General features: G+C 64.5%; 51 protein-coding genes and 3 tRNA genes (2 of these 54 running past the window's edge). 20 read left to right on the top strand and 34 right to left on the bottom strand.

Going from position 1 to position 56784, the window contains the following annotated elements; translation table 11 throughout:
* The 7 genes from lon to RCH14_RS21570 all read right to left on the bottom strand — a co-directional run.
* A protein-coding gene (lon, locus tag RCH14_RS21600) for an endopeptidase La (RefSeq protein ID WP_343028155.1) crosses the window boundary here: on the bottom strand, positions 1–2210 show its 5' portion. 205 nt of this gene lie to the left of the window's left edge; the window shows 2210 of its 2415 coding nt (coding positions 1–2210); the start codon lies at positions 2208–2210; the stop codon falls past the left edge of the window.
* 270 nt (positions 2211–2480) lie between these two features.
* Complete coding sequence (gene clpX, locus RCH14_RS21595) at positions 2481–3749, bottom strand: ATP-dependent Clp protease ATP-binding subunit ClpX (RefSeq protein WP_343028154.1); 1269 nt, start codon at positions 3747–3749, stop codon at positions 2481–2483.
* A 181-nt stretch (positions 3750–3930) separates the two neighbouring features.
* Entirely contained in the window at positions 3931–4548 is a 618-nt protein-coding gene (gene clpP / locus RCH14_RS21590) for an ATP-dependent Clp endopeptidase proteolytic subunit ClpP (protein WP_343028153.1), read from the bottom strand.
* A gap of 77 nt (positions 4549–4625) precedes the next feature.
* Positions 4626–5966 (bottom strand): trigger factor, encoded by a 1341-nt coding sequence (gene tig / locus RCH14_RS21585; protein WP_343028152.1) that lies wholly within the window; start codon positions 5964–5966, stop codon positions 4626–4628.
* 31 nt (positions 5967–5997) lie between these two features.
* A tRNA-Leu gene (locus RCH14_RS21580) sits at positions 5998–6084 on the bottom strand.
* 158 nt (positions 6085–6242) lie between these two features.
* Positions 6243–9341, bottom strand: coding sequence for an efflux RND transporter permease subunit (locus RCH14_RS21575; protein WP_343028151.1), 3099 nt, complete (start codon positions 9339–9341; stop codon positions 6243–6245).
* Complete coding sequence (locus tag RCH14_RS21570; RefSeq protein ID WP_407070105.1) at positions 9338–10507, bottom strand: efflux RND transporter periplasmic adaptor subunit; 1170 nt, start codon at positions 10505–10507, stop codon at positions 9338–9340. The genes RCH14_RS21575 and RCH14_RS21570 overlap by 4 nt, the downstream gene beginning before the upstream one ends.
* Before the next feature lie 119 nt (positions 10508–10626).
* Between RCH14_RS21570 and hpnC the strand changes: the two genes are divergently transcribed.
* From hpnC to RCH14_RS21540, 6 genes are all read left to right on the top strand, one after another.
* Entirely contained in the window at positions 10627–11436 is an 810-nt protein-coding gene (gene hpnC / locus RCH14_RS21565; RefSeq protein ID WP_343028149.1) for a squalene synthase HpnC, read from the top strand.
* 105 nt (positions 11437–11541) lie between these two features.
* Positions 11542–12375, top strand: coding sequence for a presqualene diphosphate synthase HpnD (gene hpnD / locus RCH14_RS21560; protein WP_343028148.1), 834 nt, complete (start codon positions 11542–11544; stop codon positions 12373–12375).
* Positions 12362–13765, top strand: a complete 1404-nt coding sequence (gene hpnE / locus RCH14_RS21555) for a hydroxysqualene dehydroxylase HpnE (protein WP_343028147.1) — start codon at positions 12362–12364, stop codon at positions 13763–13765. Before hpnD ends, hpnE begins: the two co-directional genes overlap by 14 nt.
* A 31-nt stretch (positions 13766–13796) precedes the next feature.
* Positions 13797–13946, top strand: a complete 150-nt coding sequence (locus RCH14_RS21550; RefSeq protein ID WP_343028146.1) for a hypothetical protein — start codon at positions 13797–13799, stop codon at positions 13944–13946.
* A 15-nt stretch (positions 13947–13961) separates the two neighbouring features.
* Positions 13962–14804 (top strand): HAAS signaling domain-containing protein, encoded by an 843-nt coding sequence (locus RCH14_RS21545; RefSeq protein ID WP_343028145.1) that lies wholly within the window; start codon positions 13962–13964, stop codon positions 14802–14804.
* Positions 14805–14809: 5 nt separating this feature from the next.
* Positions 14810–15616: a head GIN domain-containing protein gene (locus RCH14_RS21540; RefSeq protein WP_343028144.1), complete on the top strand. Its 807-nt coding sequence runs from the start codon at positions 14810–14812 to the stop codon at positions 15614–15616.
* 190 nt (positions 15617–15806) lie between these two features.
* Here RCH14_RS21540 and RCH14_RS21535 read toward each other — a convergent pair whose 3' ends face one another.
* Complete coding sequence (locus RCH14_RS21535; RefSeq protein ID WP_343028143.1) at positions 15807–17024, bottom strand: YeeE/YedE family protein; 1218 nt, start codon at positions 17022–17024, stop codon at positions 15807–15809.
* Between the two features lie 244 nt (positions 17025–17268).
* Here RCH14_RS21535 and arfB point away from each other — a divergent pair, with 244 nt between their 5' ends.
* Entirely contained in the window at positions 17269–17676 is a 408-nt protein-coding gene (gene arfB / locus RCH14_RS21530; RefSeq protein WP_343028142.1) for an alternative ribosome rescue aminoacyl-tRNA hydrolase ArfB, read from the top strand.
* 3 nt (positions 17677–17679) lie between these two features.
* On the opposite strand, the gene RCH14_RS21525 is transcribed toward arfB, so the two are convergent.
* The 3 genes from RCH14_RS21525 to RCH14_RS21515 form a co-directional block, all read right to left on the bottom strand.
* Positions 17680–18045, bottom strand: a complete 366-nt coding sequence (locus RCH14_RS21525; RefSeq protein WP_343028141.1) for a hypothetical protein — start codon at positions 18043–18045, stop codon at positions 17680–17682.
* Positions 18046–18097: 52 nt separating this feature from the next.
* Positions 18098–19288 carry a tetratricopeptide repeat protein gene (locus RCH14_RS21520; RefSeq protein ID WP_343028140.1) on the bottom strand — a complete coding sequence of 397 codons (1191 nt, stop codon included), beginning with the start codon at positions 19286–19288 and terminating at the stop codon, positions 18098–18100.
* Positions 19289–19359: 71 nt separating this feature from the next.
* On the bottom strand, positions 19360–20616 hold the full coding sequence (locus tag RCH14_RS21515; RefSeq protein WP_343028139.1) for a TIGR03862 family flavoprotein: 1257 nt from the start codon (positions 20614–20616) through the stop codon (positions 19360–19362).
* Positions 20617–20753: 137 nt separating this feature from the next.
* On the opposite strand from RCH14_RS21515, the gene RCH14_RS21510 reads away from it, so the two are divergent.
* The 6 genes from RCH14_RS21510 to dctP all read left to right on the top strand — a co-directional run bounded on the left by RCH14_RS21510 (position 20754) and on the right by dctP (position 23771).
* On the top strand, positions 20754–21164 hold the full coding sequence (locus tag RCH14_RS21510) for a hypothetical protein (protein WP_343028138.1): 411 nt from the start codon (positions 20754–20756) through the stop codon (positions 21162–21164).
* Complete coding sequence (locus RCH14_RS21505; protein WP_343028137.1) at positions 21161–21364, top strand: helix-turn-helix transcriptional regulator; 204 nt, start codon at positions 21161–21163, stop codon at positions 21362–21364. Before RCH14_RS21510 ends, RCH14_RS21505 begins: the two co-directional genes overlap by 4 nt.
* A complete protein-coding gene (locus RCH14_RS21500; protein ID WP_343028136.1) occupies positions 21361–22131 on the top strand; it encodes an alpha/beta hydrolase in 771 nt (256 codons plus the stop codon). The genes RCH14_RS21505 and RCH14_RS21500 overlap by 4 nt, the downstream gene beginning before the upstream one ends.
* A gap of 24 nt (positions 22132–22155) precedes the next feature.
* Positions 22156–22311, top strand: coding sequence for a hypothetical protein (locus RCH14_RS21495; protein ID WP_343028135.1), 156 nt, complete (start codon positions 22156–22158; stop codon positions 22309–22311).
* A 14-nt stretch (positions 22312–22325) separates the two neighbouring features.
* Entirely contained in the window at positions 22326–22550 is a 225-nt protein-coding gene (locus RCH14_RS21490; RefSeq protein WP_343028134.1) for a hypothetical protein, read from the top strand.
* A 180-nt stretch (positions 22551–22730) separates the two neighbouring features.
* Positions 22731–23771 (top strand): TRAP transporter substrate-binding protein DctP, encoded by a 1041-nt coding sequence (gene dctP, locus RCH14_RS21485; RefSeq protein ID WP_343028133.1) that lies wholly within the window; start codon positions 22731–22733, stop codon positions 23769–23771.
* Positions 23772–23783: 12 nt separating this feature from the next.
* On the opposite strand, the gene moaD is transcribed toward dctP, so the two are convergent.
* The 6 genes from moaD to kbl form a co-directional block, all read right to left on the bottom strand.
* Positions 23784–24041: a molybdopterin converting factor subunit 1 gene (moaD, locus tag RCH14_RS21480; RefSeq protein WP_343028132.1), complete on the bottom strand. Its 258-nt coding sequence runs from the start codon at positions 24039–24041 to the stop codon at positions 23784–23786.
* Between the two features lie 7 nt (positions 24042–24048).
* On the bottom strand, positions 24049–25269 hold the full coding sequence (glp, locus tag RCH14_RS21475) for a gephyrin-like molybdotransferase Glp (RefSeq protein ID WP_343028131.1): 1221 nt from the start codon (positions 25267–25269) through the stop codon (positions 24049–24051).
* A gap of 28 nt (positions 25270–25297) precedes the next feature.
* Positions 25298–26773 carry a threonine synthase gene (thrC, locus tag RCH14_RS21470; RefSeq protein ID WP_343028130.1) on the bottom strand — a complete coding sequence of 492 codons (1476 nt, stop codon included), beginning with the start codon at positions 26771–26773 and terminating at the stop codon, positions 25298–25300.
* A 160-nt stretch (positions 26774–26933) separates the two neighbouring features.
* On the bottom strand, positions 26934–28316 hold the full coding sequence (locus RCH14_RS21465) for an L-serine ammonia-lyase (RefSeq protein WP_343028129.1): 1383 nt from the start codon (positions 28314–28316) through the stop codon (positions 26934–26936).
* Positions 28317–28352: 36 nt separating this feature from the next.
* Positions 28353–29315, bottom strand: a complete 963-nt coding sequence (locus RCH14_RS21460; protein WP_343028128.1) for an NAD-dependent epimerase/dehydratase family protein — start codon at positions 29313–29315, stop codon at positions 28353–28355.
* A 34-nt stretch (positions 29316–29349) separates the two neighbouring features.
* Positions 29350–30555, bottom strand: a complete 1206-nt coding sequence (gene kbl, locus RCH14_RS21455) for a glycine C-acetyltransferase (protein WP_343028127.1) — start codon at positions 30553–30555, stop codon at positions 29350–29352.
* A gap of 174 nt (positions 30556–30729) precedes the next feature.
* Here kbl and RCH14_RS21450 point away from each other — a divergent pair, with 174 nt between their 5' ends.
* A complete protein-coding gene (locus RCH14_RS21450; RefSeq protein ID WP_343028126.1) occupies positions 30730–31305 on the top strand; it encodes an XRE family transcriptional regulator in 576 nt (191 codons plus the stop codon).
* A gap of 78 nt (positions 31306–31383) precedes the next feature.
* Here the strand turns inward: RCH14_RS21450 and RCH14_RS21445 are convergent, their stop codons facing one another.
* From RCH14_RS21445 to RCH14_RS21430, 4 genes are all read right to left on the bottom strand, one after another.
* Positions 31384–33555, bottom strand: a complete 2172-nt coding sequence (locus RCH14_RS21445; RefSeq protein ID WP_343028125.1) for a prolyl oligopeptidase family serine peptidase — start codon at positions 33553–33555, stop codon at positions 31384–31386.
* Between the two features lie 93 nt (positions 33556–33648).
* Complete coding sequence (locus RCH14_RS21440) at positions 33649–34296, bottom strand: tetratricopeptide repeat protein (RefSeq protein ID WP_343028124.1); 648 nt, start codon at positions 34294–34296, stop codon at positions 33649–33651.
* 138 nt (positions 34297–34434) lie between these two features.
* Positions 34435–35094 (bottom strand): PolC-type DNA polymerase III, encoded by a 660-nt coding sequence (locus tag RCH14_RS21435; RefSeq protein ID WP_407070107.1) that lies wholly within the window; start codon positions 35092–35094, stop codon positions 34435–34437.
* Positions 35095–35155: 61 nt separating this feature from the next.
* A complete protein-coding gene (locus tag RCH14_RS21430) occupies positions 35156–36421 on the bottom strand; it encodes an Hsp70 family protein (RefSeq protein WP_343028122.1) in 1266 nt (421 codons plus the stop codon).
* Between the two features lie 396 nt (positions 36422–36817).
* Between RCH14_RS21430 and RCH14_RS21425 the strand changes: the two genes are divergently transcribed.
* The 3 genes from RCH14_RS21425 (at position 36818) to RCH14_RS21415 (ending at position 38682) form a co-directional block, all read left to right on the top strand.
* On the top strand, positions 36818–37570 hold the full coding sequence (locus RCH14_RS21425; protein WP_343028215.1) for an isoaspartyl peptidase/L-asparaginase: 753 nt from the start codon (positions 36818–36820) through the stop codon (positions 37568–37570).
* Entirely contained in the window at positions 37567–38448 is an 882-nt protein-coding gene (locus tag RCH14_RS21420; protein ID WP_343028121.1) for a cyanophycinase, read from the top strand. The genes RCH14_RS21425 and RCH14_RS21420 overlap by 4 nt, the downstream gene beginning before the upstream one ends.
* Before the next feature lie 69 nt (positions 38449–38517).
* Positions 38518–38682, top strand: coding sequence for a hypothetical protein (locus RCH14_RS21415; RefSeq protein ID WP_343028120.1), 165 nt, complete (start codon positions 38518–38520; stop codon positions 38680–38682).
* Positions 38683–38980: 298 nt separating this feature from the next.
* Here the strand turns inward: RCH14_RS21415 and cphA are convergent, their stop codons facing one another.
* The 4 genes from cphA to RCH14_RS21395 form a co-directional block, all read right to left on the bottom strand.
* The gene (gene cphA / locus RCH14_RS21410; RefSeq protein ID WP_343028119.1) at positions 38981–41614 is read right to left on the bottom strand and encodes a cyanophycin synthetase; all 2634 of its coding nucleotides are present in this window, start codon (positions 41612–41614) and stop codon (positions 38981–38983) included.
* 90 nt (positions 41615–41704) lie between these two features.
* Complete coding sequence (locus RCH14_RS21405; protein WP_407070104.1) at positions 41705–43159, bottom strand: iron-containing redox enzyme family protein; 1455 nt, start codon at positions 43157–43159, stop codon at positions 41705–41707.
* A gap of 132 nt (positions 43160–43291) precedes the next feature.
* Positions 43292–43906 (bottom strand): isochorismatase family protein, encoded by a 615-nt coding sequence (locus tag RCH14_RS21400; RefSeq protein ID WP_343028117.1) that lies wholly within the window; start codon positions 43904–43906, stop codon positions 43292–43294.
* A 101-nt stretch (positions 43907–44007) separates the two neighbouring features.
* Positions 44008–45408 carry an amino acid permease gene (locus RCH14_RS21395; RefSeq protein WP_343028116.1) on the bottom strand — a complete coding sequence of 467 codons (1401 nt, stop codon included), beginning with the start codon at positions 45406–45408 and terminating at the stop codon, positions 44008–44010.
* A 472-nt stretch (positions 45409–45880) separates the two neighbouring features.
* On the opposite strand from RCH14_RS21395, the gene RCH14_RS21390 reads away from it, so the two are divergent.
* Positions 45881–47824 (top strand): diguanylate cyclase, encoded by a 1944-nt coding sequence (locus RCH14_RS21390; RefSeq protein ID WP_343028115.1) that lies wholly within the window; start codon positions 45881–45883, stop codon positions 47822–47824.
* A 2-nt stretch (positions 47825–47826) separates the two neighbouring features.
* Here RCH14_RS21390 and RCH14_RS21385 read toward each other — a convergent pair whose 3' ends face one another.
* The 6 genes from RCH14_RS21385 to RCH14_RS21360 form a co-directional block, all read right to left on the bottom strand.
* A complete protein-coding gene (locus RCH14_RS21385; RefSeq protein ID WP_343028114.1) occupies positions 47827–49794 on the bottom strand; it encodes an MHYT domain-containing protein in 1968 nt (655 codons plus the stop codon).
* A 335-nt stretch (positions 49795–50129) separates the two neighbouring features.
* A tRNA-Val gene (locus RCH14_RS21380) sits at positions 50130–50204 on the bottom strand.
* A 156-nt stretch (positions 50205–50360) separates the two neighbouring features.
* Positions 50361–50435: transfer RNA gene (locus tag RCH14_RS21375), tRNA-Val, on the bottom strand.
* 56 nt (positions 50436–50491) lie between these two features.
* On the bottom strand, positions 50492–51193 hold the full coding sequence (gene dnaQ / locus RCH14_RS21370) for a DNA polymerase III subunit epsilon (protein ID WP_343028113.1): 702 nt from the start codon (positions 51191–51193) through the stop codon (positions 50492–50494).
* 72 nt (positions 51194–51265) lie between these two features.
* Positions 51266–51742: a ribonuclease HI gene (gene rnhA / locus RCH14_RS21365; RefSeq protein WP_343028112.1), complete on the bottom strand. Its 477-nt coding sequence runs from the start codon at positions 51740–51742 to the stop codon at positions 51266–51268.
* Between the two features lie 30 nt (positions 51743–51772).
* Positions 51773–52561 (bottom strand): class I SAM-dependent methyltransferase, encoded by a 789-nt coding sequence (locus RCH14_RS21360; protein WP_343028111.1) that lies wholly within the window; start codon positions 52559–52561, stop codon positions 51773–51775.
* A 26-nt stretch (positions 52562–52587) separates the two neighbouring features.
* On the opposite strand from RCH14_RS21360, the gene gloB reads away from it, so the two are divergent.
* Positions 52588–53388 carry a hydroxyacylglutathione hydrolase gene (gene gloB / locus RCH14_RS21355; protein ID WP_407070106.1) on the top strand — a complete coding sequence of 267 codons (801 nt, stop codon included), beginning with the start codon at positions 52588–52590 and terminating at the stop codon, positions 53386–53388.
* A 7-nt stretch (positions 53389–53395) separates the two neighbouring features.
* Here gloB and aceB read toward each other — a convergent pair whose 3' ends face one another.
* Positions 53396–54985 carry a malate synthase A gene (gene aceB / locus RCH14_RS21350; RefSeq protein WP_343028109.1) on the bottom strand — a complete coding sequence of 530 codons (1590 nt, stop codon included), beginning with the start codon at positions 54983–54985 and terminating at the stop codon, positions 53396–53398.
* Positions 54986–55157: 172 nt separating this feature from the next.
* Here aceB and RCH14_RS21345 point away from each other — a divergent pair, with 172 nt between their 5' ends.
* A complete protein-coding gene (locus RCH14_RS21345) occupies positions 55158–56063 on the top strand; it encodes a LysR family transcriptional regulator (protein WP_343028108.1) in 906 nt (301 codons plus the stop codon).
* Positions 56064–56149: 86 nt separating this feature from the next.
* Here the strand turns inward: RCH14_RS21345 and RCH14_RS21340 are convergent, their stop codons facing one another.
* Together RCH14_RS21340 and RCH14_RS21335 are read right to left on the bottom strand one after the other, a co-directional pair.
* Positions 56150–56353, bottom strand: a complete 204-nt coding sequence (locus tag RCH14_RS21340; RefSeq protein WP_137176112.1) for a cold-shock protein — start codon at positions 56351–56353, stop codon at positions 56150–56152.
* Between the two features lie 319 nt (positions 56354–56672).
* Positions 56673–56784, bottom strand: the final stretch of a protein-coding gene (locus tag RCH14_RS21335; protein ID WP_343028107.1) for an Hpt domain-containing protein. The gene runs 254 nt beyond the window's last position; 112 of the gene's 366 nt are visible here — the last part of the coding sequence; the start codon falls outside the window, past its right edge — the gene reads right to left on this strand; it ends in the stop codon at positions 56673–56675.

Here is a 56784-nt window from a genome sequence, read left to right as displayed (position 1 = left end):
GTCTTGATGCCACCGCGATGCGCTGCCAGCAGCTTTTCTTTCAGGCCGCCGATCGGCAGCACTTCACCGCGCAGCGTGATCTCGCCCGTCATCGCCACATCGGCGCGCACCGGGATACCGGTGAAAGCCGACACCAGCGCCGTCGTCATGCCGATACCGGCCGATGGACCATCCTTCGGCGTCGCGCCTTCTGGCACGTGGATGTGGATATCGGCCTTCTCGAACGCCTCGTTCTTGATACCGAGACGTGCGGCGCGGCTGCGCACCACGGTGCGTGCAGCTTCAATCGATTCCTTCATCACGTCGCCCAGCGTACCGGTGCGGATGATGGCGCCCTTGCCCGGGACGTTGACGGCTTCGATCGTCAGCAGATCGCCACCGACTTCGGTCCAGGCCAGACCGACCACCTGGCCGACCTGGTTGTCTTTCTCGGCCACGCCAAAGTCATAGCGGCGCACGCCCAGGAACTTGTCCAGGTTCTTGCCGTTGACGATCACGCGCTTGTCGGCACCGGCGCCGGGCTTTTTCAGCAGCAACATCTTGACGACCTTGCGGCAGATCTTCGAGACTTCGCGCTCGAGCGAACGCACGCCGGCTTCGCGGGTGTAGTAACGGATGATGTCGCGGATCGCGGTCTCTTCGACCTTGATTTCCTCTTCCTTCAAGCCGTTGTTCTTCAACTGCTTCGGCAACAGGTAGCGCATGGCGATGCTGGTCTTTTCGTCCTCGGTGTAACCCGACAGGCGAATGACTTCCATACGGTCCAGCAGCGCCGGCGGGATGTTGTACGAGTTCGAGGTCGCCACGAACATCACATCCGACAAGTCAAAATCGACTTCGAGATAGTGATCCGAGAACGTGTGATTCTGTTCAGGGTCCAGCACCTCAAGCAGCGCCGAGGAAGGATCGCCACGGAAATCGGCGCCCATCTTGTCGATCTCATCGAGCAGGAACAGCGGATTGCGCACGCCGACTTTCGCCAGCGATTGCAACACCTTGCCCGGCATCGAACCGATGTACGTGCGGCGGTGGCCGCGGATCTCGGCCTCGTCACGCACGCCACCCAGCGCCATACGCACGAACTTGCGGTTCGTGGCGCGGGCGATGGATTGGCCAAGCGACGTCTTGCCGACGCCCGGAGGACCCACGAAGCACAGGATCGGCGCTTTCAGCTTGTCAACGCGCTGTTGCACTGCGAGGTATTCCAGGATGCGTTCCTTGATCTTGTCCAGACCGTAGTGGTCTTGCTCGAGCACCGCTTCGGCACTGGCCAGATCAATGGCAACCTTGGACTTCTTGCGCCATGGGAGCGACACCAGGGTGTCGATGTAGTTGCGCACGACGGTCGCTTCGGCTGACATCGGCGACATCAGCTTGAGCTTGCGAATTTCGGCCTGGGCTTTTTCCATGGCTTCTTTCGGCATTTTGGCAGCGACGACTTTCTTCTCGAGTTCCTCGATGTCGGCACCTTCTTCGCCCTCGCCCAGCTCTTTCTGAATCGCCTTGACCTGTTCGTTCAGGTAGTACTCGCGCTGCGACTTTTCCATCTGGCGCTTGACGCGGCCACGGATGCGCTTCTCGACCTGCAGAATGTCCAGCTCGCCTTCCAGCTGGCCGAGCAGGTGCTCGAGGCGCTTGGCGACGTTGAAGATTTCCAGGATCACTTGCTTTTGCTCGAGCTTGAGCGGCAGGTGCGCAGCGACGGTATCGGCTAGGCGGCCTGCGTCATCGATGCCAGCGAGCGAGGCCAGGATTTCCGGCGGAATCTTCTTGTTGAGTTTGACGTACTGGTCGAACTGCTGCACGATCGCGCGGCGCATCGCCTCGACCTCGGAGTCGTCGCCGACTTCGGATTCGACAGGCGTCAGTTGCGCCGTGAAGTGGGTCGGACCGTCGTTGATCGTGTCAATGCGCGCGCGCTGCGAACCCTCGACCAGGACCTTGACGGTGCCATCGGGGAGTTTCAGCATTTGCAGAATATTGGCAACGCAGCCGATCTCGTAGATGTCTGCGGCGGATGGTTCGTCCTTGGCGGCGGCCTTCTGGGCGGCCAGCATGATGCTCTTGCCCTGCTCCATCGCGGCTTCCAGGGCCTTGATCGATTTAGGGCGGCCAACGAACAGAGGTATCACCATATGCGGGAACACAACCACATCGCGCAACGGCAGAAGTGGCAGCGTCGTTTGCTCGGTTAATTTCGAAGTTGTCATGGCATACCTTATAAAAAGCGTGTTCTGAACTTGGGCACTGGACAGTCAAAACACAAGACCGTCCGGTAAAAATATATTCTGTAAGTAAACGAAATCTTACTTGTCAGAGCATATAGCCGTTCCAATAAAAGCCGGTTATCAAATTAAAAAAGCCACCACGCGGCGAACCGCGAGTGGCTTTTCGAATGAAGCCGAAATCTCTTATTGAGATTGATTGTACCGAGTTAAGTCCGTGCGGCAAGCAATTTGTCGCTTGCGCACAGGCTTTTTTCAGTTTTCTCCCGATGCTTTTGCCGTTTCGCTGTAAATGAGCAAAGGTTTCGCGCCATTTGTGATCGTATTTTCATCGATCACGACTTTCACGACATTCGTCTGGCCTGGCAATTCATACATGACGTCGAGCAGCGCATGTTCGAGAATCGAACGCAAGCCACGCGCACCGGTTTTACGTGCCAGTGCTTTCTTGGCAATCGCATGCAGCGCAGCTGGACGAATCTCCAGTTCGGCGCCTTCCATTTCCAGCAATTTTGAATATTGCTTGATCAACGCATTCTTCGGTTCAATCAGAATCTGGATCAGCGCTTCTTCGGTCAGCTCGGACAATGCAGCCACCACCGGCAGACGACCCACCAGTTCAGGAATCAGGCCGAACTTGATCAGGTCTTCGGGTTCGGCTTCGAGCAGGATCTCGGCGTTGTAGCCGGAATCGAGGCTCTTGACCGTGGCACCGAAGCCGATGCCGCTCTTGACGGAGCGGTTCTGGATCACTTTGGCCAGGCCGTCGAATGCGCCGCCGCAGATAAACATGATGTTGGTCGTGTCGATCTGGACGAAGTCCTGGTTCGGGTGCTTGCGCCCGCCCTGCGGCGGTACCGAGGCCATCGTGCCTTCGATCAGCTTGAGCAGCGCCTGCTGTACGCCCTCGCCCGACACATCACGGGTGATCGACGGGTTGTCGGACTTGCGCGAGATTTTATCGATCTCGTCGATGTAGACGATGCCGCGCTGGGCTTTCTCGACTTCGTAGTTGCAGCTCTGCAGCAGCTTCTGGATGATGTTCTCGACGTCTTCACCGACGTAGCCGGCTTCGGTCAGCGTGGTCGCATCGGCGATCACGAATGGCACATTGAGCATGCGTGCCAGCGTCTGGGCGAGCAGCGTCTTGCCCGAGCCGGTGGGACCGACCAGCAGGATATTGCTCTTGGCCAGTTCGACTTCGTCTTTCTTGCCAAGGTGCTTGAGGCGCTTGTAGTGGTTGTACACCGCCACCGACAGGATGCGCTTGGCCGTTTGCTGACCGATGACATACTGGTCGAGCAGCTCGGTGATTTCAAGGGGCGTCGGCAGGTCGGACTTGGTGCCCGTGACCGTTTCGACGTTCGAGGTTTCATCACGGATGATGTCGTTGCACAGGTCGATACATTCATCGCAGATGAACACCGACGGTCCTGCGATCAGCTTCTTGACTTCGTGCTGGCTCTTTCCACAGAACGAGCAGTACAACAGTTTTTCGCCGCTGGAGGATTTTTTCTCTGACATGGGGGCAGGACTCTATTGAATTGCTATGAATATAACGCTTAACCGGAAACGCAACAAGAGCGAATCCAAGGGCGCAACTGGCGCGCATGCGAACATGCTACCCGAAATAAAAAACAAACGCCCGAACGTGTTCGCGTCCGGGCGTTTTTTCCAACATCACGCTGGATGCTCGGGCAATTTCTTAGGCGCGGTGGGTCAGTACCTTGTCGATCAGCCCATACTCCACCGACTCGTCGGCCGACATGAAGCGGTCACGGTCGGTGTCGCGGTGGATCTGCTCGATGCTCTGGCCGGTGTTATCCGACATGATGCGTGCCAGACGTTCGCGCAGGTACAGGATTTCCTTGGCCTGGATTTCGATATCCGAGGCCATGCCCTGCGAACCGCCCGATGGCTGGTGAATCATGACGCGCGAGTTCGGCAGCGAGAACCGCTTGCCCTTGGCGCCGGCCGCCAGCAGGAAGGCGCCCATCGAGGCCGCCAGACCCGTGCACAGCGTCGAGACGTCGGGCTTGATGAAGTTCATCGTGTCGAGAATCGCGAGGCCGGCCGAGACCGAGCCGCCTGGCGAGTTGATGTAGAGCGAGATATCCTTGTCAGGATTTTCGCTTTCCAGGAACAGCATCTGGGCGACGATCAGGTTGGCCATCTGGTCGTTGACGGGACCAACCAGGAAAATTACGCGTTCTTTCAAGAGGCGCGAGTAAATGTCGTAGGCGCGTTCGCCGCGACCGCTTTGCTCGACGACCATCGGCACCAAGCCGAGTGCCTGTGTATCCAGTGCTGGATTGTGCATCATACCTGTCTCGTTCCTTGTTAGGGGTTGGTCAAATGGGCCATTGAAAAAAGCCGGCCTCGAGGGCCGGCCTGCTTTTCTTAAGCCTGTGGGACGCTGCCCATCAGTTCATCGAAAGCGACGGTCTTGTTCGAGACCTTGGCCTTGCCAAGTACGTAGTTGACGACGTTTTCTTCCAATACAAGGGCTTCGACTTCACCGAGACGACGACGATCGCTGAAGTAGTACTTCAGGACTTCTTTCGGGTCTTCGTAGCTTTGCGAGAAATCTTCGATCTGGGCTTTCACCTGATCTTGCGTAGCTTGCAGGTTGTTGTCAGCGACCAATTGCGACAGGATCAGACCCAGGCGCACGCGGCGCTCGGCCTTGTCCTTGAACATCTCGGACGGGAATGGCAGCTTGGCCACGTCCATGCCGCGCTGTGCCATGTCCTGGCGGGTCATTTCGGCCAGACGCTCCGAATCCTGCTCGACCATCACGGTCGGCACGTCCAGTTCGGTTGCCTTGACCAGTGCATCCATCACGGCTTCCTTGTTGCGGGCCTTGACGCGGGCGCGCACTTCGCGCTCCAGGTTCACCTTGATGTCTTCGCGCATTTTCTCGATCGAGCCGTCTTCGATTCCCAGCGACTGGGCGAATTCGGTGTCGACGGCAGGCATGTGCGCCCACTCGAGTGCGTTCAACGTGATGGTGAACTCGGCAGTTTTGCCGGCCACGTCCTTGCCATGGTAGTCCTCCGGGAACGCCAATGGGAAGGTCTTGGCTTCGCCGACTTTCAGGCCGATCGTTGCGGCTTCGAACTCAGGCAGCATGCGGCCTTCGCCCAGCACGAAGGCATAGCCTTCGGCCTTGCCGCCGTCAAATTCGACGCCGTCGAGCGTACCGACGAAGTCGACGGTGACGCGGTCGCCATCGGCTGCGACTGGTTCGCCGCCGGTGCCGTGTTCGCCTTCTTCGCCCTTGGTGTGGTAGTGCACACGCTGCTTGCGCAGGATGTCGATGGTCTTGTCGATTTCGGTGTCGGAGACTTCGGTCACGACGGTTTCGACTTCAACCGCTGCCAGGTCGCCAATGACGACTTCAGGATAGACTTCGAAGGTGGCGTTGAATTCGAGGACGCCTTCAGGGGCGTCGTCTTTTGGCTCGATTTTCGGGAAACCGGCAACGCGCAGTTCGTTGGCGACAGCGGCTTCGTTGAATGCGCGGCCAACTTTGTCGTTCAGCACGTCCGATTCGATCTGATAGCCGTACTGGGCAGCGACCATCTTGAGCGGTACCTTGCCCGGACGGAAGCCAGGCGCCTTGGCGCTCTTGGCCTGCTGTTTCAGGCGCTTCTCGACTTCAGTGCGGACGTCAGCGACCGGAAAAGAGATCGTCAGGCGACGTTCGAGTTTACCCAGGGTTTCGACTGCAGTTGCCATTGTAAAAATCGTCCAAAAAAATAATTATTCGTGGTGCGAGGAGGGGGACTCGAACCCCCACACCATTGCTGGCGTCAGGACCTAAACCTGGTGCGTCTACCAATTTCGCCATCCTCGCTCAGGATTGCAATATCGCCTCAAAAACAAAGGGCGCCCGACAGTAGAACCCGGCCGCCCTGCACTCCATTGTTTAGGGGCTACAACTTCAATCGATTATTTTACTGGAATTTCTGACACTATTGGGCATCATTTTTTCCAGTGCGGGGATGAATGCCATCATTCACTGCCCGCCCCTGCCGGCTTCTTCACGCGGAACCACGCCGCATACAAGGCGGGCAGGAATAATAGCGTCAATGCCGTTGCCACCATCAGGCCACCCATGATGGCGACCGCCATCGGCCCCCAGAACGTCGAGCGCGACAACGGGATCATCGCCAGCGCCGCCGCGGCGGCCGTCAGCAGGATCGGCCGGCAGCGGCGCACGGCCGCTTCGATGATCGCATCCCACGGATGGCTGCCGCTGGCGATGTCCTGCTCGATCTGGTCGACCAGGATCACCGAGTTACGGATGATCATGCCGAACAGCGCGATCACGCCGAGATTCGCGACGAAGCCGAACGGCCGGTCGAGGATCAGCAGCGCCATCGCGGCGCCCGCCACGCCCAGCGGGCCGGTCAGGAACACCAGCAGCGAGCGCGAGAAGCTGTGCAGCTGGAGCATCAGTAACGCAAACACGATGAACAGCACCAGCGGCACATTGGCGGCAATCGACGCTTCGGCATCCGCGCTGTCGGCAGCGGCGCCTTCGATCATCAGGCGGTAGCCGGCCGGCAGTGACGCGCGCAGCGCGCTCAGTTGCTTGTCGACTTGCGCTGTGACAGTCGGCCCCTGGATGCCATCGACCACGTCGGCCTGGACCATGATCGCCCACTCGCGGCCCTCGCGCCAGACGACGCCCGGCTCCCAGACGAAGCGCACACGCGCTACCTGGCCGATCGTCACGGCCTGCCCGCCGGCCGTGGGCACCAGCGTTTCGGACAGGCGCGTGATGGTCGAGCGCTCTTCCAACGGCTGGCGCACGACCATGTCGATCAGCCGGTTCGATTCGCGCAACTGGCCGACTGTGGTACCCGTGAGCGCCGTGTTGACCGCGCGCCGCACCGCCTGCGACGTCACGCCCAGCGCGCGCAGCTTGTCCTGATCCAGGTCGAGGCGCAGCACCTTGATCGATTCATTCCAGTTATCGTTCACGCCCAGCGTGCTCGGATTGGCCAGCACCGTGGCCCGGACCTGGTCGGCGATCGTACGCACGGTGCCAATGTCCGGCCCCAGCACCTGGAACTGCACCGGGTACGGCACTGGCGGGCCGTTGGCCAGCAGCCTGACGCGCCCGCGCACTTCAGGGAAATCGTGCTTGAAGATGTCGACGATCTTCAGGCGCAGCGCGTCGCGCGCCTTGGTATCGACCGGCAGCACCACCACCTGCGAGACGTTCGACTGCGGGAAGATCTGGTCCAGCGGCAGATAGAAGCGCGGGCTGCCGGTGCCGACATAGCTCGTCACGCTGCGCACGCCCTGCTGTTTGGCCAGAAACGCCTCGAAGCGCTTGACGCTCGCCTCGTTGGCGGCGAAGCTCGTGCCTTCGGGTGACCATAGTTCGACCATCAACTCGGGCCGGCTCGAATCCGGGAAGAACTGCTTCTCGATGAACGTGAAGCCGAGGATGCCCAATGCGAACACGCCGAGCGTCAGCGCGATGGTGGTCTTGCGCCACTCGACGCACCAGGTCACGATGCGCCGGAAGCGCCGGTAGGCCGGGGAGTCGAACACCTCGTGGCCGCTGTCGCCATGCGCATGCGGCTTGACCTTGAGCAGCATGAAGCCGATGTAGGGCGTGAACATCACCGCCACCACCCACGAGATCAGCAGCGCCAGCCCATTGACCGAGAACATCGAGAACGTGTACTCGCCAGCGGCCGATTCGGCCAGGCCGATCGGCAGGAAGCCCGCCGCCGTGATCAGGGTCCCGGTCAGCATCGGCATCGCCGTCGACGTGTAGGCAAAGGTGGCAGCCTCGAAGCGCGACATGCCCTCTTCCATTTTGCGCACCATCATTTCGACGGCGATGATGGCATCGTCCACCAGCAGGCCGAGCGCAATGATCAGCGCGCCCAGCGAAATCTTGTGCAGCGAGATGTCGAGCATGCGCATGGCCAGGAACGTGATGGCCAGCACCAGCGGGATGGACAGCGCCACCACCAGGCCCGGGTAGATATCGATGCGCCACTTCGGCTTGGTATGCAGGCCCAGTGCCAGGAACGACACGACCAGCACGATCACGACCGCCTCGATCAGCACCTTGATGAATTCGCCAACCGACTCCTTGACCGCCTGCGGCTGGTCGGCCACCCGTTCGAGCTCGATCCCGACCGGCAGCTGCGCGCGGATGCGGGCCACCGTATCGGTCAGCCCCTTGCCCATCGTGATGATGTTGCCGCCCTTTTCCATCGACACGCCCAGGCCGATCACTTCCTTGCCGTTAAAGCGCATCTTGTCGGCCGGCGGGTCCTGGTAACCGCGCTTGACGGTGGCAAAATCGCCCAGGCGGAACGTGGTGCCGCCGGCGCGCAGTTGCAGTGCTTCGATCTGGTCCAGCGTACCGAGCGCGCCCGTCACGCGCACTGACAAGTTGTCGGTGGGCGTGACCAGCACACCGCTGGCCTCGACCGCGTTCTGCGTGGCGATCTGGTTCACGATCTGCTCGAACGGCACCCCGAGCTGGGCAAACTTCTTGCTGGAGAACTCGATATACACTTTCTCGTTCTGCACGCCCAACTGCTCGACCTTGGCCACCAGCGGCACGCGCAGCAGTTGCTGGCGCACGAAGTCGGCGTAGTCGCGCATTTCGCCGTAGGTAAAGCCGTCGCCCGACAACGCGAAGATCGACCCGTAGGTGTCGCCGAATTCGTCGTTGAAGAATGGCCCGATCACGCCCTGCGGCAGCGTGGCCGTGATATCGCCGATTTTCTTGCGCACCTGGTACCACGTCGCGCTGGTTTCTTTTGGCGGCGTCGATTCACGCAGCTCGAGCAGGATGGTGGTTTCGCCCGGCTTGGAAAAGCTGCGGATGCTCTTGACGTAGGGTGTCTCCTGCAGCTTGCGCTCGAGCGGATCGGTGACCTGCTCGGCCATCTGCAGCGCCGTGGCACCCGGCCACACGGCGCGCACGACCATCGCGCGGAAGGTAAATGGCGGGTCTTCGTCCTGACCGAGTTCGAAGTAGCTCAGGATGCCAAACAGCAGACACGCCGCGATCAGAAAGCGCGTGAGCGGGATGTGTTCCAGCGCCCAGCGCGACAGGTTGAAGCCTTTCATTGCGCGGCCCCGCCCTTGGCGGTCATGGCCGCTTCGGCGTCAGCCCGGCGCGCGATGTCGGCGGTGAGGATGCGCACCTTCTGGCCTGGCTTGAGCAGGTTCACGCCGGCCGTGACCACGTTTTGCCCGGCGCGCACGGCGCCCGTGACCAGCACGTCGTTGTCGACCTGGCCGGCCACCTGCACCGGCACGAGCTTGACGGCGCCGTTCTCGACGATCCAGACGCTGCTCGCACCCTTGTTGTTCACCAGCGCGGTCAACGGCACGCGCAAGCCGCCAGTCGACGCCGCGCCCGTTGCCAGCTCCACGGTCGCGCTCATTCCCAGGCGCGCGTCGGCGCGCTCGGGCAGCGCGACTTTCACGGTGTAGGTGCGGGTCGCCGCATCGGCCATTGGCGCGATTTCGCGGATCTTGCCGGGGATGGCCTGGCCTGCATCGGCCCACAGGCGCACGACGACGTCGGCCGACTGGCGCAGCGCCGCTACCTTGTTCTCGGGGATGCCGATGACGACTTCCTTTTCGGCGGTGCGGGCCACGCGCACCACGGGCGTGCCGGCCTCGACGACCCGCCCCACTTCGGCCTCGATCGCCGTGACGACACCATCGACGTCGGCAACGAGCGTCGTGTAATCGGCCAGGTTCGACTGGCCGCGCAAGCCGGCGCGCGCCGCTTCGACATTCGCCTCGGCCGCCTTGAGCGCGCTTTGCTTGGCGTCGAGCACAGCCTGGCTGACAAAATTCTGGGACCGCAGATTGACGTGCCGCTTGTAGTCGGCGGCGGCCAGTTCGCGCTCGGTGTCGGCGGCGCGCAGCGTGGCACGCGCCTGCGTTTCGGCCAGCTTGATGTCTTGCGGGTCGAGCCGCATCAGCACCGTGCCGCGCTTGACGGCCGCGCCCACGTCCACCTTGCGCTCGATGATCTTGCCGCCCACCCGAAAGCCCAGCTGTGACTCGTAGCGCGGCCGCACATCGCCCGAAAATTGCGACCGCTCGGCGCCCGCATCCGCCACCAGCTGAATCACCCGCACCGGGCGGATATCTTCAAGCGGGGGCGCCGGCTTCGTGCACGCGGACAGCGCGCCAGCGGCGCAGAAGGCGAGCACGGCCGCCCGCAAGATGGGGGAAGAAAATCGGACAGACACGGTGGGAATCCTTTGACGTGACATGCGGCGTCTCGCGCCGAAGCTGGCTGCGCGTCGCATGCTGCGTTGGCGCCAGTTTGTAATTCAGCAATTATAATCATGCAAATCGACAATGTGACGACTTTAGCGTCTTCCCTCTAAACATGGCCGTCAATCACTACGAGAACTTTCCTGTTGCGTCGATCCTGCTGCCGCGCCGTCTGGTGCCGGCAGTCGAGGCGATCTACGCCTTTGCGCGCAGTGCCGACGACCTGGCCGACGAAGGCGACGCCGCGCCCGGTGAACGGCTGGCGGCGCTGCAAACCTATGACGCGCAGTTGGACCTCATCGCGGCCGGCGGCGTTCCCGACGCGCCAATGTTCGCGCGGCTGGCCGGCGTCGTGGCGCAGTACCGGCTGTCGGTCGAACCGATGCGCGACCTGCTGTCGGCCTTTCGGCAGGATGTCGTCACGCCGCGCTACCAGGCCTACGCCAGCCTGCTCGATTATTGCCGCCGCTCGGCGAACCCGGTCGGGCGCCTGATGCTGGCCCTGTACGAGGCCGACGACGCGGTCAACCTGCGCGATTCGGATGCGATCTGCAGCGCGCTGCAACTGATTAACTTCATCCAGGACGTCGGGATCGACTTGACCAAGGGCCGCATTTACCTGCCGCTGGAAGACCTGGCGCGCTTCCAGGTCAGCGAAACTGCCCTGAAGGCCGGCATCGTCGATGCGCCATTCCAGGCCCTGATGCGCTTTGAGGTCGAGCGCGCCCGCGCGCTGATGCTGTCCGGCGCGCCACTGGCCCGGCGCCTGCCGGGACGCATCGGCTGGGAGCTGCGCATGATCGTCCAGGGCGGTCTGCGCATCCTCGACCGGATCGAACGCGCCGGTTACGATGTGTTCAGGCACCGCCCGACGCTGGCCACGCCGGACTGGGTCGCCGTAGGCTGGGGCGCAGTGCGCATGTAAAAGTCACGGCGACCATGGCCGGCGTTGCCCTCTACCCTGCTAGAATGCGGGACTGACGGCACAGCCGTGCTCCAGCCGCCCAACCCGCACCCCACGACGATTTTCATGTCTCCAGACGAATACTGCCAGCAAAAGACCGTTCAAAGCGGCTCCAGTTTCTACTACAGCTTCCTGTTTTTGCCGCCCGAACGCCGGCGCGCGATCACGGCGTTGTACGCCTTTTGCCGCGAGGTGGACGACACGGTCGACGAAGCCACCGACGGTTCGGTCGCGCGCATCAAGCTGGCCTGGTGGCGCACCGAGGTCTCGAAGATGTATGCGGGTACGCCGACGCACCCGGTGATGCTCGCGCTGCAGCCGCATATCGCGCTCTACAAGCTCGAAGAACAACACCTGCAGGCGATCGTCGACGGCATGGAGATGGATCTCGACCAGAGCCGCTACCTCGATTACCCGGGCCTGCAGCGCTATTGCTGGCACGTGGCGGGCGTGGTGGGCATCCTGTCGGCCAGCATCTTCGGCTACACCAATCCGCAAACACTGGCATATGCCGAAAAACTGGGCCTCGCGTTCCAGCTGACGAACATCATCCGCGACGTGGGCGACGATGCGCGCAAGGGCCGCATCTATCTGCCGGTAAGCGAGCTCCAGCAGTTCGGCGTCACGGCGAACGACCTGCTCAAGCTCCAGCACAGCGAGAAATTCGAAGCGCTGATGGCATTCCAGGCCAAGCGCGCGCAAGCCATCTACGACGAAGCACTGGCCCTGCTGCCGAAACAAGACCGGCGCGCCCAGCGCCCGGGGCTGATGATGGCGTCGATCTACCGCACGCTGCTCGATGAGATCCAGCGCGACGGCTACCACGTGCTGAATCAGCGCATCTCGCTCACGCCGCTACGCAAGCTGTGGCTGGCGTGGAAGACCTATGTCCGCACCTAGGCTGCGGGTCGGGGTCGTCGGCGCCGGCTGGGCCGGCTGTGCGGCAGCAGTCACGCTGGCGCGCGCGGGCGTTGAGGTCATCCTGTTCGAAGCGTCGCGCACCCTTGGCGGGCGGGCACGCGGGGTCGAGGTGCGCGGTCTGGCACTGGACAATGGCCAGCACATCCTGCTGGGCGCCTACGCCGAAACGCTGCGCATAGTGCGCCAGGTGGGCGTCGATCCTGATGCGGCGCTGCTGCGCCTGCCGGTGCAGATGCGCTATCCGCCCGGCGACGCCGGCATGGATTTCGTCGCGCCGCGCCTGCCCGCGCCGCTGCACCTGGCGTTCGCGCTGCTGCGCGCGAAGGGGCTGGCCCGCGCCGACAAACTCGCGCTGGCCCGCTTCAACAGCGCCGGGCGCTGGATGGGCTGGGCGCTGGACGTCGATTGCACGGTGGCCGAACTGCTCCAACGCTTCGACCAGACCGAGCGCCTCACCACGCTGATGTGGCGCCCGCTGTGCATCGCGGCGCTCAATACGCCGCCCGAACGTGCCTCGGCCAATGTATTTTTGGCCGTGCTGCGCGACAGCCTGGGCGCCAGCCGGCGGGCGGCCTCCGACATGCTGCTGCCGCGCGTGGCGATGGGCGCCTTGTTCCCGGAGCCTGCCGGCGCCTGGCTGACCCGTGAAGGCCATGCGGTGCGTCCGGGCGTCAAGGTCGCGGCGATTGCGCGCAATGGCGATGGCTGGCTGCTGGCGACGAGCAGCGGCGACGAGCGGGTCGATGCCGTGGTGCTGGCCACGCCGGCAGCCACCACGGCTACACTGCTGTCGCCGTTCTTCGAGTGCGCCGCGCTGGCCGCGCAACTGGCTGGGTTTACGCACGAGCCGATTGCGACCTGTTATCTGCAATATGCACCGGGCACGCGCCTGGACCTGCCATTCTGCGCGCTGCTCGACGATCCAGAGGCTGGCCGCTGGGGGCAGTTCGTGTTCGACCGCGCCCAGCTCGACCCGGGCCAGGATGGCGTGTTTGCCGTCGTGGTCAGCGCCGCCGCCGAGGCCGCAGCGCTGCCGCGCGAGGTGCTCGCAAGCGCTATCGCGGCGCAGTTGGCGCACGATTTCGGCCGGCCCGAACTGGGCACGCCGGTCTGGACCCAGCTGATCACGGAAAAACGCGCTACGTTCACCTGCGCCCCCGGCCTGGTCCGGCCAGGCAACGCCACGCCGCTCCCGCGCGTGATGCTGGCGGGCGACTATACGGCCAGCGACTACCCGGCGACGCTCGAAACGGCCGTGCGCAGCGGCCAGGGGGCGGCGACGGCCATCCTCGCCTACGGCGCCCTGCCCCGCGAAAAGCGCAGCCTGTCGCACGGTGATGGTGCCGCAGCGGCCGGCGCCGTACAGTAACACCATCGAAACACGCTTGATGGACTCCACCATGACACCCCGACTCGGCCTGCGTACGGTCGCCCTGCTGCTTCTCGTGGCTGCCAGCACGCTCGTACTCGTCATGCCCGAACTGATCGGCGGCGCCGCGCACGGCACGGCAAGCGCGATCGGCGCGATTCCGGTCCTCGGCCACCACTAGGCTGGCGTCCATCGTATGGCGTACTTTTTCTCCAAACTCGACTACCTCGACGCACTTAAACGCGCGCTGATGGGGCTTCCACCCGACGTGCAGGCCAAGACGCTCGCCTGGTACGAACAGCGTTTCGTCGATGGCGCAGCCATTGGGCGGCCCGAGCCGGAAGTGGCCCGTGAGCTGGGCGATCCGCGCGACGTCGCGCTGACCCTGCGCACCAACGCCCACTTCGCGCAGCTGGAGCACAAGGCGCCGCCACCAAGTTCCGTGGCGCGCACCGTGGTGTCGGGCTTCGGGCTGCTGGTATTCAATCTGTTCATGCTGATTCCGGCGGCGGTGTTTGCGTCGCTGCTGATGGCGCTGTACATGTCGGCCTTCGGCGTGTACGTCTCGGGCATTGCCGTCACGGCCAGCGGCCTGGCCGGCTCGAACGAGCTGGTCCTGAGCGCCCCGCTCAGCCGCATGGACGCGGCGAATGACGACGGCGCGGCCGAAACGCAGACCCGGGTATCGATCGGGGAGCATGGCATCCAGGTCTACGAAGAACCCGTGCTGCGCCCGGATCTGCAGACCGAGGCAGGCGACGGCGGCCCTGCTGCCGACATCGTCATCGATGCGCGCAACGAGCACGATGGGCGCGGCCAGCGTTCGCGCGTGCTGCGCGGCGCCGAGGCGGTGGCTGAGCGCCGCATCCAGATCACGACCGACCTCGATCCCGATTCGCGCACGACGCAGGTCGTGCTCGGGTGCGGGCTGATCCTCGGCGGCATCGCGCTGTTTTTGCTGTCGCTGGTGTTCAGCAAGTACACGATCGCCGGCATCCGCCGCTACGTGAAGATGAATATGTCGTTATTGAGGGGTTAGCCGCCATGCGCTCATTGATGAAAGTGGGCTTCAGCCTGCTGGTGCTGGCGGCGGTGCTCGTCGCGCTGAGCTACAGCATGCTCAAGGCCAGCGGCACGGTCAGCGCCGCCGAAGGCCGCGCCGTGGCGCAGGATACGCGCCCGGTGCCGGCCGGTGTGGAGATCGTCGAACTCGACGGCCCCATTGACCTGAACCTGCGCTACGGCGCCACGCCGATGCTTAGGGTCAGCGGCGAGCAGCGCATGCTGGGCAATGTCGAGGTCACGGGCGACGGCAAGGTCCTGCGCATCGGCATCCGCGGCATGGTGCTGCGCCACCGCGAACCGCTGGTCGTTGACCTGGTACTGCCGGCGCTGACGTCGGTAACGATCGAAGGCAGCGGCGACAGCACGATCAACGGCTTCTCGGGCGACATCGTCGCGCTCCAGCTCAATGGCTCGGGCAGCGTGCGCTTCAACGGCCGCTACCGCGACGCGACAGTCGGCCTGACTGGCAGCGGCGACCTGGACGTCAATGGCGGCGCCGCGATGGACCGCATCGAGAGCCGCCTGATGGGCTCGGGCAGCATCACGGTCTCTGGCACCACGCGCGCGCTGGACGCCAACACGACAGGCTCCGGCCGCCTCGACGCCGAACACCTGCGCGCCAGCGAGGTCACGCTCAGCCAGACCGGCTCCGGCGACAGCGTCGTGCAAGCCCGCGACAACATCCGCATCACCCTGAGCGGCAGCGGCGACGTCGAGGTCTACGGCAACCCCGCCGAACGCAGCACCAGCCGCACAGGCAGCGGCAGCGTCACCTACCAAGACTAACCTCACCCGCAAAACAAATAGGGTCAGTGTCGAATTGTTTGACAACTTCAGTAAATCAGTTGCTCAATAATTCTACTCTGACCCTAATTGCTGGGTAATTGTCTTTTGAATAAATAGGGTCAGAGTCGAATTGTTTGACAACTTCAGTGGATCAATTGCTCAATAAATCGACACTGACCCTACTTTTTGCTTAGCAAGCGGTGGGTTTCAGGCGCTCGACGTCGAGGCCGAAGAAGGGGCGCAGGCGGGTGCCGACGACGTTGCCGATGAAGGCGACGACCAGCCACAGCCAGCCGTGCAGGCTGCCCGACAGGATGCCGCTGAAGTAGGCGCCGATATTGCAGCCGTAGGCCAGGCGGGCGCCGTAGCCCAGCAGCAGGCCACCAACGATTGCCGCGACCAGCGAGCGCATCGGCAGGCGCCAGACTGGCGCGTAACGGCCGGCCAGCGCCGCTGCCAGCATCGCGCCCAGCACGATGCCGATGTCCATCACCGACGTGACGTCTTGCGAGATCGGTGACGCCAGCGCCGCGGCATTGGCTTTCGTGGACCAGTACGTCCAGCTGGCCGTATCGATCCCGATCACCGAAGCCGCTTTCGCGCCCCACAGTGCGAAGGCTGACGTGACGCCCCACGGGCGACCGGACAGCGCCAGCGTTGCAAAGTTGAGCACGACCAGCGCCAGCGCACCGGCCAGCAGCGGCCACGGACCATGCAGCCATGGCGAGCGATGCGGCGGCTGCACGTGCGCCGGGACCAGCTGGCCGTGGCGACGCTTTTCGACGACGATCGTGATGAACGCGATCAGCGCGAAGATCCCCCAGTTCAGCGCCAGCGCCGGTGCCAGGCCCAATTCCTTGACGGCCGAGATTGGAGCCAGTTGCGGCATCGACGTCCAGAACGGCATGTGCGCCGTGCCGATCAGCGAGCCGATGATGAAGAACAGCAGCGTGACGATCATGCGCGTGCTGCCGCCACCGACCGTGTACAGCGTGCCGGAGGCGCAACCGCCGCCCAGCTGCATGCCGATGCCGAAAATGAACGCGCCGAAGATCACCGAGGTCCCGGCCGGCTGCACCAGGCCCGTCACCGGGGTGCCGAACAGCGTGCCGGCGGCCAGCGCCGGGAAGAACAGTGCCACGCCGACGGCCAGCATGACCATCTGCGCGCGCAGGCCGGCGCCGCGGCCATCGGCGATGAACACGCGCCAGGCCGACGTGAAGCCGAAGGCCGCGTGGTACAGCGCCACGCCGAGCAGCGCGCCGACGATGTACAGCGCCGACTGACGGCCGCTCACCGCTTGCGCGAGATACCATGCGCCAAGCACGAGCAGGAACAACGCCACGCCAAGCGGGCGCACATTGAGGTCGACGCGGGGCGCCAACGACAGACTGGAAGAATTGGACATGACTAGACCGTGCGAAAGAATGTAGGCCGGTATTGTCGTCGCTTTTGACAATCGGTGCTGGCCGCGCGCCGGTTTCGCGCTGCTGCAACAGCAAGCCAGGTTCGCATGCAGGACCAGCAGGCCCGTTGCGCGCACTGCCGCGACAGGAAGGTTACGCGCACGCCCCAGGCAAGCCGGCGCGCCAGCGCTTACAATGCGCCTGCTGCTGCGAACCTGCACGGCGCATCACGCAAACAGGATCAAGATGGCCGCAGTCACTCCACATGTCAATCCAGCCGAGGTCGAATTCAGCGCAATCCGGGCCCAGGGGCCGGGCGGGCAGAACGTCAACAAGGTCTCGTGCGCCGTCCATGCGCGCTATGACATCGCTGCGTCATCGCTGCCACAGCCAATCAAGGAGCGGCTGCTGGCCCTACGCGACACCCGCATCTCGCACGAAGGCGTGCTGGTACTCAAGGCGCAGCAGTCGCGCAGCCTTGAGCAGAACAAGGAAGACGCGCTGCGGCGCCTGCAGGAACTGGTCGACAAGGCCGCGATCGTGCCGGTCACGCGCCGCCCTACCCGCCCGACACGCGGCTCGCAACTGCGGCGGCTCGACGGCAAGACGCGCAGCAGCCAGACCAAGGCCCTGCGGGGCAAGGTTACCGACTGATCGTCACGATGCTGCGTGTGGCGACCCGGCGCCCGACGCCACCTCGCCAAGGGCCTCATACCACGCCGCATACGGCGTGTTGACCGCCATGCGCCGGTTGTAATCCGGCGCGCCATCGGTCCACCAGACCGGCCCGCGCTCTCCCAACGCCTGCTTGGCCGCGTCGACATCCGCGCGGGCCGCGCGCTCGGCCGCCTCGTCGTGCGCCTTGAGCGCCGCCCCGACCTGGCGCCGCGCGTCCATCAACCGGTTCACCAGTTGCTGCCGCTCGTGGGGCGCCAGATGCGGATTGCTGCTGCGCCAGAGGCGCCCTTTGACGACGAAGTAGCGGCCGTCCGGCGTGTTCGGATAACGGGAGGAAGATGGCATGCCGGCGACTATACGCGCCAGAGCAGGAACCCAGCGCCCGGCTGCGGGATCATCAAGGCTGCACGCCAAACCGGTCGATGAAGTACTTGACCCCACCCGGATTCGCCGCTATCCATGCCTGCAACGCCGGCCGGTACGCCTGGCGGAACATCAGCAGCAGGATCGCCGCTTCGAGCTGGCCCTCACGCGCCAGCGCCCGCACCTGCAGCAAACCGGGATCAAGAATGCCTTCGCCGCTCTTGGCCTCGGCCTCGTCGGCGATCTTCAAGGCCTGGCGCCACGACTCGAGCTCGATCTCGAACGCCGACTTGCGCCTGTCCTTGTCGTCGGTGCGCAGCGCGACTTCGGTCATGCCCAGCGCCAGCCGGAATGCGTGATCGGGCGTCTTCTCCGCGTCCGTTTGCGGGTCGAGACTGATCACGTAGTTGCCGTCGGCGTTTTCCAGCACGCGCACACCACGGCGCAGGCCGAGTGAGCTGAGCGGCATGCCGGCGCCGGCCCGGTACTGGGCCAGTTTGCGCCAGTTCGGCCGTTGCGAAGGATCGGCCTCGATGGCCTTGTACAGCATCGCTTCGGCCGCAGCGCGCTTGTCCTGGTAGAACAGCGCGTCGGACAGGTAGCGCCAGGCCTGCGCATTGTGCGGCTCGATGACGGTCGCCGCGCGAAACAGCGCCTCGGCGCGCGTCCAGTCTCTTCGCACATAATGACAATTGCCGGCGGCGACCCACGCGCTCGAATACTGCGGATCGGCCCGCATCGTCGCTTCGTACCTGGCCAGCGCCGCCTTGAGGTCCTGGCGCGCAAACGCCGCCTCGCCTTCGGCCATCAGCGTCGCGGCCCTGGCGTTGGGCTGATGCAGCGGCGACGGGGCCGGATCGTCGAGCATGCGCAAGACTTCCTGCGCGACCGGGTCGTCCGCTTCCAGGCGCGCTGCCCGCTCGGCCAGGGCGCGCGACATGTCACGCAGCTGCGGCGCCGCGTCCTGCGGCGCCACCGTCGACAGTTTCAGCACCAAACCAGCGGCCAATGACAGCGGGATCGAGGCCGTCGGATCGGCCTGTTCGGCCGCCTTGTACTTCGTCAGCGCTTCCTGGTAGCGGGCGCGGCCCTCCAGCGCCTGCGCTTGAAGCACCAGGCCACGGCATGGCTGGCCGCAGCCGATGTCTGCATGGGCGCTGGGGGCGCCGGCGACATGCACGAGGGCGAGCAAAGCTGCGAGCATCGGGACGCGAACGGATGTCATGGACGTGGCCGTGGCCGTGGCGCGAAACGCTGATCTTACGGAGCACGCGGCCCGCAATGAGGCACGCACTGTCACTGCGGCGCGGCGTCCAGCCAGGCCAGCGCGCCCCGTCCCGCCGCGCGTCCGCTGGCAAAACAGGCAGTCAGCAGGTAGCCGCCGGTCGGCGCTTCCCAGTCCACCATTTCGCCGGCAACGAACACGCCGGGCAGCGCGCGCAGCATGGCGCCTTCGCCTTCCAGCGCATCGAAGCGCACCCCGCCCGCACTGCTGATCGCTTCGTCGATCGGCCGCGGGCGCAGCAGCGTCACCGGCAACGCCTTGATCGCAGCGGCCAGCCGCGCGGGATCGGCGTAATCATCCTTCGACAGGCACTCGTGCAGCAGCCCCGCCTTGACGCCCTTGATCCCCAGCCGGCTTTGCAGGTGGCTCGACATCGAGCGCGAACCGCGCCCACGCGTGACCTCATCAAAAACACGTTCGGCACTGTGATCCGGCGCCAGGTCGAGCCACAGCGTGGCCGTGCCATCGCGCGCGATCGCGTCGCGCAGTGGCTTTGATAACGCGTACACCAGACTGCCTTCGACGCCGCCTTGCGTGACGACGAACTGGCCCTTGCGCCAGGCGATGGCGCCATCCGGACCACGTACGCCGGCGGCCACCGTCAGCAAGGGCGCGCCGGCAAAGCGGCTGCTGAAATGCGCACTCCAGCCGGTATCGAAGCCGCAGTTGGCCGGCACCAGCGGCGCGACCCCGACACCGCGCTCGCTCAGCAGCGGCACCCAGGCGCCGTCCGAACCGAGGCGCGCCCAGCTCGCACCGCCCAGCGCGAGGATGGTCGCATCGGCCTCGATCAACTGTTCGCCGTCCGGCGTCGCAAAGCGCAGGCAGCCATCCTGCCAGCCGAGCCAGCGCTGGCGCATGTGAAAGCGCACGCCGCTCTCCTTCAGGCGGTGCAGCCACGCGCGCAGCAGCGGCGCAGCCTTCATCTCGAGCGGAAACACGCGGCCCGACGTGCCAACGAAGGTCTCGATGCCAAGCGCGTGAATCCAGGCGCGCACGGCGTCGGCATCGAATTGCCCGAGCCAGCTGCCCACCTGGACCTGACGGTCGCGATAACGCCGCACGAAGTCGGGATACGGCTCCGAATGCGTGATGTTCATGCCGCCCTTCCCGGCCAGCAGGAACTTGCGGCCGACACTGGCCATGGCATCGTAGACGTCGACCTGCACGCCCGCCGCCGCCAGTGTCTCGGCTGCCATCAGGCCCGCGGGGCCGCCGCCGATCACGGCGACACGGGGCGACATTGCAGGATTGGCAGGCTGAGTCATGGTGACGAACGAGAAAAAGCTGGACCAGCATTGTAGTCGGTTTCAGCCCATAAAAAATCATGTAAAGGCTGCTTGACATCACAAAATAACGGGCCTACGATGTAAAGCATCCTTTACTAACCAACGAGAGGCACACGATGGCTGCGAACAAATACGAGAAGCGGGTCGGCAACGCTTACCTGCGCGAGATGGCCGGCGCATTCCTGGTCTATGCGGTCCTGCTGATGGCCTCCATCCGCTTCGGCCGGCCGCTGGACGACGGAGCGTTGCGCATCCTCGTACTGCTCTCGCCGATGATCGGCTTTTGCCTGGCGCTGTGGGCGATCGCGCGCCATCTGGGCCGGGTCGATGAATACCTGCGCAGCTTTTTGCTCGAATCGTTCGCACTGGCCGCCGGACTCACCGCCGGGCTCACGTTCAGCTACGGTTTCCTCGAGACGGCCGGCTATCCGCGCCTATCGATGTTCTCGGTGTGGATGGTGTTGTGCGGCGCGACCATGCTGGTCTGCCTGGTACGCTCGGTGCACGCGAAGCTGCAGACGCGATGAAAAACCGTATCCGCGAACTGCGCGCCACGCACGGCTGGAGCCAGGCCGACCTGGCCGAACGGCTGGAAGTCTCGCGCCAGAGCGTCAATGCGATCGAAACCGGCCGCTACGACCCCAGCCTGCCCCTCGCCTTTGCCATTTCACGGCTGTTCGGCCTGCCGGTCGAAGCCATCTTCACCGCTGATCAGGAGACCGCATGAAAGCTGCACTGTTGTTGACCCTCGCGCTTGGCGCCGCCACCGTTGCTACCGCTGCCCAGGCCCAATCCCGGTCGCCGGCCGCGGCAAGCCAGGCCGAGAACCGCTTTGCCGCCAGCATCAAGCCGGCGGAAACCTTCGAATCCGGCCCGCTGCTGGTCGAGCGCCACGGCAGCAAGGGCCGGCCGGTGATCCTGATTCCCGGCCTGGCGAGCGGCCCGTGGGTGTGGCAGGACGTGATCCGCCAGTTCAAGGACGAGTTCACGCTGTACGTGGTGACGCTGCCCGGCTTCGACGGCCGCCCGGCGCCCGCTGGCGCGCCATTCGAAGGCGCCCGCGCCGCACTGGCGGGGCTGATCGCGCAGCGCAAACTGACTACACCGATCCTCATTGGCCACAGCCTGGGCGGCACGCTGGGCTACGCGGTGGCGCAGGACCTGGGCAACCGGATCGGCGGCGTCGTGGCGCTCGACGGCCTGCCGGTCTTCCCCGGCACCGAGAACATGCCGCCGGCACAGCGTCCGCAAGCGGCGCAGCGGGTGCGCGACACGATGGCCGTCAATGACCCCAATGCCTGGGCTGCCCAGCAGCGCCAGTACATGCGCGGTCAGGGCGTGCTCGACATCGGCAAGGCCGACGACATCACGCCGCTGCTGCTGCGCAGCGACCGCGCCGCCGTCGGCGCCTACGTGGCCGACGCACTGGCACTCGACCTGCGCCCGGGCCTGGAAAAGATCACCGCGCCGGTGCTGGTGGTAGCGCCGTTTTAGCAGTACGATGGGGCCCAGGACGCCATGACGGCAGACGACAAGGTCGCGCATTATCGCAGCCTGGTCGAGGGCATCCCCTCGGTCGAGGTGGTGCCGATCGCGCCGTCCCGGCACTTCCTGATGATCGACCAGCCGCTGGCGCTGGCCGGCATCCTGCGTCGCTTTTTCGACCGTCGTTGAAAGGAGTTTTCCCCATGCGCCCTGCTACCTACTGGATCGGCCAATACCTGCTGGCCACCGCCACCATGTTCCTGCTGCTCGCGGCCGTTGACCTGATGCGCGGCGACAGCCTGGCCGCGAGCTGGCCCGGCACGCTGGGCTGGTCGGCAGCGGCGGCGGCGATCTTCGTCGCCTCGCGCTGGCGCCAGGCCAGCCGGGGGCTCGACTGCGCCGTCTGCAAGGATGAGCAGGTGCGCTGACGGCCACGGCCCGCGACGATCCGCGATGGATCGTCCATTTGTCAGATCTGCAATATTCCTCTTGACATGCGGCGCAGCAGGCATATTCTTGTCGTGGCCAGCTGCGAACGATGATGCCCGCACCGACGAGGCACGCCACGATTCGCCAGGCAGTCCGTTACAACATCTTGGAGGATGTATATGTCGGTAGAAATCGAATCGCTCGCTACGCGCAGGACAGTACTCGGTGCGCTTGCCACCAGCCCGTTCTGGATGGGCTCGGCCTGGGCCCAGCCCAACAATCTCAAGATCTCGCATCAGTTCCCCGGCGGCAGTATCGCGCGGGGCGACTTCCGCGACCGCCTGTGCCGCATGTTCGCTTCCGAGGTCGAAAAGCGCACGCGTGGCGGCGTCAAGTTCTCGATCTATCCTGCCTCATCCATGATGCAGCCGGGCGCCCAGTTCGGCGCGCTGCGCAGCGGCAAGCTCGACATGGCGCTGGTCCCGCTGTCGTACGCCGGCGCCGAAGCGCCGGAAGCCAATATCGGCCTGATGCCGGCGCTGGTCACGTCGTACGAACAGGGGTATGGCTGGCGCAATGCGCCGGTCGGGCGCGAACTGTCGCGCATTCTCAACGAGCAGGGTCTCGTGATCGTCAGCTGGATCTGGCAGGCCGGCGGCGTCGCGTCGCGGGGCGACCCGATCATCACCCCGGAAGACGCGCGCGGCCTGAAAGTGCGCGGCGGCTCGCGCGAGATGGACATGCTGCTGCAGAACGCCGGTGCCACGGTCGTCACCATGCCCTCCAACGAAATCTACACCGCGCTGCGCAGCGGCGCGCTCGATGCGGCGCTCACCTCATCGACGTCGCTGATCTCATTCCGCCTGCAAGAGACAGCCCGTTCGCTGACCACCGCGCGCGCCGGCTCGTACTGGTTCATGTTCGAGCCGTTGCTGATGTCGCGCTCCGTGTTCGACCGTCTGACCAAGGCGCAGCAGCAGGCCGTGATGACGGTGGGCGCCGACCTGGAACAGTTCGCGATGAATTCGGCGCGCATGGACGATGCAGATGTCGCGACCGTGTATCGGGGCGTCGGTGCGCGCGTGGTCGACCTGAATCCCGAAGCGCTGCGCGGCTGGCAAGAGGTGGCGCGCAATACTGCCTGGAAAGATTTCGCCGCCCGCAACAGCAACTGCGCCAAACTGATGGCGCTGGCCGAGCAATCGATCGCGACGATCTAAAGCAGCGAAGTCTTACCCGCCCGTCACGGGCGGGAAAAACGCTACTTCGGCGCCGGCCGGCACGGGCGTGGCACCGTCGCACATCACTTGCTGGCACGCCATGCGCACGGCGCGCTCCGGCGCCAGCGCCTCGGCCCAGACGCCGCCGCGCGCGCGCAGCAGTGCGCGCACCGCGCCCACGGTCGTCACATCAGGCGGCAGGTCGAGTTGCTCCTGTCCCGTGCCCACTGCTTCGCGCAGCGCGGCAAAATATTTCACATTGATCTTCATGACTGTCCTAATGCTGGAGTTCGGCGAACGGAATGAAGCGCACGAGGTCACCCGCAGCGATGGCATTGCCCGGCGGGTTGTCGATGAGGCCATCGCCCCACACGGTCGACGTCAGTACGCCGGAACCCTGGTTCGCAAACAGCTCGAGGCCACCCCCGGCATTGATGCGCGCACGCAGGAATTCGTTGCGGCGGTCGGCCTTGGGCAGATCGAAGTCGGCGCGTACCAGATACCCGCGCGGCTCGACCGGGCCACGCACGCCCTGCAGGCGCAGCAGAAACGGCCGCACAAACAGTAAAAAGGTGACGAAGCTCGAGACCGGATTGCCGGGCAAACCGATAAAGAATGCATTATCACCGTCACGATGGACCTCGCCAAACGCCAGCGGCTTGCCTGGCTTGACGGCGATCTGCCACATCGACAGGCGCCCTTCGGCCTCGACAGCCGGCTTGATATGATCTTCTTCACCCACCGACACACCGCCTGACGTGATGATCAGGTCATGCGCCTGCGCAGCGTCGCGCAAGGTAGCGCGCGTCGCGGCCAGCGTGTCGGGCACGATGCCGAAATCGGTGATCTCGCAGCCGAAGCTTTCCAGCAGCGCGCGCAGCGTAAAGCGGTTCGAGTTGTAGATCGCGCCCGGTGGCAGGTCGTGCGCCGCCACCTCGCCCGGCATGGCCAGTTCGTCGCCCGTAAAGAACACGGCCACGCGCAGGCGCCGGTGGACGGGCAGCGTCGCCAGGCCCACCGAAGCGGCCAGCCCCAGCTCCTGGCTGCGCAAGCGGGTGCCTGCGCGCAGGATCGCGCTGCCGGCGCCGATGTCTTCGCCCTTGCGGCGGATCCACTCCCCGTCCGCAGGCGTGTGGCGCACGGTGACGCTATCGCCTGCGGCCTCGCACTGCTCCTGCATGACGACGGCGTCGGCGCCCGGCGGAATCAGGGCGCCGGTGAAGATGCGCGCCGCGGTACCGGGTTCGAGTGGCCGGCCCACGTGGCCAGCCGGGATGCGCTGGGCCACGCGCAGCGTCGCCTCGCCGCTCGCGCAGTCGGCGGCGCGCACGGCGTAGCCATCCATCTGCGTGTTATCGGCCGACGGCACGTCGATGGTGGCCAGCTGGTCGAGCGCCAGAACGCGGCCGTTGGCATCCAGCGTGGGAATCGTGTCGATGGCCGTCACGGGACGCGCTGCGGCAAGCAGCACCTCCAGCGCCTCACGCACCGTCAGCATGGGCGGTCGTTGTCCTGGTGCGCTCATGCTACAGCCCCGTGTGGTCGGCGATGTACGCCTTCATCTGGTCCACGTCGGCGGACATCACGACGTAGCGCTGCGGCAGCGTTTCGATGTCTTCGAAGCCGGCCGGGCGCTCGGCATCGGTGCCCAGCGCTTCGAGGATCGTCTCGTTGAACTTGGCGGCCAGCGCTGTTTCCAGCACGATCATCGGCACACGCGGCGCCATGTGCTCGCGCGCGACCTTGATGCCGTCGGCGGTGTGGGTGTCAATGGTGATGTCGTAGTCGTCGGCCACGTCGCGGATCGTGTCCAGGCGGTCATTGTGCGTCGAGCGGCCCGAGGCGAAGCCGAAGCGGGCCACCTGCTTGAATTCGTCGCCGTCGCTGCCCGGCTTGCCGGACAGGTCAAACCCGCCATGCGTGTCGACCTTGCGAAACAGCGCGTGGGTGCGCTCGGCATCGCGCCCGACCAGGTCGTAGACGAAGCGCTCGAAGTTCGACGCTTTCGAGATATCCATCGACGGGCTGCTGGTGTGGAACGTCTCGGACGCCTTGCGCACGCGGTACACGCCGGTGCGGAAGAATTCGTCGAGCACATCGTTTTCGTTGGTGGCGGCCACCAGCTTGTCGATCGGCAGACCCATCATGCGGGCGATATGGCCGGCGCAGATATTGCCGAAGTTACCCGACGGGACGGTGAACGAGACCTTCTGGTCGCTGCTGGTGGTGGCCGACAGGTAGCCGCGGAAGTAGTACACGACCTGGGCCACGACGCGCGCCCAGTTGATCGAGTTGACGGTGCCGATCTTCTGGCGCGCCTTGAAGGTAAGGTCGTTCGAGACGGCCTTGACCAGGTCCTGGCACTCGTCGAAGTTGCCCTTCACGGCGATATTGAAGATGTTCGGGTCTTGCAGGCTGAACATCTGCGCGGTCTGGAACGCGCTCATGCGCTCGTGCGGCGAGAGCATGAACACGCGCACGCCGCGCTTGCCACGCATCGCGTATTCGGCGGCGCTGCCGGTGTCGCCCGAGGTGGCGCCAAAGATATTCAGCGCATCGTCGTTTTTTGCCAGCGCATACTCGAACAGATTGCCGAGCAACTGCATCGCCATGTCCTTGAACGCCAGCGTCGGGCCATTCGACAGCGCCTGCAGGATCAGCTTGCCCTTGCGGCCGTCTTCCAGCACGCGCAGCGGAGTGATCTCGGCGGCGGACTCGCCGGCACGGGCGTTGCAGTACACGGCAGGCGTGTAAGTGCGCGTGGTGATGGCCTTGAGGTCGGCGTCCGGGATATCGGTGGCAAACTTGCGCAGGATCTCGAACGCCAGGTCGGCGTACGACAGCGTGCGCCACGCGTCAAGCTCGGCGGTCGTGACCTGTGGGTACTCGGCCGGCAGGTACAGGCCACCGTCCGGGGCGAGGCCGCCGAGCAGGATGTCACAGAAGTTGGCGGGGTTGCGTGCTGCGGACGCGCTCGTCGCGCGGGTGGACACATAGTGCATACGGTTGTAGATCCAGTTGGCTCGGGTTGACCGTCAATTATAGTGGGAGCCAGCGAAATTGTATGCTGTGCTGCAAAAAAGTCATGTCACCCAATAAAATTGGGCGGCCGATGCCCTGGCCGCCCAACGATTGCCGAACCGGCCTGAATCAGCAAGCGGCTCAGCAGGCGGCGTGATTGACCGTCACGACGTGGATGGCCAGGCCGCCCAGCGACGTTTCCTTGTACTTGACCTGCATGTCCGCGCCCGTCTGGCGCATCGTCTCGATCACGCTGTCCAGGCTCACGAAGTGCACGCCATCGCCCTTGAGCGCCAGCGACGCCGCGGTGATCGCCTTGATCGCGCCCATGCCGTTGCGCTCGATGCACGGGATCTGCACCAGGCCGCCGATCGGGTCGCAGGTCATACCCAGATGGTGTTCGATGCCGATTTCGGCCGCGTTTTCGATCTGCTCGTTGGTGCCGCCCAGCGCCGCGACCAGCCCCGCCGCCGCCATCGCGCAAGCCACGCCGACCTCGCCCTGGCAGCCCACTTCGGCGCCCGAGATCGATGCATTCTTCTTGCACAGCATGCCGATCGCGGCCGACGTGAGCAGGAAGTCGCGCACGCCGCGCTGCGGATCGATCGGGCGGCAGTCTTCGGCGTAATAGCGCAGCACGGCCGGGATGATGCCGGCGGCGCCGTTGGTCGGCGCCGTGACAACACGGCCACCGGCGGCGTTTTCTTCATTGACCGCCATTGCGTACAGGCTGACCTGTTGCACGGCGTCGTGCGGCAAGGCGTTGTGCGGCTGCGTTTGCTGCGCCTGCTTCCACAGGGCGGCGGCGCGGCGGCGCACGTTGAGGCCGCCCGGCAGGCGCCCTTCCGTCTTCAGGCCCTGACAGATACAGTCGCGCATCACGCGCCACAGGCGATCCAGGCCGGCATCCAGATCAGCGTCGCTCATGCGCACGCGCTCGTTCGCGCGCAGCATGTGCGGGATCGTCAGGCCGTGCCTGCGGCCGTGTTCGAGCAATTGCACCATCGTGTCGAACGGGTACGGCACCGGCGTGCCGACCGGCTCCGCGGCGCGTGCCTGCGCTTCGCCGGCCGCCGTGATGAAGCCGCCGCCGACCGAGTAATAGATGCGCTCGATGATGCTGCCGTCACGCAGCTGCAGCACGAAGCGCATGCCGTTCGGGTGTTCGGGCAGCGTCGAGGCCTTGTGCCAGACCAGGTTGACCCGTGCGTCGAACGGCACGGTCTTACTGCCCAAGAGTGCGATCTGTCCATCGAGCGCGGCAGTATCGAGCTTGTCGTCGACCGAGGCCGGATCGAGCTCCTGCGGTGTCTCGCCCATCAGGCCGAGGATCACCGCCTTGTCGGTGGCGTGGCCGACACCCGTCAGCGCCAGCGAACCGTACAGGTGCGCCTCGACGCCGACCGCCTCGTCCAGCATGCCGCTTTCGAGCAGAAAGCGACGCGCCGCGACCATCGGACCCACCGTGTGGGAACTCGACGGGCCGATGCCGATCTTGAACAAATCAAACACGCTCATGTCCATCTTTTGTCTCCTGCTTTTTATTTTTTGGGCGAGCCCTTACGCTGCCGCCTTGATGCCGACATCGATATTGGCCAGCATCGAGCCCACCATTTCATCGATGCCGATGCGCGATTGCCAGCCCCAATCGGCGGTCGCGCGGCTGTCGTCCAGGCTTTTCGGCCACGAATCGGCGATCTGCTGGCGGCTGTCGGGCGCGTAGGCGATGGCGAAACCGGGGCGCGCCTTCTGAATGGCGGCGGCCAGTTCGCGCGGGTTGAACGAGACGCCGGCCACGTTGTACGACGAACGGATTGCCACCTGTTCGGCGGGTGCGTCCATCAGTTCGATGGTGGCGCGGATCGCGTCGGGCATGTAGATCATCGGCAGCGTGGTCTCGGGGCCAAGGAAACATTCGTAGGTCTCGCCGCGCAGCGCCGCATGGAAGATCGCAATGGCGTAGTCGGTGGTGCCGCCGCCCGGTGGCGACTTGTAGCTGATGATGCCGGGATAGCGGATGCTGCGCACGTCCACGCCATACTTGCTGTGATAGTACTCGCACAGGCGCTCGCCGGCCAGCTTGCTGATACCGTAGACCGTGGTCGGGTCCATGATCGTATACTGCGGCGTGTGTTCGCCCGGCGTGTTCGGGCCGAAGGCGGCGATCGACGATGGCCAGAAGACTTTGAGTGGCTTGCCCGCTTCACCGCGTTCGCGCGCGATCTCGAGGATGTTGAGCAGGCCGTCCATGTTCAGGCTCCAGGCCTTGAGCGGCGCTTTTTCGCCGGTGGCCGACAGCATCGCGGCTAGCTGGTAGACCTGGGTGATGTCTTCATCGGCGATCAGGCGCGCCAGCGCATCGTTGTCCAGCACGTTCAGGCGGGTATAGCGCGCGGCGCCGTACAGATTGTTCTCGCCGATGTCCGACGCGATGACGTTTTGCGCGCCGTGGCGCTCGGCCAGCGCGCTGACCAGTTCACTGCCGATCTGGCCGTTGGCGCCGATGATGAGGATGCGTTCCATGCTGTGATTCCTTGCCGATTTATTTATTGATTATTTATTGTTGTTTGATGATGCCCAGCTCGCGGCCGGCTTGTTCGAACGCCTTGAGCACGATGTCCAGCTGTTCGCGGGTGTGCGCGGCCGAGAGTTGCACGCGCACGCGCGCCTGGCCCATCGGCACCACCGGATAGAAGAAGCCCGACAGCAGCACGCCCAGTTCGAACATGCGCGCGGCGAATTGTTGCGCGATCGGCGCGTCGAACAGCATGACCGGCACCACCGGGTGCGTGCCCGGCTTGATGGTGAAGCCGAGGCGCTCGATCTCGGCGCGGAAGTACGCCGTGTTGTCCATCAGGCGGTCACGCAGTTCGGTCGACTTCGAGATACGCTCGAGCACCGCGAGCGAGGCGCCGGCGATCATCGGCGCGAGCGTGTTCGAGAACAGGTATGGGCGCGATTTCTGGCGCAGCGTTTCGATCACTTCTTTTTTGCCGGACGTGAAGCCGCCCATCGCGCCGCCCAGGGCCTTGCCCAGCGTGCCCGTGATGATGTCGATCTTGCCGATCACGCCGCAGTGTTCGTGCGTGCCGCGGCCGGTCGCGCCCATGAAGCCCGATGCGTGGCACTCGTCGATCATCGTCAGCGCGCCGTATTGCTCGGCCAGTGCGACGATCTTGTCCAGCTGGGCGATCGTGCCGTCCATCGAGAACACGCCGTCAGTGACGATGATCTTGTGGCGCTTGCCCGCTTCGGTGGCGGCGATCAGCTGCTTCTCGAGGTCGGCCATGTCGTTGTTGGCGTAGCGATAGCGCGCCGCCTTGCACAGGCGCACGCCGTCGATGATCGACGCGTGGTTGAGCGCATCCGAGATGATCGCGTCGTTCTCGTCGAACAGCGGCTCGAACACGCCGCCGTTGGCGTCAAAAGCGGCGGCGTACAGGATCGTGTCTTCGGTGCCCAGGAATGCCGACAGCGCCGCTTCCAGTTCCTTGTGGACGGTCTGGGTGCCGCAGATGAAGCGCACCGATGACAGGCCATAACCATACTTTTCGAGCGCCGCGGCGGCAGCCTGCTCGGTTTCAGGCTCGCCCGACAGGCCCAGGTAGTTATTGGCGCACATATTGATCAAGGTGCGGCCATCCTGCGCGACCACTTCGGCGCCCTGGCGCGACGCCAGCACGCGCTCGGGCTTGAACAGGCCATCGCTACGCAAGGTGTCGAGTTTTTGCTGAAGGCCGCTGTAGAAAGTTTGGTCGCTCATGGTGTTTTTCCTGTTCCGTGGATGGTCCGGCTTGACCGGCAGATGGCGGATGCTGTACCGTGGGTTTGTTCGATGTAGAAGACTTATCCTGTATATCGAACAAAGATTCAATATAGTGGATATTACCCGCGCCCAATCAACTTGGCAAGCCGGTCCCCAACACCTTATGCGGCAATGAATACAATTTCAACCAACAACGCGCCACCCGAAGTCGGCGCCACACTGCAACGCCTGCGCCTGGCCCGTGGCCTGACGCTCGAAGACCTGTCGCGCATTGCCGGGGTGTCGAAATCGATGCTGTCACAGATCGAACGCGAAAAAGCCAACCCCACCATCGCCATCACCTGGCGCCTGGCCAATGCGCTGGGCGTGCAGATCAGCGAACTGCTGTCGTCCGAGGTACGCCCGACTGAACTCATACGGCTGGTGGACGCGCACGAAATCCCCACCCTGCCCGGCGCGCACGCAGGCTATTGCCTGCGCATCCTGGGCCCGATGGACCTGGCAGGCAAGTATGAATGGTATGAGCTGACGCTGGCGCCCGGTGGCGAACTGGCGTCGCAGGCACATGATCCCGGCACGGGCGAACACCTGACGGTGATCACCGGGACCGTGGAACTGGAAGTGGGTCTTGAAAAGAAAAAGGTGCGCCACGGCGCGACGGCGCGCTACCCGGCCGACCAGAATCATGTGATCCGCAATACGGGCAAGACCGAGGCCAAGGCCGTGCTGGTGGTCGTGCACAGGTAGAAGGTCGCCCCGCAGCAGCTGCACAAAACAACATGGCCGCCGGATCGCTCCGGCGGCCATGTTTGCATGCGCCCGGTGTTACTTGGCGCCGGCGGCCGTTACGGCCGCGTCGTTCATCTGCAGCTCGCGCGACAGGAAGCCCCAGCGATCCGCCACTTCCTCGATCTGCTTGCTCGTCGGCTTGCCCGCACCGTGACCGGCCTTCGTGTCGATGCGGATCAGGATCGGCGCGCTGCCGGCCTGCGCTGCCTGGGCTGCGGCGGCGTACTTGAAGCTGTGCGCCGGGACCACGCGGTCATCATGGTCGGCCGTCGTCACCATCGTGGCCGGATAGCAGGTGCCGGCTTTCAGATTGTGCAGCGGCGAATACTTGACCAGTGCCTTGAATTCGTCCGGGTTCTCGGACGAGCCGTAATCCGAGGTCCAAGCCCAGCCGATCGTGAACTTGTGGAAGCGCAGCATGTCCATCACGCCCACCGACGGAATCGCGGCCGCGAACAGGTCCGGCCGCTGCGTGGTCGCCGCGCCGACCAGAAGGCCCCCGTTGCTGCCGCCGCCAATGGCCAGCTTCTGCGGCGACGTGACCTTGTTCTTGACCAGCCACTCGGCCGCGCCGATGAAGTCATCGAACACGTTCTGCTTTTGCAGCTTGGTGCCGGCCTGGTGCCAGGCTTCGCCGTATTCGCCACCGCCGCGCAGATTGGCCACGACATACACGCCGCCCATTTCCATCCATGCCAGGTTGGCCGGCGAGAAGCCCGGCGTCAGCGAGATGTTGAAGCCGCCATACCCGTACAGGTAGGTCGGATTCTGGCCATTCATTTTCAGGCCCTTCTTCGACACGATGAACATCGGGACCCTGGTGCCGTCGCGGCTCGTGTAGAACTGCTGGCGCGTTTCATAGTCGGCCGGGTTGAACGCGACCTTCGGCTGGCGGAACACGGTGCTCTGGCCCGTCGTCATGTTCAGGCGGTAGATCGTGGTCGGATTGGTGAAGCTCGTAAATGAATAGAAGGTCTCGGTGTCGCCACGCTTGCCCGACAGACCGGCGACGGTGCCGATGCCTGGCAACGCGATCTCGCGCACCGGCTTGCCCTCGAGCGAGACCACGCGCACGACGCTGCGCGCATCCTTCAGGTACTCGAGCACCAGCTGGTTGTTGACGATGTCGGCGCCAGTCAGGGTGTCGGCACTTTCGGCGACGAGCTCTTTCCAGTTCGACTCGGCAGGTTTGCTCACGTCGATCGCGATGACGCGTTTCTTGGGCGCCTTGCGGTCGGTGCTGAAGTAGAACACGCTGCCGACGTTGTCGATGAAATCGTAGCCGGCGTCGAAGTTGTCGATCAGGTCGACCACCTTGGCGTCAGGCTTTGACAGGTCCTTGTACGACACGCGGTACTTCGGCGCGGTGCCCTTGGTGGTGGTGATGATCAGGTAACGGCCGTCGTCCGTGGTCTGGCCGCCGAAGCCCCATTCCTTCTGGTCGGCGCGGTCGTACACCAGCGTGTCGGCGCTTTGCGGCGTGCCGATGCGGTGGTAGTACAGCTTCTGGAAGTAGTTCACGTCGGCCAGCTTGGTCGCTTCTTTCGGCGCGTCGTAGCGGCTGTAGAAGAAGCCCTTGCCGTCCTTCGTCCAGGCGGTGCTCGAGAACTTGACCCACTTGATATGGTCCGGCAGGTCCTTGCCGGTCTCAATGTCGCGCAGCTTGATCTCGTTCCAGTCCGAGCCCGATGCGGCGGTGCTATAGGCCAGCAGCTTGCCGTCAGGGCTCACTGCGGTGCCGGCCAGGGCGACGGTGCCATCGGCGGCCAGCGTGTTCGGGTCGAGCAGCAGGCGCGGCTCGTCGCCCAGGTTGTTCAGCGTGTACAGGACCGACTGGTTCTGCAGGCCGTCGTTGCGGGTGTAGAAATAGCGGCCGCCCTCCTTGCCTGGCACGCTGTAACGCTCGTAGTTCCACAGCTGCGTCAGGCGCTGGCGGATCGCTTCGCGTTGCGGGATCGCAGCCAGGTAGGCCTGGGTCACCTTGTTCTGGGCGTCGACCCACACCTTCGTTTCGGCGCTGTTGGCGTCTTCGAGCCAGCGGTACGGATCGGCGACCATGGTGCCGTGGTAATTGTCGGTCTGGTCGACTTTCTTCGTTACCGGATAGGTCGGCGCAGTGCCCTGCGTGGAACAGCTTTGTGCAAGCGCTGGATTGGCGCTGAAGGTCGTGGCCAACACGGCGGCAAGCGTGGCAAGTTTCATGTGCATGTTGTTCTCGTTCTGTGAATGATGAGGTCGGCTTATGGCCGCAGGGCATCATAGCGCGAAACGACATGGGTGCAAACCGTCCGCCTGCGCCACCTACATCAGGCCAAGGGCCCGCCTGGCCACGGGATTGCCGGCGCCCGCTGCGTGGCGGTACCAGTACAGCGCGCGCACGCTGCTGGCCGTCACCCCGAGCCCGCGCGCATACATATGCGCCAGCTGGACCTGCGCGGCCACGTGCCCCTGCAGCGCCGCCTTGCGGTACCACGCCATCGCCAGCGGATGGCTGACCATGACGCCCAGTCCATGCAGGTAGCCGTGCGCCAGCTGCGCCTGGGCACGCGCCATGCCCTGCTCGGCCGCGCGGTAGAACCAGCGCATTGCGGTGGGGTGCGACAGGGTGACGCCGCGGCCCTTGCGGTATAGCAGCCCCAGATTGTATTGCGCCGAGCGATCGCCCTGCTGCGCTGCGCGGCGGAACCAGCGCGCAGCGAGGGCGTGGTCGGGCGACACGCCGCGGCCGCTGTAGTACAAGGCGCCGAGATGGTTCTGGGCATAGGCCAGGCCGCACGAGGCAGCGCGTGCCAGCCAGGCGGCGGCCTGCATGTCGTCGCGCGCGACGCAGTGGCCGCGCAAGTAAAGCTGGGCCAGGTTGAACTGGGCGTATGGGTTGCCTTGCCAGGCAGCGCGGTGGTACCAGGTGAACGTCGCGGCGCCGGCGCGGGCGGCATGGTCGGAGCTCATCGGGATCCTTTCGGCAAGTCGTGCGAACGGCCGCAGGCACAGCCGATTCCATTGCCAAAAGTTTAAGTAAATCGGGGATGCGCGGTTTGCGAGCGCGCAATCGGGGCGTCAGGCGCGATCAGTTGCAATCAGTTGCAATCAGCGGCCATGCGCCTCGGCGGCGATCCGGCGTTCGCGCACAGTAGCCGCATATTTTTCAAGAAATAGTGGAATCTTGGCGGCAGCGACTTTGTTGATCGAGACCAGCAGGCTCGGTTCGACGCGATCGATGCCGCAGGTGCGGCCAAGATGCCGCGCGGCATGCAGCAGCACGTCGGCCGCGACCTGGGCATCGGCCTCGGCCCGGTGGGCGGTGCCGGCAAATGGAATGCCGAGCTGGCTCGACAGCTGGCCCAGCTTGTAGCTGACCAGGCCCGGGAACAGGCGCCGCGACAGTTTCAGCGAGCACACGAGGCCCATGTGCTGCGTCGTGCGGCCCAGGCGTGCGCCTTCGGCTTTCAGGAATTTTTCGTCGAAGCTCGCATTGTGCGCGGACAGCACATCGCCGCCGATGAAGTCGATCAGCTCTGGCACCACCTGGTGCGCCGGTGGGGCGCTGTCGACCATCTGCTGGGTAATGCCGGTCAGGGCCGTGATGAACGACGGCACGCGCACGCCGCAGTTCACGAGCGAGACATAGCGCTCGGTGACTTCGCCGCCGACGATGCGCAGTGCCGCCACTTCCGTGATGCGGTCGCCCATGTCGGGCGACAGGCCGGTGGTCTCGAAGTCGAGCATCACCAGCGGTCGGTCGTACATACTCATCCTTGCTCCTTGTTGTGCACCTGATTGTGTGCGACGTCAGGCCAATCGCCTGGGGTCAGCCGAACTTGCGCAGCGCGTCGAGCGCCAGGCCCGTGCCGATGCTGCCGAACAGGTCGCCCTCGACGCGGCGCGCATCCGGCACCATCGCACCGATCCGCGCGCGCAGCAAGCCCACGCCGCTCGAACCGCCGGTGAAAAAGACCGTGTCGACATCGCCCGGCCGCACGCCCGCATCGGCAAACAGCTTGCCGACCGTCGTGGCGACCTGCTCGACCAGCTGCGCGATGGCCCCTTCGAACTGCGCGCGCGCGATGTCCAGCGACTCGGGCGGCGACAGGCGATCGAGCTGCAGGTTGACCACGTCGGCGTCGGACAGCGCAATCTTGGCGCCCTCGACCTGCATCGCCAGCCAGTGACCGGCGCGGTCTTCGATCAGGTTCTGCAGGCGCGCGATGCGGGCCGGTTCGGCCGCGTCGCGCGCCAGGTCGTTCAGTTGCGTGACGCTCTTGCGCGTGTAGGCCTGGTTGATCGTGTGCCAGGTGGCCAGATTGAAATAATAGCTCGACGGGATTTCGGCGCCCGAGCGCAGCTTGCTGCCATAGCCCAAGAGCGGCATGACGCTCGCCAGGCTCAGGTATTTGTCGAAATCGGTGCCACCGATGTGCACGCCGCCATTGGCCAGGATGTCGTCGCGGCGGTCGGGCCGGCCGGCGCGCTCGGGGCCCAGGCGCACCAGCGAAAAGTCGGACGTACCGCCGCCGATGTCGGCGATCAGGACCAGTTCTTCGCGGTCGATGCGCGACTCGTAGTCGAAGGCGGCGGCGATCGGCTCGTACTGGAAGCCGATGTCGCGAAAGCCGACCGAGCGCGCCACGTCGAGCAGCGTATCCTGGGCCAGCTGGTCGGCCTTGGCGTCGTCGTCGATGAAGAACACGGGGCGCCCGAACACGGCGCTGTGGAACGGCTGGCCGGCCTGGTCTTCGGCGCGGCGCTTGACCTCGCCAATGAACTGGGCCAGCAGCGAACGGAACGAGACCGAACGGCCGGCGACCTCGGTCTGCCCGTCGATCAGGCTGGTGCCCAGCAGGCTTTTCAGCGAGCGCATCAGGCGACCTTCGTAGCCTTCGAGATAGTCGGCGAGCGCAGCGCGGCCATAGCTGACGCGCTCGTCCTCGGCGTTGAAGAACACCACTGACGGCAGCGTGGGCTTGCCGTCCTCGAGAGTCAACAGCGCCGTCGGGGCGGATTGCATCATGCCGGGCCGATACCAGCCGACCGTGGAATTTGACGTACCGAAGTCAACGCCGCAAGCGTGCACCATAGGAACCTTTATCTTGAAGGGGCAGTATGGTAACAGATTCCGTGGCGTATCGCTTCACGCGATCCCGGCTGTGGCAGTCAGGCGAGGTCTTCCTGTAAGCGGGCTCTTACAGGGAAGCGGCGAGCGTACCGATACGGCGCCAGTTGCGAACACCGGATAATCTGCTCAGCAATGCGCCGCAGGCGCTGTCAGTGCTGCAAGCTGACGACTACAACAATCAAGCAGAAAGATTGACCGCATGAGCAATCCCCCCCACGCCGGCGCCGTCGTTGTTCATGGCGGCGCCGGCACGTCGCGCGACCACGAAGATGGCTGCGTGCTCGCGGCGCGCCGCGCCCTGGGCAACTCGAAATCAATGGCGACGCACTGGATGCGGCCATCGGCGCCGTGGCCACGATGGAAGACGATGGCCGCTTCAATGCCGGCAGCGGATCGGTGCTGGGCCTGGATAGCGCGACGGTGGCCATGGATGCAGCCATCATGGACACGCGCGGGCGCCTCGGCGCCGTCGCCTGCGTGCAGTCGGTGAACAATCCCGTGCGCCTGGCGCACGCCGTGGCCGACACGCCGCACTGGCTGCTCGTTGGCGAAGGGGCCAGCCGCTTCGCACGCACGGTCGGCATGCCGCAAGCGCTGCCGGTCTCGGAGCGCCAGCGCACCGCGCACCGCAAGCTGCTGGCGCAACTGGCCGGCTCGATGCCGGTGATGCCGGGCCTGGACCGTGACCTGATCGAGCACTACTGGAATTACAATAGCCCCATGCGGCTGCCGGAAGGCGTCGCATGCGACACGGTAGGCGCGGTCGTGCGCGGCGCCGACGGCCACTTTGCCGTGGCCTGTTCGAGCGGCGGCTCGGCGCCTGCGCTGCTGGGCCGCGTGGGTGACGCGCCGATCATCGGCAGCGGTTTCTTCGCCGGCCCGCAAGGCGCCGTCGCCGCTACCGGCATCGGTGAGCAGATCGTGCGCCACCTGCTCGCGCGCACCGTGTACGGCTGGATTGCCGCCGGCATCCCGCTGACCGACGCGCTGCAGCGCGGCGTCGCCCTGTTCACGCCAGACATCATGATCGGCCTGATTGCGGTGAGCCGCACCGACGCCGGCGCCTTCAGCAACAGTGATATGCCCACTTCGAAAATGGTACAACGATGAACCCAGCACTGAACGTACCGCGCAACGGCCACCTCGTCATCATCGGCGGCCATGAAGACCGCCAGCACGACATGCAGATCCTGTCGCGCTTTGTCGAACTGGCCGGCGGCGTCGACGCACGCATCGTCGTGATCACGGCCGCAAGCCAGATCGCCGACACGATGTGGAAAATCTACGATGACGCGTTTGGCTCACTTGGCGTGACCCGGCACAGCCACCTTGAAATCACGAGCCGCGACGACGCCAACGACGAGAACTTCGTGCGCCAGGTCGCCGAAGCCGACGGCATCTTCATGACGGGCGGCGACCAGAAACGCCTGCTCGCGCTGATTGGCGGCACGGCGCTGGACGCCGAAATGCACACGGCCCTGAAGGTGCGCGGCGCCACCATTGGCGGCACCAGCGCCGGTGCTTCTGCCATGTCGGGCCACATGCTCGCGCAGGGCCGCACCGATCTGCTGCCCGAGAAAGGCTCGGTGAGCCTGGGAGCGGGTCTGGGCTTTTTGCACCGCGTGGTCGTCGACCAGCACTTCTCGGAGCGTCAGCGTTTGTCGCGCCTGTTGTCGATCGTCGCGCAAAACCCCTACCTGCAAGGCATCGGCATCGACGAAGACACGGCGCTCGTGATCGAGCGCGGCGTGGGCATCGAGGTGCTGGGCGAAGGCGCGGTGACCGTCGTCGACGGCCGCTCGATGAGCAGCAACGTCGCCGAGATCAAGGACCGGGCCATCCCGGAACTGATCGACGTGCGCCTGCACCTGCTGCCCGCCGGCGCGAAGTATTCGCTGCCGATTGGCGACGAACAGGTCGGCAGGCGCATTCCCGCTTCACTGCTGGACTTCCTGCAGATCGTCACGAAGCGCACGCCCCTGTCATGAACATCACCGAAAAATGGCTGCTGCGGGCCGAACCTGTATGCGGTGGCGCCGCGCCTGATGGCGGTAGTCTTGTCTGACGATGCCCTGCCCGTCAATGTATTGGAGCCGGCCATCATGGCAGTCCAGGGTCTGACGGGCGCCGCCAGCGTGCCGGGTGCGATGCTGGCCGTTACCGGTGACGAACAACGCCGGCGCACCGTGTTCGGCCATGGCGTCGAACAGGTGGCGCCCTGACCTGGCAAACAGGATCGCCCCCGCCGCAATCTGACTCGCCCCAATGAAAAACGGCCCTGAACGGGCCGTTTTTTTATGAACAGCTAACTTGCCAGAATCAATTGCAAAACAATTCGACACTGACCCTAATTAATCATTGCAGTGCCGCACCACTGAGAGAAACTGAACAATTAGGGTCAGTGTCGAATTCTTTGATAACTTTTCCAAATTGGACAGACTCGATTAGCTGAGTCCGTTTAAATCCGGAGCAATTGCTCAATAATTCTACTCTGACCCTAATTGTTCGTAACTTTTAAGCTTATGCCGTTTGGGCGGCGATCAGGGCGGCGCTTTCGGGGTCGGTGATGCGCAGGGCGTCGACGAACACTTGCAGCGATGAGCCGCAGGCGAAGATCAGGACGTCGCCCGGTACGCACAGGCTCAGACCGAGGCGGATGGCGTTGCCGACTTCCAGTTCGCGATGCAGCGTGTCGCTGATGCCCACGACTTCTTCGGCGCCCGCCAGGATCAGGTCAACCGTTTCGCCGGGTACGCGGCCGCGGCTTTGCGATTCGTAGACCACCAGCTCGTCGAACCGCTCGCCGCAAACGCGCCCGACCTGTTTCAGGTCGGTGTCGCGGCGGTCGCCGGGCGCTGTCACGATGCCGATCAATTGACCAGGCAGCATGCCGCGCGCCATGTCGGCCATCGCGGCATAGGCGGCCGGGTTGTGTGCGTAGTCGACGATCACCGTCACGCCGCGTACATCGAACATATTCGTGCGCAGCGGATTGGTGCGGCCGTTCGAGACGAAGGTCGACAGCCCGGCGGCAATTTGCAGATGGTTGAAATTGGCAGCCATCAAGCCGGCGGCCGCGGCCAGCGCATTGGCGATATTGAAGCGCGCCAGTCCGCCGAACGAGACCGGCATGCTTTCGATCCGCAGCAGCGCCTGCTGGCTATGCCCATCAGCCAGCACCACTGCACCATCCTGCACATAGGCGCCACGCCCGCCGTCTTCCAGGTGCTTGAGCATCACCGGGCTTTCCGGATCCATCGAGAAGAACAGCACCTCGGCGCCCGGCTTGACGCGGCGCGCCATCTGCACGCACAGGGCGTCTTCGGCGTTGAGCACCACCGCCTTCGAGGCCGACTGCGCCACCACTGCCTTGACCTGCGCCAGGTCTTCGATGGTGTCGACGCCATCCAGGCCGAGGTGGTCGGCCGCGATGTTCAGCACGATCGCAACGTCGCAGCGATCGAACGCGAGGCCACGCTTGAGGATGCCGCCACGGGCCGTTTCCAGCACCGCGACCTCGACTTCCGGTGCGCCCAGTACCGTGCGCGCCGACCAGTAGCCGGTGCAATCGCCCTTGACGACCTGTTTGCCGTCGATGAACACGCCCTCGGTGGTCGTCACACCCGTCACCTTGCCGGCCATGCGCGCCGCGTGCGCAACCAGCAGCGTCGTGGTGGTCTTGCCGTTGGTGCCGGTGAGCGCGATGACGGGAATGCGCCCGTCGGTACTGCCCATCAGGCCTTCGACGATGGCGTCGCCCGCGTCCCGCGGTTCGCCCGCGCTCGGGTACTGGTGCATGCGAATGCCCGGTGCGGCGTTGACTTCGATGACGGCGCCCCCCTGCGCCGCGAGCGGCTGGGCGATGTCGTGACAGACGATGTCGATGCCGGCCACGTCCAGGCCAATCTTGGCGGCAGCCCGCACGCACAGCAGGCGTGTCGATTCCGGCAGCTGGTCGGTCACGTCTTCGGCAGTGCCGCCAGTCGACAGGTTCGCGTTGCCGCGCAGTTCGGCCATGACGCCCGCCGGCAGCACGCTGTCCATGTCAACGCCCTGGCGCGCCAGCATGTCGTTCGCGTGTTCGTCGAGTGTGATGCGGGTCAGGATGGTCGCGTGGCCGGCGCCGCGCGCCGGGTTCTCGTTTTCGATCTCCACCAATTGACGCACCGTCAGGTTGCCATCGCCAACGACGTGCGCCGGGCGGCGGCACGACGCGGCAGCCACGCGGCCGCAGGCCACGAGCACGCGGTAGTCGCGCCCTTCGACATGCCGTTCGACGATCACGCGCCGGCCGAAGCCACGCGCGAAATCGAACGCCAGCGCCACGTCGTCCGGCGTCGCGCAAGCCACGGTGACGCCCTTGCCCTGATTGCCGTCGAGTGGCTTGAGCGTGACCGGCACGGCCAGCCGCCGCGCCACGCGCTGCGCCGCTTCGGCGGTGGTGACCACGTCGCCCTCGGGTACCGGCACGCCGGCTTCTTTCAGCAGCGCCTTCGTCAACTGCTTGTCGCTGGCAATTTTGACGGCGATGAAGCTTGTTTCGCCCGTCGTCGTCGCTTGCAGGCGCTTTTGCCGCACGCCCCAACCGAGCAGGAACAGATTCGCTTCTTCGGTGATGCGCTGGGTGGGGATGCCACGCTCATGCGCGGCTGCCAGCACGGCCGCCGTGCTGGTGCCGATCGCATAGCGCCCGGCGATGCCCAACAGTTCTTCCAGGCGCGGCTCGAGCGCAAACGCTTCGCCGCGCGCCAGCGCCGTCACCAGGTCGACCGCCAGATCGAAGGCCGGCTCGGCCAGCTTTTCAGACGTGTACGCGACGACCACGCGGAACTGGCCCGGATGGCCATTGACCGGCCGCGTGCGGCCAAAGGTGGCGGGCGCGCCGGCCAGCGACTGCAGTTCGAGGGCGACGGTTTCAATCACGCGCCCCAGGTAGGTGCCGGCCGCCAGGCGCTGCACGAAGCCCCCGGGGGCGCCATCGGTCAGACGCGGGCCGCCCAGTGCCGGCAGCAGCGCCAGCAGCGTATCGTTAAAGCCGGGGATATCCCTGGTCGACAGGCCGTACAGGTCTTCGAGGTCGATGACGGACAGCAGGCAGGGGGAGTCGGCGTGGACGTTCGGTCCGCGCAGGAAGCGTTGTTCCAGGATTTGCACGTTGGTGTTCCCTTGTTATGGTGTTGATGAAGCGACGGCCGGCACACGCTCTCCACGTGTACCGGCCGCTTTGTGCACTGCGCGGACGCGTCAGGCGTCGAACAGTTGCGTATACATCCGGGTGGCCATCAGGCCCACCGTGGTGTGGTGCACTTCGGGCGACAGCAGCCGCGCCAGCAGCGCCATTGCCTCTTGTTTGCCGCTGCTGGCCGCGACCTGCTGTTCGAGCACGCGCAGTTCGTTGCCTGTGTCTTGCGCGTCCGCCCCAGTATGGCGGCGGATCAGGCCACGCACCGGGAAGGCGGTTCCCCGCTCGGTGCCAAGGCCGTGCTGGTCGAGCGTGCGCTGGCGCGCGCGCGCGGTCAGCACGCGCGCTCCGGCAGCCTGCCCGCCATCCGGGTGGCTGGTGATCCAGTCACGCAGCACTTGCAATTCGTAGGCATTGAAGACGCCGAACATCTCGGCGCGCTCGCCCTCGACCAGACGCCAGAAGCGGCTGTGCTCGACCTGCTCGCCGCGCTTGATCCAGCCGGCGTCTTCGAGCGCTGCCAGGAATGCCGGTATCTGCGCTGGTTCGGTCAGCCAGTCGTTGACCGAGCGACCCGCCACACGGCAGTAATCCGAGTGCATGTTCTTGCCGACGACGCTTTTCGCCGCCATGATGTCGACCAGCTCATCATTCAGATCGAATTCGCCGATCACTGACGTCGTGCTGGCGCCCAGCTCATTGAGTCGATAACCATTGACTACGCGCTGCCAGAAGGCATCGCGATCGCCCACGCGCGGCATCAGGTCGTGGACCGATTGCACGGCCTTGCGAGCATGACCGCTGGCGGCGTTGTCGACCGTGACGTGCAGCGTGAAATAATACGGGTCGATGCCCAGTTCGTTGAGCTCGTACGACGTGATCAGCAGGTGCAGCGGCAATTGTTCGTAGCCGAGGTTATAGCCAATGATCTCCGGCAGGTAATGCTCGGCATGGTGACCCAGCGCCAGTTGCAGTGCGCCTTGCAGGAAGTGGTCGTCACTCAGGCCTTCCCAGCTGTCGCAGCCGTGCGTGGCCAGCAGCTTGCGGTACAGCGTCACGTGATTTTTGTCCGGCAAGCCATCACCCAGCTCTTCGAGGTACGTCTTGATCAGCGGGTGGAATGCAACGTCATCCCACTGACGCACCAGGCCATACAGCCAGGCACCATCGACCAGCTTGGTCGGGGCCACGCCCTTGATGAAGTACAGCGCATGGGCGCGGGTGCTGAAGTAACGGCGCGGCGCGCCGTTCTTGCGCGCAGCCAGGTAGTCGCGGTATTCGTGCCCGACGATCTCGGTGCGCTCTTCGATCCACGCTTGCAAGTCATTGATATTCGATGGCAGGTCGACCGGGAGCTCGCGCGCGAGCGCGATTTGGTCGTCGACGAACGCCCTGGCGACGTCGGGCTGCGCAGCCGGATCGGCGTACAGCGAGAAGTACAGATTCCTGGCGCTCTGCCCGGTAGGCAGTGGGGCACTCTGGACGCCTGGCGCGTCGGCTAACAGCATTGGGCTCATGTCTCGATTCTTGAAATACGTTCTATGGACGGTGACGCATTATCCGTGCTGAACCGTGTCAAGAAAATCGGTAGGCGCGCTGTGAGGCTGTAAGATAGGGATTACAAAAATATTATCGACTGACGCAGTCGATCATGCGGCCGCACCCAGCGCCGGGTTGGCCACCATGCTCGCGCCCGACAGTTGAACCGGCATCGCACCGGCATCGAGCATGCGCACCAGGGCGCGCTCGCCGTCGTCCGCGTTGACGTTCACGGCGCGTATGGCCTCGGTGGCGAGCAATACTTCGAACCCTGCCGCCAGAGCATCGAGCACGGTATTGAGCACGCAATAGTCCGTTGCCAGCCCGCACACGGCCAGGCGCGTGATGCCGCGCGCCCGCAGCGTGTCTGCCAGGCCGGTGCCGTTGAAGGCCGAATAGGCATCGACATCGACCGTGGTCGCTTTGGAGATGACAACCGCGTCATCGATCTGCAACCCGGGCGCGAAACGGGCGCCGTCGCTGCCTGCGACGCAGTGCACGGGCCACGGCCCGCCCTGACCCGCAAACGAGCAATGCAGGGAAGGATGCCAGTCGCGCGAGACGTACACCGGCAACGCATGCGTGCGATACAGGTCGCTCATGCGATTGATCGGTGCCAGCACGGCGTCGCCTTGCGGGACACCCAGGCTGCCGCCGGGAAGGAAGTCGACCTGCGGGTCGACGATCAGAAGGGCGTCGCCCTCACCCAGCACGATGGCGTTCATGGTTGTTTCCTTTGCTCTCGATTGACAAGACGCCATGACAGCGGCGCCCACCAAAGCCTACCATGAAGCCCCCGTGCCGGCAGGGGCGGAAACCAAGCTGCTTACTGTGGCGTATTGTTCAGCAACGAATGCTTGCGTGCATAGCCAAAGTAGACGAGCGCGCCGATGGCCAGCCAGATCGCGAACGCGACCCAGGTATGCCAGCTCAGGAACGACATCAGCACCAGACAGAAGATGATCGCCAGGATCGGGATCAACGGCACGGCCGGGCAGCGGAACGCGCGCGGCAGATCAGGACGCTTTTTGCGCAGCACGATCACGGCAATCGAGACCAGCGTGAACGCGGCCAGCGTACCAATATTGACCAGCTCGGCCAGCACCGTCAGCGGCACCACGGCGGCGATCAGGCCGAAGATGATGCCCACCAGCCAGGTTGCGAAGAATGGCGTGCCGTATTTCGGGTGCACTTTCGACAGGCGCGCCGGCATCAGGCCGTCACGCGACATCGCATACAGGATGCGGGTCTGGCCATAGGCCATCACCAGCATCACGGTGCTCATGCCCAAAATGGCGGCCAGGTCGACGAAGCCGGCGACCCAGTCTTCACCGGCCACTTGCAGCGCCAGCGATACCGGATGGTCGATGCCCTTGAAGTCCATGTGCGGCACGATGCCGGTCATGATCGCAGCCACCACGACATACAGGATGGTGCAGATGATCAGCGAGCCGATAATGCCGATCGGCAGGTCGCGCGCCGGATTCTTGACTTCCTCGGCGGCCGAGGTCACGGCGTCGAAGCCGATGAAGGCAAAGAACACCAGGGCCGCTGCGCTCATCACGCCCGTCATGCCATATGGCATGTACGGCTGCCAGTTCTCCGGCTTGACGTGGCCCACGCCGACGGCGATGAACAGCAGCACGACGCTGATCTTGATGATCACCATCACGTTGTTCAGGCGCGCCGATTCACGCATGCCGAGCGAGAGCAGGAATGTGATGGCCATCATGATCAGAAAGGCCGGCAGATTGAACAGGGTCTCGACGCCGGGACGCGCGCCTGGGGCAGCGGTCAGCGCGTCAGGCAACACCAGGCCAAAGCCCGACAGCAGCGACTGGAAATAGCCCGACCAGCCCACTGCAACGGTCGAGGTGGCCAAGCCGTATTCGAGCAGCAAGTCCCAGCCGATCATCCAGGCGACGAATTCGCCCAGCGTGGCATAGCTGTAGGTATAGATGGAACCGGCAACCGGGACGGTCGAGGCGAATTCGGCGTAACACAGTGCGGCGAAACAGCACGCCATTGCGGCGATGACAAACGACAGCGACAGGCCGGGGCCGGCCGTGACGGCGCCGGTGCCGGTCAGCACGAAAATACCGGTACCGACGATGGCGCCGATGCCGAGCAGGATCAGGTCGGTCGGGCCGAGCACTTTCTTGAGGCCGCCCGGCTTGGCGCTTGCGGCGATCATCGCGTCCAGATTCTTGGTTCTAAAAATACTCACTACGTGTTCTCCAATCAAATAATGGTGTGGTCCCGCGTCTTGTCATTACTGCGCCTGCCTGATGGGCGGGCGCACTCCCGAGATCCTGCCTGGTGGGCCGGCTTGCCTGACCTGGAAACCGCCGCTTGTTTCACCTGTCATCGTCCAGCTTTTTTACAGGTGTGCCAATATAACCAGAATGTTGTCTCGAATCAAAGCAATCTGCTGAAACATCTGCAATTTACGTGCCCGTCGGCAAATCCGGCAAGCGTTGCGTAAACAGCGCGCACGGCCCAACCGTGCTTGATTTCCAGTAGTCAACATTCGATAATGATTAGCATCATTCGCCCCATATCGCATGGGCCGCCTCCCTCTGCTTGTCCACCGCTGTTCCCCTGCCATGACCGTCACCCCAGGCCATTTGATCACCGCACTGCCGGCGCACGCGTCACGGCGGCCAGGGCCGCGGCGCACATTGGTGGGATGTGGGTTGTTGCTGGCGTTCGGGGGCGCGCTGGCAGCGCCGCATCCGGCGTCGCGCCTCGACGATATCGCCAGGATTTCCGAGCAAAATAATGCGCAGGCCCGCACCATTCTCGTGCAGGAAGGCCCTGCCCTGATCGCTGGCGCACCCTATGCGGTGCGGATACGCTATCTGTTCCTGCTGCGCCGTGTACAGGTCGATGGCGGCAACTTGCGCGCAGCGTACGAGACCAACGAGCAGATCATCACGCTGGCCACCGCCGCGCACGATCGGCACAACCTGGCAGTGGCCAGCCTGGGCCGCGTGTATCGTTTGATCGAAAACAATGATCCCGCCGGCGCGCTGGGCTTGCTGGAAACCCTGCGCGCCCGCTACCGCGATCTGGACAGCCTCGAATTCAGGGCCGGTTTCGACGCGCTCCAGGGCGCCGCTTTCAGCGCTGTCGGTCAGTACGACCGCGCCCTGCAGCGCTTCCTGCCCGCGCTCGAGGTGGTCCACAACCATCCTGGCCTGTGGAGTCCGCGCAAAGCCGAGATCCTGCTGGCCATGGCGCGCATGTACGTCAATGCGCGCGATCCCGTGCGTGCGCTCGAGACGCTGCGCGAAGTGCGTGCCGGCAAGAAACCCCTGCCGCCGCGGCTGGATGCGGCGGCGTCGCTCCTTGAAGGCCGCGCGCTCGTCGCGCAGGATCAGCCCGATGCTGGCCTGGTGGCGTTCGAACGTGCGTTGGCGCTGGCGCAAACGCATCAATTGCTGTCGGTCCAGGCCAATGTGCTGGGTAATATCGCCAATGCCTACCTCAAGCTGGGCCGCTACCCCGAGGCCGAGACGGCCGCGCGCGCCGCCTTGATACCTGCCAGAGACAGCGAGGACAGGATCAGCCTGCAGACGGCGAAGGCGAACCTGGGCTTTGCGCTGTTCGGCCAGCGCCGCTATCAGGAAGGCATGCGCCTGGTCGATGAGGTGAGTCTCGCCATGCGCCAGGCCGGCGCCCTGTCCGCGCTGGGACGCATTTTGGACGAAAAAAGCCAGGCGCTGGAGCGGGCCGGCCGTTTCCCGGAAGCGCTCGCCACGCTGCGCGAGCGCGAAACCGTCATGCAGCAACTGTCGGTGAATGACCGCAACAAGGCAATCTCGGCGCTGCAAGAACAGTTCACGTCGCGCGAACGCGCTGCCCAGATCGACAGCCTGCGCCTGGAAAATGCCGCCAAGGACGCCGAGCTGCGTCATCGCACGCTGGTCCAGACAGCCGCCTCGCTGGGCGCTGCACTGGCGCTGCTGCTGTGCGCCGGCGTGCTCTGGCTGTACCGCAAGTCGGAACGCACCGGCCAGCGCCTGACGCAACTCAATGCCGTGCTGGCCCACCACTCGGCGCATGACCCGCTCACCGGGCTGCACAACCGGCGCTCGTTCCAGGACCGCATGCGCAGCCGCACCGGGGAAGCGGCGCCGCACCCGGATGCGGCGGATTGCTTCACGCTGCTCGACATCGACCACTTCAAGCGCATCAACGACGACTATGGCCACGCCGCGGGTGACGCCGTGCTGATCGAAGTGGGCAGGCGGCTGCGCGCCACGCTGCGCGAGTCGGACATGGTGCTGCGCTGGGGTGGCGAGGAATTTCTCGTGTATTCGCAGGGCGTCACGCGTTCGCAGCGGCCATTGCTGGTGCGACGTATTCTCGACGCGCTGGCCAGCACGCCGGTGCTGCTGGCGGACGGCACGCCGCTGGCCATCAGCGCCACGGTCGGCGCCGTCGCGCTGCCGTTTGCCGCGGGGGACGACGAGGCGGGCGCGCCGGCGATGGATTGGCAGCAAGCCATTGCCCTGGCCGATCGCGCCATGTACAAGGGCAAGGAAGCAGGCCGCAACCGCGCGTACATCGTGGCCGGCCTGCGGCGCCCCGAAGGCGCCCTGGAGCTCGACCTGGTGCTGCCGGGCGTGGCAGCTTGAACCTAGGGAAGCACCGGACCGCGGCGCGCATTGACTGCTGCCACGGTCTGTAGCAACGCCGCCGGCACCAGCGGCTTGGCCACAAATTCATCGAACCCCGCCGCCAGCACCTTCTGCTCGTCTTCCTTGCGCGAGAATGCCGTCAGGGCAATCACCGGCACGCTGGCGATCAGGCGGTCCGGCAAGGCGCGTACCTTGCGGATGAACTCGAACCCATCCACCACCGGCATGCCAATGTCGCTGATGATCAGGTCGGGCCGGTGCAGCTCGATCAGGCGCAGCGCTTCCTGGGCGCCGGTGGCGGTCAGGATCGTGGCCTGGCTGGGCGCCAGCACCGCCTGCACCAGCTCGAGCGAATCGAGCGCGTCGTCAATGACCAGCACCGTCAGGCCTTGCAGGGCCAGCGCTGTCAGCGGCAATCCCGGCGCAGGCACCGTTGCAACAGGCGCCGGGACCGAGCTGCTCGCCAGTGGCATGCGCAGCGTGAAGGCGGCGCCCTTCCCTTCGCCTGCGCTGGCCACGCTCAGCGCGCCACCCTGCAATTCGGTCAGCTGGCGCGCAATCGCCAACCCCAGGCCCAGCCCCCCGTGGCGCCGTGTCGACGACGCGTCGGCCTGGCGGAACCGGTCGAACACGAATGGCAGGAACGCAGCGGGGATGCCGGCGCCGGTGTCCTGCACGGTGATCTCGCTGGCGCCGTCGACGGCACGCAAGGTCACGGTCACGACCCCGCCCGGCTCGCTGAACTTGATGGCATTGGACAGCAGGTTGACCATCACCTGCTGCATGCGGCCGCTGTCGCCAAGGATGCGCCCGGCGGCGGCGTCGAGCTGACCAAGCAGCGTCACCTGGCGCGCCAGGGCCGCTGGCCGCGTCGTGTCGAGCGCTGCGTTGATGAAGTCCTGGGGCTGCAGCGGCGCGCTATCGATGCGTACCTTGCCGGCCAATAAACGGCTCATGTCGAGCATGTCTTCGATGAGTTCGGACTGCGCGCGCGCATTGCGCTCGATCGTGCCCAGGCCGCGCTTGAGAGAGGCCTCGTCGCGCGCGCCCTGCAGCAGCAATTGCGACCAGCCGAGCATGGCGTTGAGCGGGGTGCGCAGTTCATGCGACAGCGTGGCCAGGAAGTCATCCTTCATCTGGCTGACGTTTTCGGCATCGAGCCGCGCCTGCTGCTCGATCAAAAACAGCTTTTGGCGCTCGGCTGCGGCCACCAGTGAGGCAGCGATGGTCTGGTTGCGCTCTTCGAGACGCGCATCGAAGATCGTCGCCAGCAGCGTAATGCTCAGCAGCAGCACCGTCGTGATCGTCACCAGCGCCGCCAGATAATCCTGGTCGATGCCCACCAGTGCGGCGCCACAGACGCTGCCTGGCGCGAAGTGGGCGGCAGCCATGCCGGTGTAGTGCATGCCGGCGATTGCGCCGCCCATGACCACACTGGCCGCCAGTTGCAACATGTGGCGCGAGCGCCCGTGCTCCTGCATGCGCATGCCAATCTGCAGCGCCAGCGCCGCCGCACCGATCGCGATGACGACCGACAGCACGAACAGCCACGGAGAATAGGTGATCGCCGGGTGCATCTGCATGCTGGCCATGCCGGTGTAGTGCATGGCATTGATCGCAAGTCCCATCAGCAGCGCACTGGCGGCAAGATGCCGCGGCCGGACCGCGCGGTGCCGCACTTGCCAGAGTGCGAGACTGGACGACACGACCGGCAAGAGCCACGAGACAAAGGTCGTCATTGCATCGTAGCCAACTGGCAGCGGCAGGCGAAACGCCTGCATCCCGATGAAGTGCATCGCCCAGATGCCGCTGCCCATCGCAATCGCGCCGCCGGCAACCCAGACATACCGTCCACGTCCCTGCGCCTGCTTGACCCGCATGGCAAGACTCAGGGCCGTGTACGACGCCAGCACGCCGACCAGAATCGAAACGATCACCAGCAAGGGCTGGTAGTGGCCGTACACCATAGAGAGTTCGCTGGTTGAGTAGATCGAATACCGGCACGTTCCCTGGGCCACAGCCCAGTTGCGCGGTTTTACGCCAAGTGTACAGGGCGAAACGACCGAAGCGGGTGAATTCCGGCCGCCTCGGCACCCGTGAAACGGCATTATTTCTGACAATTATTCGTGCCAATTGGCCCGTGTTGCCTGGACTGCTGCTGGCGCGAACCTGCATCGCGGCACGGTTCTGATTTGCAGCCGCTGCCATGCGCGACCACCATGCCGCCGACCGCGTCATTGCACGCCACGAAAAAAAGGCCCGCACAGTGATGTGCAAGCCTTTTTCGGTCGAACGTATTCGTTGGTGGGAAGTGCAAGTTTCGAACTTGCGACCCCTGCAGTGTGAATGCAGTGCTCTACCCCTGAGCTAACCTCCCAGCGAGGCCGTATTATGCCACAGCCGATAAATTATGCCAAATGGCAATCGACTGCGACCATCGATCCGGACGCGCACTACAAGGCGCACTACAAGGCGCACTACAAGGCGCGCAGAAACGAACAAGGCCAGCATCTCTGCTGGCCTTGAAAATTCTTGGTGGGAAGTGCAAGTTTCGAACTTGCGACCCCTGCAGTGTGAATGCAGTGCTCTACCCCTGAGCTAACCTCCCGAAGCGAGGCATATTATGGCACAGAATTATCTCAGCGTCACCCCTGCGCCGCGTAATTAAGCTGCGTAATTCCGCCAGACGCAGCTACCCTTGACGCTTTTGTCCAGGCCGGCCAGCACGGTATCGTGCTCGGCCAATTCGTCGCTGCTGGCCGCCACGACGATGACCTCTCCCAGCGGCACGATCTCGAGTGCCTCGCCGTCGTGCGTGGTTTCTTCTTCCACATCCATGGTCAGCGAATTCTGGCCACGCGTCATCGCCAGATACACATCGGCCAGCAACTCCGAGTCGAGCAGCGCGCCGTGCAGCTTGCGGTGCGCATTCGAAATATCGTAGCGGTCGCACAGCGCGTCGAGCGAGTTGCGCTTGCCGGGATGCAGCTCCTTCGCTTGCACCAGCGTGTCGATGACGCCGTCGCAATACTGGACGAATGGCGGCAGGCCCATGCGGGTAAATTCGGCGTTCAAAAAACCCAGGTCGAACGGCGCGTTATGGATGATGACCTGGGCGCCCTGAATGAAGTCGCGCAATTGGTGCGCGATCTCGTGGAATTTCGGTTTGTCGCTCAGGAACTCGGTGGTCAGGCCGTGCACCGCCAGCGCGCCCTCGTCCGACTCGCGTTCGGGGTTGATGTAGCAGTGGTAGTTGTTGCCGGTCAGCTTGCGATTGAAAATTTCAACGCAGCCGACCTCGATGACGCGGTCGCCGGTGCGGGGATTCAAGCCTGTGGTTTCGGTATCGAGAACGATCTGACGCATGGTGCAATTCTTCAAAGTGGGTGCCGGCGCAGTATAGCAACTGCGGCGGCGTGCTGCTTGGCCGCAGGCCGCTCAGCGACGTACCGACGCGGCGCCGCGATTGGCCAGCACGTCGGCCCGCTCATTGCCTGGGTGGCCATTGTGGCCGCGCACCCAGCGCCATTCGACGGCGTGTTGCTGCTGGGCCAGGTCGAGCGCCTTCCACAGGTCTTCGTTTTTGACGGGCTCTTTCGCCGCCGTCTTCCAGCCGCGCGCCTTCCAGCCGTGGATCCACTCGGAGATGCCTTTCTGGACGTACTGGCTGTCGGTGTGCAACACGACCTCGCACGGTCGGTTCAGCACCCCCAGCGCCTCGATCACCGCGCGCAGTTCCATGCGGTTGTTGGTGGTGTTTGGTTCGCCGCCGAAGATTTCTTTTTCGTGGCCGTTCGACACCAGCAGCGCGCCCCAGCCACCCGTGCCCGGATTGCCCTTGCAGGCGCCGTCGCTGAAAATCTCGACCCGGGTCGGGTTGGCGTCGCCCTTTGTTCCAGTCATTGTTTCAGCCATTGCTTCACTCGTTGTTTCGCTCATGCCCTGCTATTCACTTTCTGTTCGTTCAATCCGGTTTGCCGCCGGCACTGCCGCCGGTCGCTTGCTGGTTTTCTTGTTCCATGCGGGGCCAATCAGATGCATGCCCTTGACGCGCTTGATTGCATGCACGACGTAGACGGCGCCAAGATACGGCCACCAGCGCCCGCCGGCCGATTCCATCATCGCAAAGCGGCTCAGCCAATGGGCGGTACGGCAAGGTGGCGCGTAACAGCCGAAGTGGCTGCGCGTGGCGCTCAGGTTGAGCAATTTTAGCCAGTCTTTCAGGCGCGGCATAGAAATGAATTCGCCGGTGTCCGGCAAGTAGCCATTGCGCGTGACCCGCCCCAAGCCCTGGCGCATGCCCCACAGGCTGGCTGGATTGAAGCCGCAGATGATGACCTGCCCTTCCGGGATCAGGATGCGTTCGACTTCGCGCAGGACCTGATGCGGCTCTGCGGCGAACTCGAGCACATGCGGCAGCACCACCAGGTCGATGCTGCTCGACGCAAACGGGAGCTCGGTGAAATCGGCCGCGGCGGCGATCTGGCGGCCGCTCGAGGCGAACGCGAGTTCGTTGGCATTCGACGTGCGCGTGGCGACCTGCCACCGGTTGGGCATGCGGCTGGCGGCCAGCGCATCGAGCTGCGGCACGCCGATCTGCAGCGCGTTGTAGCCGAAAATATCCGCCGTCAGCTCTTCCAGGCAGGCTTGCTCGAACGCGCGCACGTAAGCCCCCGCTGGCGATTGGAGCCAGTTGTCGAGGGCTATAATGGATTTCTCGGCAGCGCTATCCATGCCACCTCTTGACTATACACATGACCATGACACCTCCACGGCAGCCGGTCCTGTCGGTACTGACAGTGCCGGCTTTCAAAGACAATTACCTCTGGCTGGTTCACGACGGCACCCATGCGGCCGTCGTCGATCCGGGCGACGCAGCACCGGTGCGCGCGGCGCTGGCCGCGCACGACCTGCGCCTGACTGCCATTCTACTCACCCATCATCATGCTGACCATATTGGTGGCGTCCCCGCCCTGCTTCAAGAGTGGGCGGTACCGGTGTTCGGACCGAAGAACGATGGCATCGATCTCGTCACGCACCCTTTGGTGCAGGGCGATCGCATCGACGTGCCCGGCGTCAACCTGACGCTCGACGTGCTGGACGTGCCGGGCCATACGCTGGGGCACATTGCCTACGTGCGGTGCGACGCAGGCGCGCACTGGCTGTTCTGCGGCGACACGCTCTTCGGTGCCGGCTGCGGACGCCTGTTCGAAGGCACGCCGGCGCAGATGGCCGCGTCGCTGGCGCAACTGGCGCAGTTGCCTGACGAGACGCTGGTGTATTGCGCGCACGAATACACGATGTCGAACCTGGCGTTCGCGCAGGCTGTCGACGGGGATAATGCGGCGCTGGCCGCGCGCGTGGCGGCCGACGGGGCCCGGCGCGCGGACGGTCAGCCGACCGTTCCCTCGACAATCGCGCTGGAAAAAGCCACCAACCCATTCCTGCGCGCCACGACGGCGCCGATCGTGCGCAGCCTGGTTGCTGCCGGGCGCGTGCCTGAGGGTGCAGCGCCGCTCGAGGTGTTCACGGCGCTGCGGGCGTGGAAGAATACGTTCTGACGCCGCCTCAGATTTCCTCGTACAACGGCAGCGTCAAAAATTCCGCGAACGCGTCGGCCGTGGACATGTCTTCGAAGATGGTGGCGGCGCGCTCATAATTGGCGTGGGTGCCATCGGCCGCCACCAGCTTTACCTTTTCGAGCTCTTCGGGAATCATCGCGCGCACCATGTCGGCCGTCACCTTGCGGCCGTCTTCCAGCACGCCCTTGGCTGAGCGGATCCACTGCCACACCTGCGAGCGGCTGATTTCGGCCGTTGCGGCATCTTCCATCAAGTTGTGGATCGGCACGCAGCCATTGCCGGCCAGCCAGGCGCCCAGATAATGGATGCCGACATTGATGTTGTAGCGCAGCCCCGCTTCGGTGATCGGCGCTTCCGGCTTGAAGTCAAGCAGTTGCGCGGCGGTCACGACGACATCGGGCCGCTGCCTCTCGAACTGGTTCGGCCGCTCGCCCAGCACTTTCGTGAATTCTTCCATCGCCAGGCCCACCAGCCCCGGATGCGCGACCCAGCCGCCGTCATAGCCATCGGTCGCATCGCGCGCCTTGTCGTTGCGTACGCCACCCATGGCAATCGCGTTTTTCTCCGGATCGTTCTTGATCGGGATCAGCGCGGCCATGCCGCCGATGGCCGGCGCGCCTCGTGCGTGGCAGGTCTTGAGCAGCAGCAGCGCATAGGCACGCATGAACGGCGCCGTCATCGTCACTTTGGCGCGGTCGGCCAGGCAGAAATCGCTGTCGCGCTTGAACTTCTTGATGCACGAGAAAATGTAGTCCCAGCGGCCCGCATTCAGGCCGGCGCTGTGGTCGCGCAGCTCGTACAGAATTTCGTCCATCTCGAATGCGGCCAGGATGGTTTCGATCAGCACCGTCGCCTTGATCGTGCCCTGCGGGATGCCGAGCAGGTCTTGCGTCATCACGAAGATGTCGTTCCACAGCCGCGCTTCCAGATGCGATTCGAGCTTGGGCAGGTAGAAATATGGCCCGGCGCCCCGTGCCAGTAATTCTTTCGAGTTATGGAACATGAACAGTGCGAAATCGAAGATGCCGCCCGAGACGCGTTTGCCGTCGACCAGCACGTGTTTTTCATCGAGATGCCAGCCGCGCGGGCGCACCAGCAGCGTAGCGACCTTGTCGTTGAGGCGATACGACTTGCCATTCTGCTCGAGCGAAATGGTCTTGCGGATCGCATCGAACAGGTTGATCTGGCCACTGATCTGGTTATCCCAGTTGGGCGTGTTCGAATCCTCGAAGTCGGTCATGTAGCTGTCTGCGCCCGAGTTCAGCGCGTTGATGACCATCTTGCGCTCGACCGGCCCCGTGATCTCGACGCGGCGGCAGTGCAGCGCGGCGGGAATCGGCGCGATGCGCCAGTCGCCGTCACGCACCGACGCGGTTTCTGGCAAGAAATCCGGGCGCTCACCGGCATCCAGGCGCTCTGCCCGCGCGGCGCGTGCGGCCAGCAAGGCCTGGCGGCGCGGCTCGAACGCACGCGTGAGCGTGGCCACCAGCGCCAGCGCGTCCGGCGTCAGGATCTGCTCGTAGGCCGGCTGGATTGCGCCGGTAATTTCCATGCCTTGGGGGATGCTGTGGGACATATCGACTCCTGAAGATGAATGAAAATCGCGTGCAACGCCGGGCCGGGGCGTGCCCCGCTTGGCGTTCATGTTGGCTTCCAGTATATTCACCGGCGTAACGCTAAACGAGACAAATACGCACTTCATCTGTGTGTTTTTGTATTAAATCAACCCAGGCGACAGGACCGTGTGCATGAGCAAGTTCACCCAGATGGCAACCTTTGTCGAGGTCGTGGCGCGCGGCAGCCTGTCAGGTGCGGCGCGCGCCGAAGGCATTGCCCCGGCCATGATCGGGCGCCGGCTCGACGCACTGGAGTCGCGGCTGGGCGTCAAGCTGCTGCGCAGGACCACGCGCAAGCTCGTACTGACCGACGAGGGCGTCGCGTTTCTCGAAGATTGCCAGCGCATCCTGGACGAGGTGGGCGAAGCAGAATCGGCAATTTCGGAGCGCAGCGGGCGTGCCTCGGGCCACCTGACGGTATCGGCCCCGGCCGGCTTCGGCCGCCAGCACGTGGCGCCGCTGCTGCCCTCGTTCCTGGCTGAGCACCGCGACGTGACGGTCAACCTGAACCTGAACGACCGCGTCATCGACCTGGTCGGCGATGGCATCGACGTGGCCATCCGGATCGCCAGCCTGGCCGACTCGAACCTGGTCGGCGTGAAACTGGCCGACAACGGGCGCGTGCTGGTCGCCACGCCCGCCTACCTGAAGCGTCATGGCACGCCTCGTGTACCAGGCGACCTGGCGCGCCACAACTGCCTGGCAATGAGCAGTGAAGGCAGTCAGCGCGGCTGGACGTTTCTCGAAAACGGCAAGCCAATCACGCTCAAGGTCAGTGGCAATATGGTGTGCAACGACGGCGCCGTGCTGCATGCCTGGGCGCTGGCCGGCAAGGGCCTGGCCTGGCGCTCGATGTGGGAAGTGGGCGAGCAGATTGCCAGTGGAGAATTGTGCACGGTACTGGATGACTTCGCCGCACCGGGCAATGACATCCACGCCGTGTTCGCCCAGCGCCGCCACCTGCCGCTGCGCATCCGCGCCTTTGTCGACTTCCTGCGCCGCAGTTACGCGGCGCCCGACTACTGGCGCCAACGTTGACGCGCCAAGCCGGAACACCGAAGGTATAGACGAAAAAAATCCCCGGCAATTCCGGGGATTTTGGTCTCGCAACGCCTGTTAGGCGATTACAGAGGCTGGATGTTCGAGGCTTGCTTGCCCTTAGGGCCGGTGGTCACGTCGAACGAGACGCGCTGGTTTTCCTGCAGCGACTTGAAGCCGTTGCTCTGGATAGCCGAGAAGTGCGCGAACAGATCTTCGCCGCCTTCATCAGGGGTGATGAAGCCGAAGCCCTTCGAGTCATTGAACCATTTAACGATGCCAGTTGCCATTACAATTTCCTATTTCGGTTAGTTGGGCTTACGCCCGTTTTAGATCGTTTGAAGAAGCAAGAAAGAAATGACAGACAGACTGCACTACTACCTCGAACCCAACGATCCCACATTATACCGAATATTTCTCGCGCATGCCCTATTCGTTGAATAAAAATACGTAAGTAGCCCTACGATTCCTAGTGTCAATAAACACGACAGCGCGATTTTTTAATTCGGTATGCAGCAAAGAATAGAGGCAAGGACACTGGATTTGTTTGCGTTTGATCAAATTCGGCTCTGCTCGGCAATCGAGCATGCGCGCTGCGCTACCGGTGTGTCAGGTCAGCGCTTTGGGGTCGCGCAGCGCGGCAGCAATGTACTCATCGAGCTCGGCGCGCCAGGCCTGCCATTCGCCGGCGGCGACGGCATCGAACGCGCGCAGCACGCGC

The sequence above is a fragment of the Massilia sp. MP_M2 genome (assembly GCF_039123635.1).
Lineage (GTDB): Bacteria > Pseudomonadota > Gammaproteobacteria > Burkholderiales > Burkholderiaceae_D > Telluria.
Note: the sequence above shows the minus strand (reverse complement) of the source record. Positions and strands in the feature narration are given on the sequence as shown.

What these genes read in the sequence shown, in the direction of transcription:
- clpX (WP_343028154.1), bottom strand. Translation starts at nt 3,749, where the DNA reads ATGTCAGAGAAAAAATCCTCCAGCGGCGAAAAACTGTTGTACTGCTCG.
- clpP (WP_343028153.1), bottom strand. Translation starts at nt 4,548, where the DNA reads ATGATGCACAATCCAGCACTGGATACACAGGCACTCGGCTTGGTGCCG.
- tig (WP_343028152.1), bottom strand. Translation starts at nt 5,966, where the DNA reads ATGGCAACTGCAGTCGAAACCCTGGGTAAACTCGAACGTCGCCTGACG.
- RCH14_RS21575 (WP_343028151.1), bottom strand. Translation starts at nt 9,341, where the DNA reads ATGAAAGGCTTCAACCTGTCGCGCTGGGCGCTGGAACACATCCCGCTC.
- RCH14_RS21570 (WP_407070105.1), bottom strand. Translation starts at nt 10,507, where the DNA reads ATGTCACGTCAAAGGATTCCCACCGTGTCTGTCCGATTTTCTTCCCCC.
- hpnC (WP_343028149.1), top strand. Translation starts at nt 10,627, where the DNA reads ATGGCCGTCAATCACTACGAGAACTTTCCTGTTGCGTCGATCCTGCTG.
- hpnD (WP_343028148.1), top strand. Translation starts at nt 11,542, where the DNA reads ATGTCTCCAGACGAATACTGCCAGCAAAAGACCGTTCAAAGCGGCTCC.
- hpnE (WP_343028147.1), top strand. Translation starts at nt 12,362, where the DNA reads ATGTCCGCACCTAGGCTGCGGGTCGGGGTCGTCGGCGCCGGCTGGGCC.
- RCH14_RS21550 (WP_343028146.1), top strand. Translation starts at nt 13,797, where the DNA reads ATGACACCCCGACTCGGCCTGCGTACGGTCGCCCTGCTGCTTCTCGTG.
- RCH14_RS21545 (WP_343028145.1), top strand. Translation starts at nt 13,962, where the DNA reads ATGGCGTACTTTTTCTCCAAACTCGACTACCTCGACGCACTTAAACGC.
- RCH14_RS21540 (WP_343028144.1), top strand. Translation starts at nt 14,810, where the DNA reads ATGCGCTCATTGATGAAAGTGGGCTTCAGCCTGCTGGTGCTGGCGGCG.
- RCH14_RS21535 (WP_343028143.1), bottom strand. Translation starts at nt 17,024, where the DNA reads ATGTCCAATTCTTCCAGTCTGTCGTTGGCGCCCCGCGTCGACCTCAAT.
- arfB (WP_343028142.1), top strand. Translation starts at nt 17,269, where the DNA reads ATGGCCGCAGTCACTCCACATGTCAATCCAGCCGAGGTCGAATTCAGC.
- RCH14_RS21525 (WP_343028141.1), bottom strand. Translation starts at nt 18,045, where the DNA reads ATGCCATCTTCCTCCCGTTATCCGAACACGCCGGACGGCCGCTACTTC.
- RCH14_RS21520 (WP_343028140.1), bottom strand. Translation starts at nt 19,288, where the DNA reads ATGACATCCGTTCGCGTCCCGATGCTCGCAGCTTTGCTCGCCCTCGTG.
- RCH14_RS21515 (WP_343028139.1), bottom strand. Translation starts at nt 20,616, where the DNA reads ATGACTCAGCCTGCCAATCCTGCAATGTCGCCCCGTGTCGCCGTGATC.
- RCH14_RS21510 (WP_343028138.1), top strand. Translation starts at nt 20,754, where the DNA reads ATGGCTGCGAACAAATACGAGAAGCGGGTCGGCAACGCTTACCTGCGC.
- RCH14_RS21505 (WP_343028137.1), top strand. Translation starts at nt 21,161, where the DNA reads ATGAAAAACCGTATCCGCGAACTGCGCGCCACGCACGGCTGGAGCCAG.
- RCH14_RS21500 (WP_343028136.1), top strand. Translation starts at nt 21,361, where the DNA reads ATGAAAGCTGCACTGTTGTTGACCCTCGCGCTTGGCGCCGCCACCGTT.
- RCH14_RS21495 (WP_343028135.1), top strand. Translation starts at nt 22,156, where the DNA reads ATGACGGCAGACGACAAGGTCGCGCATTATCGCAGCCTGGTCGAGGGC.
- RCH14_RS21490 (WP_343028134.1), top strand. Translation starts at nt 22,326, where the DNA reads ATGCGCCCTGCTACCTACTGGATCGGCCAATACCTGCTGGCCACCGCC.
- dctP (WP_343028133.1), top strand. Translation starts at nt 22,731, where the DNA reads ATGTCGGTAGAAATCGAATCGCTCGCTACGCGCAGGACAGTACTCGGT.
- moaD (WP_343028132.1), bottom strand. Translation starts at nt 24,041, where the DNA reads ATGAAGATCAATGTGAAATATTTTGCCGCGCTGCGCGAAGCAGTGGGC.
- glp (WP_343028131.1), bottom strand. Translation starts at nt 25,269, where the DNA reads ATGCTGACGGTGCGTGAGGCGCTGGAGGTGCTGCTTGCCGCAGCGCGT.
- thrC (WP_343028130.1), bottom strand. Translation starts at nt 26,773, where the DNA reads ATGCACTATGTGTCCACCCGCGCGACGAGCGCGTCCGCAGCACGCAAC.
- RCH14_RS21465 (WP_343028129.1), bottom strand. Translation starts at nt 28,316, where the DNA reads ATGGACATGAGCGTGTTTGATTTGTTCAAGATCGGCATCGGCCCGTCG.
- RCH14_RS21460 (WP_343028128.1), bottom strand. Translation starts at nt 29,315, where the DNA reads ATGGAACGCATCCTCATCATCGGCGCCAACGGCCAGATCGGCAGTGAA.
- kbl (WP_343028127.1), bottom strand. Translation starts at nt 30,555, where the DNA reads ATGAGCGACCAAACTTTCTACAGCGGCCTTCAGCAAAAACTCGACACC.
- RCH14_RS21450 (WP_343028126.1), top strand. Translation starts at nt 30,730, where the DNA reads ATGAATACAATTTCAACCAACAACGCGCCACCCGAAGTCGGCGCCACA.
- RCH14_RS21445 (WP_343028125.1), bottom strand. Translation starts at nt 33,555, where the DNA reads ATGCACATGAAACTTGCCACGCTTGCCGCCGTGTTGGCCACGACCTTC.
- RCH14_RS21440 (WP_343028124.1), bottom strand. Translation starts at nt 34,296, where the DNA reads ATGAGCTCCGACCATGCCGCCCGCGCCGGCGCCGCGACGTTCACCTGG.
- RCH14_RS21435 (WP_407070107.1), bottom strand. Translation starts at nt 35,094, where the DNA reads ATGTACGACCGACCGCTGGTGATGCTCGACTTCGAGACCACCGGCCTG.
- RCH14_RS21430 (WP_343028122.1), bottom strand. Translation starts at nt 36,421, where the DNA reads ATGGTGCACGCTTGCGGCGTTGACTTCGGTACGTCAAATTCCACGGTC.
- RCH14_RS21425 (WP_343028215.1), top strand. Translation starts at nt 36,818, where the DNA reads ATGGAAGACGATGGCCGCTTCAATGCCGGCAGCGGATCGGTGCTGGGC.
- RCH14_RS21420 (WP_343028121.1), top strand. Translation starts at nt 37,567, where the DNA reads ATGAACCCAGCACTGAACGTACCGCGCAACGGCCACCTCGTCATCATC.
- RCH14_RS21405 (WP_407070104.1), bottom strand. Translation starts at nt 43,159, where the DNA reads ATGAGCCCAATGCTGTTAGCCGACGCGCCAGGCGTCCAGAGTGCCCCA.
- RCH14_RS21400 (WP_343028117.1), bottom strand. Translation starts at nt 43,906, where the DNA reads ATGAACGCCATCGTGCTGGGTGAGGGCGACGCCCTTCTGATCGTCGAC.
- RCH14_RS21385 (WP_343028114.1), bottom strand. Translation starts at nt 49,794, where the DNA reads ATGGTGTACGGCCACTACCAGCCCTTGCTGGTGATCGTTTCGATTCTG.
- dnaQ (WP_343028113.1), bottom strand. Translation starts at nt 51,193, where the DNA reads ATGCGTCAGATCGTTCTCGATACCGAAACCACAGGCTTGAATCCCCGC.
- rnhA (WP_343028112.1), bottom strand. Translation starts at nt 51,742, where the DNA reads ATGGCTGAAACAATGACTGGAACAAAGGGCGACGCCAACCCGACCCGG.
- RCH14_RS21360 (WP_343028111.1), bottom strand. Translation starts at nt 52,561, where the DNA reads ATGGATAGCGCTGCCGAGAAATCCATTATAGCCCTCGACAACTGGCTC.
- gloB (WP_407070106.1), top strand. Translation starts at nt 52,588, where the DNA reads ATGACACCTCCACGGCAGCCGGTCCTGTCGGTACTGACAGTGCCGGCT.
- aceB (WP_343028109.1), bottom strand. Translation starts at nt 54,985, where the DNA reads ATGTCCCACAGCATCCCCCAAGGCATGGAAATTACCGGCGCAATCCAG.
- RCH14_RS21345 (WP_343028108.1), top strand. Translation starts at nt 55,158, where the DNA reads ATGAGCAAGTTCACCCAGATGGCAACCTTTGTCGAGGTCGTGGCGCGC.
- RCH14_RS21340 (WP_137176112.1), bottom strand. Translation starts at nt 56,353, where the DNA reads ATGGCAACTGGCATCGTTAAATGGTTCAATGACTCGAAGGGCTTCGGC.